45 protein-coding genes, 1 tRNA gene and 3 pseudogenes (2 of these 49 running past the window's edge) are annotated in these 57,307 nt (G+C 73.2%); 25 read left to right on the top strand and 24 right to left on the bottom strand.

What is annotated here, in order from left to right; all coding sequences use genetic code 11:
- From ACIQVI_RS12065 to ACIQVI_RS12045, 5 genes are all read right to left on the bottom strand, one after another.
- Positions 1-700 carry the 5' portion of a TerC/Alx family metal homeostasis membrane protein gene (locus ACIQVI_RS12065; protein WP_121833295.1) on the bottom strand. The gene continues 308 nt to the left of window position 1, outside the view, so only the first 700 of its 1,008 coding nucleotides appear in the window; it begins with the start codon at positions 698-700; its stop codon lies off the left edge, out of view.
- A gap of 232 nt (positions 701-932) precedes the next feature.
- Positions 933-3,071 carry a TerD family protein gene (locus ACIQVI_RS12060; protein WP_403594215.1) on the bottom strand — a complete coding sequence of 713 codons (2,139 nt, stop codon included), beginning with the start codon at positions 3,069-3,071 and terminating at the stop codon, positions 933-935.
- A gap of 165 nt (positions 3,072-3,236) precedes the next feature.
- On the bottom strand, positions 3,237-3,815 hold the full coding sequence (locus ACIQVI_RS12055) for a TerD family protein (RefSeq protein WP_403594212.1): 579 nt from the start codon (positions 3,813-3,815) through the stop codon (positions 3,237-3,239).
- Between the two features lie 139 nt (positions 3,816-3,954).
- Entirely contained in the window at positions 3,955-6,084 is a 2,130-nt protein-coding gene (gene uvrB, locus ACIQVI_RS12050) for an excinuclease ABC subunit UvrB (RefSeq protein WP_403594209.1), read from the bottom strand.
- Between the two features lie 71 nt (positions 6,085-6,155).
- A complete protein-coding gene (locus tag ACIQVI_RS12045) occupies positions 6,156-7,061 on the bottom strand; it encodes an MHYT domain-containing protein (RefSeq protein ID WP_403594206.1) in 906 nt (301 codons plus the stop codon).
- Between the two features lie 231 nt (positions 7,062-7,292).
- Here ACIQVI_RS12045 and ACIQVI_RS12040 point away from each other — a divergent pair, with 231 nt between their 5' ends.
- The gene (locus ACIQVI_RS12040; protein ID WP_403594203.1) at positions 7,293-7,829 is read left to right on the top strand and encodes a methylated-DNA--[protein]-cysteine S-methyltransferase; all 537 of its coding nucleotides are present in this window, start codon (positions 7,293-7,295) and stop codon (positions 7,827-7,829) included.
- Positions 7,830-7,998: 169 nt separating this feature from the next.
- Positions 7,999-9,297, top strand: coding sequence for an MFS transporter (locus ACIQVI_RS12035; protein WP_403594200.1), 1,299 nt, complete (start codon positions 7,999-8,001; stop codon positions 9,295-9,297).
- A 25-nt stretch (positions 9,298-9,322) separates the two neighbouring features.
- On the opposite strand, the gene ACIQVI_RS12030 is transcribed toward ACIQVI_RS12035, so the two are convergent.
- The 4 genes from ACIQVI_RS12030 to ACIQVI_RS12015 all read right to left on the bottom strand — a co-directional run bounded on the left by ACIQVI_RS12030 (position 9,323) and on the right by ACIQVI_RS12015 (position 13,717).
- Positions 9,323-10,315 (bottom strand): hypothetical protein, encoded by a 993-nt coding sequence (locus ACIQVI_RS12030; RefSeq protein ID WP_403594198.1) that lies wholly within the window; start codon positions 10,313-10,315, stop codon positions 9,323-9,325.
- Positions 10,312-11,625 (bottom strand): MFS transporter, encoded by a 1,314-nt coding sequence (locus ACIQVI_RS12025; RefSeq protein ID WP_403594195.1) that lies wholly within the window; start codon positions 11,623-11,625, stop codon positions 10,312-10,314. The genes ACIQVI_RS12030 and ACIQVI_RS12025 overlap by 4 nt, the downstream gene beginning before the upstream one ends.
- Positions 11,625-12,968 (bottom strand): discoidin domain-containing protein, encoded by a 1,344-nt coding sequence (locus tag ACIQVI_RS12020; protein ID WP_403594191.1) that lies wholly within the window; start codon positions 12,966-12,968, stop codon positions 11,625-11,627. The genes ACIQVI_RS12025 and ACIQVI_RS12020 overlap by 1 nt, the downstream gene beginning before the upstream one ends.
- A gap of 392 nt (positions 12,969-13,360) precedes the next feature.
- Entirely contained in the window at positions 13,361-13,717 is a 357-nt protein-coding gene (locus ACIQVI_RS12015; RefSeq protein ID WP_351973884.1) for a cupin domain-containing protein, read from the bottom strand.
- Between the two features lie 288 nt (positions 13,718-14,005).
- On the opposite strand from ACIQVI_RS12015, the pseudogene ACIQVI_RS12010 reads away from it, so the two are divergent.
- Both ACIQVI_RS12010 and ACIQVI_RS12005 read left to right on the top strand, forming a co-directional pair.
- Positions 14,006-14,908: pseudogene (locus ACIQVI_RS12010) on the top strand (pseudouridine-5'-phosphate glycosidase); the annotation flags it as partial.
- A 197-nt stretch (positions 14,909-15,105) separates the two neighbouring features.
- Positions 15,106-16,047, top strand: a complete 942-nt coding sequence (locus ACIQVI_RS12005; RefSeq protein ID WP_403594187.1) for a carbohydrate kinase family protein — start codon at positions 15,106-15,108, stop codon at positions 16,045-16,047.
- Between the two features lie 18 nt (positions 16,048-16,065).
- Here the strand turns inward: ACIQVI_RS12005 and ACIQVI_RS12000 are convergent, their stop codons facing one another.
- Both ACIQVI_RS12000 and ACIQVI_RS11995 read right to left on the bottom strand, forming a co-directional pair.
- Entirely contained in the window at positions 16,066-16,701 is a 636-nt protein-coding gene (locus ACIQVI_RS12000) for a uridine kinase (RefSeq protein ID WP_403594184.1), read from the bottom strand.
- 4 nt (positions 16,702-16,705) lie between these two features.
- Positions 16,706-17,056 carry a hypothetical protein gene (locus ACIQVI_RS11995; RefSeq protein ID WP_403594181.1) on the bottom strand — a complete coding sequence of 117 codons (351 nt, stop codon included), beginning with the start codon at positions 17,054-17,056 and terminating at the stop codon, positions 16,706-16,708.
- 43 nt (positions 17,057-17,099) lie between these two features.
- Here ACIQVI_RS11995 and ACIQVI_RS11990 point away from each other — a divergent pair, with 43 nt between their 5' ends.
- Positions 17,100-17,852: an SDR family NAD(P)-dependent oxidoreductase gene (locus ACIQVI_RS11990; RefSeq protein ID WP_403594178.1), complete on the top strand. Its 753-nt coding sequence runs from the start codon at positions 17,100-17,102 to the stop codon at positions 17,850-17,852.
- 48 nt (positions 17,853-17,900) lie between these two features.
- Positions 17,901-18,257 (top strand): MerR family transcriptional regulator, encoded by a 357-nt coding sequence (locus tag ACIQVI_RS11985; RefSeq protein WP_403594175.1) that lies wholly within the window; start codon positions 17,901-17,903, stop codon positions 18,255-18,257.
- A 169-nt stretch (positions 18,258-18,426) separates the two neighbouring features.
- Here ACIQVI_RS11985 and ACIQVI_RS11980 read toward each other — a convergent pair.
- Positions 18,427-19,032, bottom strand: a pseudogene (locus tag ACIQVI_RS11980) (winged helix-turn-helix transcriptional regulator); the annotation flags it as partial.
- A 100-nt stretch (positions 19,033-19,132) separates the two neighbouring features.
- On the opposite strand from ACIQVI_RS11980, the gene ACIQVI_RS11975 reads away from it, so the two are divergent.
- From ACIQVI_RS11975 to ACIQVI_RS11965, 3 genes are all read left to right on the top strand, one after another.
- Entirely contained in the window at positions 19,133-20,344 is a 1,212-nt protein-coding gene (locus tag ACIQVI_RS11975) for a pyridoxal phosphate-dependent aminotransferase (RefSeq protein ID WP_351974137.1), read from the top strand.
- 82 nt (positions 20,345-20,426) lie between these two features.
- On the top strand, positions 20,427-20,885 hold the full coding sequence (locus tag ACIQVI_RS11970) for a hypothetical protein (RefSeq protein WP_053648886.1): 459 nt from the start codon (positions 20,427-20,429) through the stop codon (positions 20,883-20,885).
- 11 nt (positions 20,886-20,896) lie between these two features.
- Positions 20,897-21,571 carry a DUF2293 domain-containing protein gene (locus ACIQVI_RS11965; protein ID WP_403594170.1) on the top strand — a complete coding sequence of 225 codons (675 nt, stop codon included), beginning with the start codon at positions 20,897-20,899 and terminating at the stop codon, positions 21,569-21,571.
- A 47-nt stretch (positions 21,572-21,618) separates the two neighbouring features.
- Here the strand turns inward: ACIQVI_RS11965 and ACIQVI_RS11960 are convergent, their stop codons facing one another.
- From ACIQVI_RS11960 to ACIQVI_RS11950, 3 genes are all read right to left on the bottom strand, one after another.
- Positions 21,619-22,413, bottom strand: a complete 795-nt coding sequence (locus ACIQVI_RS11960; protein WP_403594166.1) for a chaplin — start codon at positions 22,411-22,413, stop codon at positions 21,619-21,621.
- Between the two features lie 127 nt (positions 22,414-22,540).
- Entirely contained in the window at positions 22,541-23,809 is a 1,269-nt protein-coding gene (locus ACIQVI_RS11955) for an SWIM zinc finger family protein (protein ID WP_351972289.1), read from the bottom strand.
- On the bottom strand, positions 23,806-26,664 hold the full coding sequence (locus ACIQVI_RS11950; RefSeq protein WP_403594162.1) for a DEAD/DEAH box helicase: 2,859 nt from the start codon (positions 26,662-26,664) through the stop codon (positions 23,806-23,808). The genes ACIQVI_RS11955 and ACIQVI_RS11950 overlap by 4 nt, the downstream gene beginning before the upstream one ends.
- 365 nt (positions 26,665-27,029) lie before the next feature.
- On the opposite strand from ACIQVI_RS11950, the gene ACIQVI_RS11945 reads away from it, so the two are divergent.
- Together ACIQVI_RS11945 and ACIQVI_RS11940 are read left to right on the top strand one after the other, a co-directional pair.
- Positions 27,030-27,365, top strand: coding sequence for a hypothetical protein (locus tag ACIQVI_RS11945; protein ID WP_351972287.1), 336 nt, complete (start codon positions 27,030-27,032; stop codon positions 27,363-27,365).
- 102 nt (positions 27,366-27,467) lie between these two features.
- Entirely contained in the window at positions 27,468-27,737 is a 270-nt protein-coding gene (locus ACIQVI_RS11940) for a DUF6343 family protein (protein ID WP_121830295.1), read from the top strand.
- A 67-nt stretch (positions 27,738-27,804) separates the two neighbouring features.
- Here ACIQVI_RS11940 and ACIQVI_RS11935 read toward each other — a convergent pair whose 3' ends face one another.
- From ACIQVI_RS11935 to ACIQVI_RS11925, 3 genes are all read right to left on the bottom strand, one after another.
- Positions 27,805-28,173, bottom strand: a complete 369-nt coding sequence (locus ACIQVI_RS11935) for a tetratricopeptide repeat protein (protein ID WP_351972286.1) — start codon at positions 28,171-28,173, stop codon at positions 27,805-27,807.
- Positions 28,174-28,246: 73 nt separating this feature from the next.
- Positions 28,247-28,852, bottom strand: a complete 606-nt coding sequence (coaE, locus tag ACIQVI_RS11930; RefSeq protein WP_403594158.1) for a dephospho-CoA kinase — start codon at positions 28,850-28,852, stop codon at positions 28,247-28,249.
- A 31-nt stretch (positions 28,853-28,883) separates the two neighbouring features.
- Entirely contained in the window at positions 28,884-29,822 is a 939-nt protein-coding gene (locus tag ACIQVI_RS11925) for a PAC2 family protein (RefSeq protein WP_351972284.1), read from the bottom strand.
- Between the two features lie 222 nt (positions 29,823-30,044).
- Between ACIQVI_RS11925 and ACIQVI_RS11920 the strand changes: the two genes are divergently transcribed.
- On the top strand, positions 30,045-30,992 hold the full coding sequence (locus ACIQVI_RS11920) for a right-handed parallel beta-helix repeat-containing protein (RefSeq protein WP_403594155.1): 948 nt from the start codon (positions 30,045-30,047) through the stop codon (positions 30,990-30,992).
- 109 nt (positions 30,993-31,101) lie between these two features.
- Here ACIQVI_RS11920 and rpsA read toward each other — a convergent pair whose 3' ends face one another.
- A complete protein-coding gene (gene rpsA, locus ACIQVI_RS11915; RefSeq protein ID WP_121830289.1) occupies positions 31,102-32,610 on the bottom strand; it encodes a 30S ribosomal protein S1 in 1,509 nt (502 codons plus the stop codon).
- Between the two features lie 347 nt (positions 32,611-32,957).
- Between rpsA and ACIQVI_RS11910 the strand changes: the two genes are divergently transcribed.
- Entirely contained in the window at positions 32,958-33,797 is an 840-nt protein-coding gene (locus tag ACIQVI_RS11910) for a class I SAM-dependent methyltransferase (RefSeq protein WP_403594152.1), read from the top strand.
- Positions 33,798-33,939: 142 nt separating this feature from the next.
- Positions 33,940-36,495, top strand: a complete 2,556-nt coding sequence (gene hrpB / locus ACIQVI_RS11905) for an ATP-dependent helicase HrpB (RefSeq protein ID WP_403594149.1) — start codon at positions 33,940-33,942, stop codon at positions 36,493-36,495.
- 357 nt (positions 36,496-36,852) lie between these two features.
- Here the strand turns inward: hrpB and ACIQVI_RS11900 are convergent, their stop codons facing one another.
- Positions 36,853-38,721 (bottom strand): lytic murein transglycosylase, encoded by a 1,869-nt coding sequence (locus tag ACIQVI_RS11900; RefSeq protein ID WP_403594146.1) that lies wholly within the window; start codon positions 38,719-38,721, stop codon positions 36,853-36,855.
- Positions 38,722-38,973: 252 nt separating this feature from the next.
- Here ACIQVI_RS11900 and ACIQVI_RS11895 point away from each other — a divergent pair, with 252 nt between their 5' ends.
- A complete protein-coding gene (locus tag ACIQVI_RS11895; RefSeq protein WP_403594143.1) occupies positions 38,974-39,894 on the top strand; it encodes a DUF4184 family protein in 921 nt (306 codons plus the stop codon).
- Between the two features lie 199 nt (positions 39,895-40,093).
- Here the strand turns inward: ACIQVI_RS11895 and ACIQVI_RS11890 are convergent.
- Together ACIQVI_RS11890 and polA are read right to left on the bottom strand one after the other, a co-directional pair.
- A pseudogene (locus ACIQVI_RS11890) lies at positions 40,094-40,432 on the bottom strand (serine hydrolase); the annotation flags it as partial.
- A 515-nt stretch (positions 40,433-40,947) separates the two neighbouring features.
- The gene (gene polA / locus ACIQVI_RS11885) at positions 40,948-43,659 is read right to left on the bottom strand and encodes a DNA polymerase I (RefSeq protein ID WP_351973901.1); all 2,712 of its coding nucleotides are present in this window, start codon (positions 43,657-43,659) and stop codon (positions 40,948-40,950) included.
- 122 nt (positions 43,660-43,781) lie between these two features.
- On the opposite strand from polA, the gene ACIQVI_RS11880 reads away from it, so the two are divergent.
- The 7 genes from ACIQVI_RS11880 (at position 43,782) to ACIQVI_RS11850 (ending at position 53,079) form a co-directional block, all read left to right on the top strand.
- Positions 43,782-46,064 carry an FdhF/YdeP family oxidoreductase gene (locus ACIQVI_RS11880; RefSeq protein WP_403594140.1) on the top strand — a complete coding sequence of 761 codons (2,283 nt, stop codon included), beginning with the start codon at positions 43,782-43,784 and terminating at the stop codon, positions 46,062-46,064.
- Positions 46,065-46,161: 97 nt separating this feature from the next.
- Positions 46,162-46,677: a hotdog fold thioesterase gene (locus ACIQVI_RS11875; RefSeq protein ID WP_351973899.1), complete on the top strand. Its 516-nt coding sequence runs from the start codon at positions 46,162-46,164 to the stop codon at positions 46,675-46,677.
- Positions 46,678-47,266: 589 nt separating this feature from the next.
- Complete coding sequence (locus ACIQVI_RS11870; RefSeq protein WP_121830280.1) at positions 47,267-48,505, top strand: branched-chain amino acid ABC transporter substrate-binding protein; 1,239 nt, start codon at positions 47,267-47,269, stop codon at positions 48,503-48,505.
- A 100-nt stretch (positions 48,506-48,605) separates the two neighbouring features.
- Positions 48,606-49,535, top strand: a complete 930-nt coding sequence (locus ACIQVI_RS11865) for a branched-chain amino acid ABC transporter permease (RefSeq protein ID WP_121830279.1) — start codon at positions 48,606-48,608, stop codon at positions 49,533-49,535.
- 5 nt (positions 49,536-49,540) lie between these two features.
- Entirely contained in the window at positions 49,541-51,376 is a 1,836-nt protein-coding gene (locus ACIQVI_RS11860; RefSeq protein ID WP_351973827.1) for an ABC transporter permease subunit, read from the top strand.
- A 3-nt stretch (positions 51,377-51,379) separates the two neighbouring features.
- On the top strand, positions 51,380-52,366 hold the full coding sequence (locus ACIQVI_RS11855; RefSeq protein WP_403594136.1) for an ABC transporter ATP-binding protein: 987 nt from the start codon (positions 51,380-51,382) through the stop codon (positions 52,364-52,366).
- Positions 52,363-53,079 carry an ABC transporter ATP-binding protein gene (locus ACIQVI_RS11850; protein ID WP_121830277.1) on the top strand — a complete coding sequence of 239 codons (717 nt, stop codon included), beginning with the start codon at positions 52,363-52,365 and terminating at the stop codon, positions 53,077-53,079. The genes ACIQVI_RS11855 and ACIQVI_RS11850 overlap by 4 nt, the downstream gene beginning before the upstream one ends.
- A 93-nt stretch (positions 53,080-53,172) precedes the next feature.
- On the opposite strand, the gene ACIQVI_RS11845 is transcribed toward ACIQVI_RS11850, so the two are convergent.
- Complete coding sequence (locus ACIQVI_RS11845) at positions 53,173-53,823, bottom strand: response regulator (RefSeq protein ID WP_351973571.1); 651 nt, start codon at positions 53,821-53,823, stop codon at positions 53,173-53,175.
- Positions 53,824-53,923: 100 nt separating this feature from the next.
- On the opposite strand from ACIQVI_RS11845, the gene ACIQVI_RS11840 reads away from it, so the two are divergent.
- Together ACIQVI_RS11840 and ACIQVI_RS11835 are read left to right on the top strand one after the other, a co-directional pair.
- Positions 53,924-53,996, top strand: a tRNA-Leu gene (locus tag ACIQVI_RS11840).
- 109 nt (positions 53,997-54,105) lie between these two features.
- Positions 54,106-54,885 (top strand): helix-turn-helix domain-containing protein, encoded by a 780-nt coding sequence (locus ACIQVI_RS11835; RefSeq protein WP_403594132.1) that lies wholly within the window; start codon positions 54,106-54,108, stop codon positions 54,883-54,885.
- Positions 54,886-54,904: 19 nt separating this feature from the next.
- Here ACIQVI_RS11835 and pyk read toward each other — a convergent pair whose 3' ends face one another.
- Positions 54,905-56,332 (bottom strand): pyruvate kinase, encoded by a 1,428-nt coding sequence (pyk, locus tag ACIQVI_RS11830; RefSeq protein ID WP_403594129.1) that lies wholly within the window; start codon positions 56,330-56,332, stop codon positions 54,905-54,907.
- A gap of 272 nt (positions 56,333-56,604) precedes the next feature.
- Between pyk and ACIQVI_RS11825 the strand changes: the two genes are divergently transcribed.
- Positions 56,605-57,307, top strand: the 5' end (the start) of a protein-coding gene (locus ACIQVI_RS11825) for a 5'-nucleotidase C-terminal domain-containing protein (RefSeq protein ID WP_351973574.1). The gene runs 1,112 nt beyond the window's last position; 703 of the gene's 1,815 nt are visible here — the first part of the coding sequence; it begins with the start codon at positions 56,605-56,607; its stop codon lies off the right edge, out of view.

Here is a 57,307-nt window from a genome sequence, read left to right as displayed (position 1 = left end):
AGGCGTTGGCGGTGAAGACGATGTACGGGTCCTGGGTGAGGCCGAAGATCGCCGGGATGGAGTCGAGGGCGAAGAGGATGTCGGTGGTGCCGATGGCCAGCATGACCACCATCAGCGGGGTCAGCACCCGCTTGCCGTTGACCCGGATGAACAGCTTGGTGCCGTGGTACCGGTCGGCGACGCCGAACTTCTTCTCGACGCTCTTGAGGAGGCGGTTCTCCTCGAACTCGTCCTCCTCCTCGTCGGCGCGCGCCTCCTGGATGAGCTTCCAGGCGGTGTAGATCAGGAACGCGCCGAAGATGTAGAAGACCCAGGAGAAGCTGGCGATGATCGCGGCACCGGCGGCGATGAAGATCGCGCGGAGCACCAGGGCGATCAGGACGCCGATCAGCAGCACGCGCTGCTGGAGGTGCGAGGGGACCGAGAACTTCGCCATGATCAGGACGAAGACGAAGAGGTTGTCGACGCTGAGCGACTTCTCGGTGATGTATCCGGCGAAGAACTCGCCGGAGGACTGGGCGCTGCCGAAGAACAGCAGGCCGAGCCCGAAGAGTACGGCGAGGACGATCCAGACGATCGTCCAGATGCCGGCTTCCTTGACCGACACGTCATGGGGCTTGCGCCCGATGAAGAAGTCGGCACCGATCAGGGCACCCAGACCGAGAATGGTCAGGACCCACAGGGTCGTCGAAACGTCCATTGCGCCTCCGGCGTCGTACGGCTACTGATCAGCGTCGTCGCTGCCGGAGGTCTCTTCCACCCGGGCGGCGGACGAGCCGCCGCCGGGCCGACGCCCCGGGATCGGATCACTGGGATCCCTCCGTACTGACGGGCACGCCGCGCTTGGGGAGTACTCCCCTCCGCGTGAAGAACACTACCCGAAATGCCAAGAGAAGGTAAAGGGGAGGCTAAAGGATCATCAAGACGCCAGGTCAGGACCGCTTTCCCCGGCGGGCCTCCGCCACTTGGGCGAGGACCTGCCGCAGGACCCCGCTGCCGGGCGGGAGCACCGGCGGCTCGTACGACCAGGCGTGCCCCACCCACGGGTCGGCGAGGTGGTCGTCGGGGACGGGGGTGAGCCGCAGCAGCGAGCGCCACAGCGGGTCGAGCAGCGGCCCGTACGCGGCCGCGTCCGCCCGGTCGGCCACCATCAGCAGGTGGACGCCGACCGAGGGGCCCTCGTCGGCGAGGTACCGGAGCCGGGTGACCGCCCGGTCGTCGAAGCCGTGCGGGAAGTCGTGCACGATCAGCAGCTGCCGGGCCGTGTCCAGGCCGGGCGGCAGCGCGTCGGCCGCGCCGCCCCGCAGCGCCATCTGGAGCAGGTCGACCCGCTCGGTGAGCTGCTCCAGGACCGCGGAGACACCGGCCGCGCCCCGGGCCGGCGGGGTCGCGAGGACGTCGGACTCCACGAGCGGGGCGAGGGACGCGGCGCCCGCCCCGGCCGCGTCGAGGACGTGGACGGCGAAGCCGCCCGCCGGGTGCGCCGCGAGCAGCCGGGCCGCGTGCGCGACCGCGCTGTCCAGGGCGAGCCGACGCAGCTCGGTCTCGTCGAGGAGGCCGGCCGCCTCCGAGTGGCCGCGCCCGCTGTCCACCCACAGCCCCCGTTCCAGCGGCAGCCGGACGAGCATGGGGATCCGCAGCTCGGTGCGCTCGGGCAGGTGGAGGTCGCCCAGCCGGACGGCCATCGGCTCCTCGGCCGGGACCCGGTAGGCGTGCCAGACGGGGTTGTCCCAGCGGGCGTAGGCGGCCGGCAGGGCCGGTTCGACCACTTCGGACTCGGCCGCGAGCTGGGCGAGGTCGCGGTCGAGGACCGCGCGGGCCCGGTCCACCAGCTCGTCGTGCCGGGCCCGGGCGGCCGCGCGGGCCGCGTCGTTCGCGCCCCCGTTCCTGGCGCGGTAGTCGGAGAGCGTCTGGTCGAGCTCCCGGTCGAGCCGGGACTCCGCGAAGTCGCAGGCGCTGCGGTAGGCGGCGGCGGTACGGGCCAGGTCCTCGAACATCCCCCACACCTGGTTGTACAGGCGCTCGTCCATGGACCAGCCGGAGGCGTCCCCGGCGACCGGCGCGGGCGGTGCCTGGGGCGGGGCCTGCGGCGGCTCCGGCGCGGCGGCGGGCCTGCGGCGGGGGTGGGAGTAGTCGATGGGGCCGCCCGGCGCCCGCGCGCCCGTGTCCGTGCCCGACGGCGGGGTCACCGGCACGGTCGGCGTCGGGTCGGAGACGGTCTGCGGAAGCGGCGGGGGCGGGGGCGGGGGATCCGAGGCCGTCGGGGCGGCGGGGGCCGGGACGACCGGGGTGGCCAGGGGCGTGGGCCGGTCCGAGCCGGTGGGGACCGCCGGGGCCGGGGCAGACGGAAGCGTGGAGTCCGCGGCCGCCGGGGCCGGGGCAGACGGGAGCGCGGGGTCCGCGGCCGCCGGGGGTGTCAGGGCCGCCGGGGCGGCCGGAAGCGCGGGGTCCGCGGCCGCCGTCGGCAGGGGCACCCGCTCCGGCTCGGGGGCGCGCGGTCGCGGGGCGGTCGCCGCGGGCGCGGCCTCCGGGGCGGCGGCCGCCAGGATCGTCGCGGCCGCGTCGGCGGGCCGCTCCAGGCCCTGGTCGCCGAGGAGGTCGGCGAGCCCGCCCTCGTACCCCTGGCCCATCGCGCGGACCTTCCAGGCGCCCTGGCGGCGGTACAGCTCCAGGGCGACGACGGCGGACTCGCGGTCGAGTCCGGTGATCGTGTAGGTGGCGATCTCGGTGCCGTCGGGCCCGGTGACGGCGACGAAGGGGGCGGCGACCGCTCCGAAGCGGGCGGCTCCGCCGTGCCCGGTCAGCGCGAGGAGGACCGAGATCCGGTGGACGGTCCCGGGCATGGCGCCCAGGTCGACGGAGAGGCGCTGGTCGGCGGCCGGTGCCCCGGGGACGTCGACGCCGGGGAGCGAGGGCGCGCCGGGGTGGGCGATCCACTCCGCGCCGGGGACCCTGCCGCCCTCGTCGCCGAGGGTGGCTCCGGCGAGGACCGGATGACCGGCCGACACCCGGATCTCCAGTCGGGTGTCGGGCAGGGGGTGGTTCTGTCCCCGGACCAGCTCGGCCGTCATCGACTCTGTCCCCTCGGTGCTTCCCCGGTGCGGATTCGCGTGTCCCGGTGCGGTTCAAACGGGTCGTTCATGGGCCGTCCGGATCAAGGCGCCGAACGAATCATGCGGGACAGCTCCCGGCGGCGGCTGCCTCCGGGAGCTGTGGGTGCGTGGTGCGCGGGCCGCCTACAGGTGCGGCAGGATCGCCGGCATCAGGTCCTGGAAGGTGCGGCCGTTGGCCGGGTTGCCCAGGGCGGTCATCTGCCAGCCGGAGCCGGCCCGGTGCACCTTCGCCATGATCTGCGCGGTGTAGCGGCCGCCGCCGTCGAGGGTGTAGCGCGCCAGCTCCTGCCCGTTCGTCTCGTCGACGAGCCGGCAGAAGGCGTTCTGCACCTCCTGGAACGTCTGGCCGGTGAAGGAGTTCACCGTGAAGACGATCTGGTCGATGTGGACCGGGACCCGCTCCAGGTCCACGAGGATCGCCTCGTCGTCGCCGCCCTGCCCCGCGCCGCCCACCAGGTTGTCGCCGGTGTGCTTGACCGAGCCGTCGTCGCTGACCAGGTGCCGGAAGAAGACCACGTCGACCGGCTGCTTGTCGGCGAAGAGGACGGCCGAGGCGTCCAGGTCGATCTCGCGGGTGCGCGAGCCGAAGAGACCGCGGCGCGGCGCCGCCTGCCAGCCGAGCCCCATCCGCACCTGGGTGAGGCTGCCCCCGCCCTGCTTCTCCAGGCTGATGGCCTGACCCTTGGTCATGTTCACGGTCACGCGCGTGCCCCTCTCGTTGCGTTCCCCGCGTCCGCTGTCCGGTGCGTGCGGTTGTCCAGCACCCTACGCAGGGTCACTGACACCGCGGAGGGGCGGTCCGGTTTTGTGTCGGTCTTGCAACACACCGGACCGCCTCCGGTCAGGCGAGGCCCGCCTCCTTCATCTGGCGCAACTCCTTCTTCAGCTCTCCCACCTCGTCGCGGAGCCGGGCGGCCACCTCGAACTGGAGCTCGGCGGCGGCGGCGCGCATCCGGTCCGTCATCTCCTCGATGATCGCGGCCAGTTCACTGGCGGGCCGGTCGCCGAGCTCCACGGTGGAGCCCGCCCTGCCCCTGCCCTTGACGCCGTGCGCGGCGAGCGCGGGGACGGGGGCCTTGGCGCCCTTGCCCTCCTTGCCCTGGCGGTAGCCGGTGCCGAGCAGCTCCTCGGTGTCGACCTCCTCGCGCGCGATGGTCGCGACGATGTCGTTGATCTTCTTGCGGAGCGGCTGCGGGTCGATGCCGTGCTCGGTGTTGTACGCGATCTGCTTCTCGCGGCGCCGGTTGGTCTCGTCGATGGCCTGCTCCATCGCCGGGGTGATCCGGTCCGCGTACATGTGGACCTGGCCCGACACGTTTCGCGCGGCGCGGCCGATGGTCTGGATCAGGGAGGTCCCGGAGCGCAGGAAGCCCTGCTTGTCGGCGTCGAGGATGGCGACCAGGGACACCTCGGGGAGGTCGAGGCCCTCCCGGAGGAGGTTGATGCCGACGAGGACGTCGTACTCGCCGGCGCGCAGCTCGCGCAGCAGCTCGATGCGGCGCAGGGTGTCCACGTCGCTGTGCAGGTAGCGCACCTGGATGCCGAGCTCCAGGAAGTAGTCGGTGAGGTCCTCGGCCATCTTCTTGGTGAGGGTGGTGACGAGGACCCGCTCGTCCCGCTCGGTGCGCAGCCGGATCTCGTGGACCAGGTCGTCGATCTGGCCCTCGGTGGGCTTGACGACGACCTCGGGGTCGACGAGGCCGGTGGGGCGGATGATCTGCTCGACGAAGCCGTCGCCGCGCGAGAGCTCGTACGTCCCGGGGGTCGCGGAGAGGTAGACGGTCTGGCCGATCCGCTCCTGGAACTCCTCCCACTTCAGCGGGCGGTTGTCGAGGGCCGAGGGGAGCCGGAAGCCGTGGTCGACCAGGGTCCGCTTGCGGGAGGCGTCGCCCTCGTACATGGCGCCGATCTGCGGCACGGTGACGTGCGACTCGTCGATGACGAGCAGGAAGTCCTCGGGGAAGTAGTCGAGGAGGGTGTTGGGCGCGGAGCCGGGCTCGCGTCCGTCGAAGTGCATCGAGTAGTTCTCGATGCCGGAGCAGGAGCCGATCTGGCGCATCATCTCGATGTCGTACGTGGTCCTCATGCGCAGCCGCTGGGACTCCAGGTGCTTGCCCTGCTTGTCCAGCTCGGCGAGGCGGCCCTCCAGCTCGCGCTCGATGTCGTTGACGGCCCGCTCCATGCGCTCGGGTCCCGCGACGTAGTGGCTGGCGGGGAAGACGTACAGCTGCTCGTCCTCGCTGATGACCTCGCCGGTGAGCGGGTGGAGGGTGGAGAGGGCCTCGATCTCGTCGCCGAACATCTCGATGCGGACGGCGAGCTCCTCGTACACCGGGAAGATCTCGATGGTGTCGCCGCGGACCCGGAAGGTGCCGCGGGTGAACGCCAGGTCGTTGCGGGTGTACTGGATGTCGACGAAGCGGCGGAGCAGCTGGTCGCGGTCGATCTCCTCGCCGACCTTGAGCGGGACCATCCGGTCCACGTACTCCTGGGGCGTGCCGAGGCCGTAGATGCAGGAGACGGAGGCGACGACGATCACGTCCCTGCGGGTGAGCAGGGAGTTCGTCGCGGAGTGGCGGAGCCGCTCCACCTCCTCGTTGATGGAGGAGTCCTTCTCGATGTAGGTGTCCGACTGCGGGACGTATGCCTCGGGCTGGTAGTAGTCGTAGTACGAGACGAAGTACTCGACGGCGTTGTTCGGCAGGAGCTCGCGGAACTCGTTCGCCAGCTGGGCGGCCAGCGTCTTGTTCGGCGCCATCACCAGGGTGGGGCGCTGGAGCTTCTCGATCATCCACGCGGTGGTCGCCGACTTGCCGGTGCCGGTGGCGCCGAGGAGCACGACGTCCTTCTCGCCCGCGCGGATCCGCCGCTCGAGGTCGGCGATGGCGGTCGGCTGGTCGCCGCTGGGCTGGTAGGAGCTGACGACCTCGAAGGGCGCCACCGTACGTTCGATCTTGGAAACGGGCCGCATGGAACCACCGTACGACCCGGCACCGACACTCGGGCGGCGATCGGCTCACCGCCCGGCCGCCGGGCGTCCCCTCACCAGTCCTGGGAGCGGTGCACGCCGTGGACCGCGGCGGCCCTGCGGGTGGCGCGGCGGGCGGGGCGGGCGGACCGTCCGGCGGGCTCGCCGTAGTGGGTCGGCACGTGGCGCGGGGCGGGCACGCCGGGGCGGTGCACGGCCCGGACCCGGGTCCGCCGCCACTCGGGGTCGCCCATCACGAGCAGCGGGTCGAACATGACGACGACGGCGGCGAGGATGAGGAAGACCGCGGGGCCGATCAGCATCGGCAGGAGGAGCGAGGTCGCGGGGGCGGTGGCGGCTTCCGGGACCCCGGCGCCGTTCAGGTGGACGGTGACGGCCGCCATGGCGGTGTAGTGCATACCACTGACGGCGACGCCCATCACCAGGCTCGCACCGAGGCTGGCCAGAAATCCATGCACGGAAACGGCCGCCCAGAGGGCCGTGGTGGCGGCCACGACGGCGATGACGACGGAGAGCGCGACGGTCGCGGTGTCGTACTCGACGCGGCCGTGGAGGCGCATCCCGGCCATGCCCAGGTAGTGCATGGTGGCGATGCCGAGACCGGTGATGGTGCCGCCGGTGACCAGGGTCAGGGCGGTCGCCCCGCGGTACCCGACGATGAGGATGCCGATGCCGACCATGAGGACGGCGACGCCCAGGCTGGCGAAGGTGATGGGCCGGTCGTAGTCGACCGGCGCCTGCTGGACCGAGAAGCCCATCATGGCGATGAAGTGCATGGTCCAGATGCCGGTGCCGATCGAGGTGGCGCCGAGGACGAGCCAGCCCGCCTTGAAGCTGTCGCGGTGGCGGAGGGATCTGGTGGTGCACCTCAGGCCGAGGGCGCCGCCGAGGCAGGCCATGAGAAAGGAGGCCACCGGCGTGACGAGCCCGTAGCTGAATCCGTCGACCGTGCCCTGCATGATCGTGTGCCCTCCACCCCTGGTGCGACGTCGGCCGAAAACAGTCGGTTCCGTCGGCTCCTACTCCCCCGGGGCGAGATTATGGCGCGCGGACGTCGTGGCGACCATGCGACCGGGGAATTTCCCTTCGCGAGGCCGGAGCGAGACCGGTCTGTGATCTTGGTGCCGGTTCCGGGGGCCTTCCTCCCGGTCGCGGCCGGGCTGTCGGTGGGGGGTCGTAGCGTGGTCGGCATGGACATCGAAGCGGTGGAGTGGGCGGTCGTGGAGAGCGGCATCGGGCCGCTCTTCCTCGCCGCGACCGGGCGGGGGCTCGTACGGGTCGGGTTCCACGCGGACGCGGCGCGGCGGGAGGGGATCCCCGACCGGCTGGCGGCCCGGCTCGGCGCGGAGCCGGTGGAGTGCGCCTCGGGGTTGCTCGCGGAGCCGATACGCCGGCTCGGCCGGTACTTCGCGGGCGACCCGGACGGGCTCGACCTGCCCCTGGACTGGAGCCTGACGACCGGGTTCAACCGGCAGGTGCTGCGCGAGCTGGCGACCGGCGTGCCGTACGGGACGGTCGTCGGGTACGGGGAGCTGGCGAGGCGCGTGGGGCAGTCGGGGGCCGCGCAGGCGGTGGGGGCGGCGATGGGCGCCAATCCGCTGCCGGTGGTGGTGCCGTGCCACCGGGTGGTGGAGAGCGACGGCGGGCTCGGCGGCTTCGGGGGCGGCCTGGAGACCAAGCGGCAGCTGCTGGCTCTGGAGGGGGTGCTGCCGGCGCCGCTGTTCTGAGGGGCGCGTGAAGGGGCGGGGGCGTTCTCGTCGGTCGGCGGGGCGTTGCCGACGGAAGGCGGGGGCGTCCCTGTGCGAGAGCAGAGGCGTTCCCGTGCGAGAACAGAGGCGGCCCCGTGCGAGAGCGGGGGCGTTCCCATCAGGTGGGACGGCTGGCACACTCTCGTAAGTGACCCACACCCCCGGCGCCCCTGACGCCACCCTGCCCGGCCGCATACCCGCCCCCGTCACCGCCGCCGATTTGCCGGCGCTGCGCCGGCGCGTCCGGGCCGTGCTGATCGCCACCCAGATCCTCGGCGGCCTCGGCATCGCCATCGGGGTCGCGCTCGCCGCCGTCCTGGCCACGGAGGTCGGCGGCACCGAGGCGCTCGCCGGTCTGGCGTCGACGGCGACGGTGGCCGGTCCGGCGCTGCTCGCCATGCCGCTGGCCGCCCTGATGGCCTCGCGGGGGCGCCGGGCGGGTCTGGTCCTCGCGTATCTGCTCGGGGCGGTGGGCGCCGGTGTGGTGGTGCTCGGGGCGGTCGTCGGGAGCTTCGCCCTGCTGCTCGTCGGGCTCGTCGGCTTCGGCGCCGGTTCCTCGGCGAACCTGGCGGCCCGCTTCGCCGCGGCCGATCTGGCCGAGCCGGACCACCGGGCCCGGGCCATCTCCACGGTGGTGTGGGCGACCACGATCGGGGCGGTGCTCGGGCCGAACGTCGCGTCGCCCGCCGGGAAGAGCGTCGCGGGTCTGGGCATACCGGCCACGGCGGGCGCCTTCGTCTGGGCCGCCGGGGTCTTCGTGCTCGCCGCGGCCGTGGTCGCCCTGCTGCTGCGCCCCGACCCGCTGCTCACCGCCCGCGCGCTGACCGACGCGGACCCGGGCGGGCCTGCGGCGGTCGAGGGACGCTCCCTGCGGGCCGGGATGCGGGCGGTGCGGGAGTCTCCGCGGGCCCGCCTCGCCCTGGTCACCGTCGCGGGCTCGCACACCGCCATGGTGTCGATCATGTCGATGACCCCGGTGGCGCTCACCCACCACGGCGCGGACATCCGGTTGATCGGCCTCGTCATCAGCGGCCACATCGCGGGCATGTACGCCTTCTCGCCGCTGATGGGCTGGCTCTCGGACCGGCTGGGGCGCCTCTCCGTGATCGGGCTCGCGGTCGGGCTGATCGGCACGGCGGCGCTCGTCGCGGGCACGGCCGGGGCGAGCCACGGCCGGGTGGCCCTGGGCCTCTTCGTCCTCGGCCTGGGCTGGTCGGCGGGGCTCGTGTCCGGTTCGGCGCTGCTCACGGACTCGGTGCCGCAGGCCGCCCGGGCCGCCGTCCAGGGGCTCTCCGACTTCATTATGAACACCGCCGCCGGGGTCGGCGGCCTCGCGGCGGGCCTGATCGTCTCGCAGGCGGGCTACGGGCCGCTGAACGCGATCGCCGCCTGTCTGCTGCTTCCGATGGCGGCGCTCGCCCTGCGGAGCGTCCTACGGAAGGCCTGAGCCGGGCCTTCCGGAGGACGTTCCGTCAGCGCGGTGCCGCCGGGGACGAGGCTCCGGCCGCGAGTCGGCGCGGGCTACCCGTGCCGTCGGCCGGGACGGACCAGACCGCTCCCCCGTATCCGTACGCGAGGGTCCGCGCGTCCGTCCACAGCGCCTGGTCGTCGATGCCGCGCCGTTCGGCGACGGGGTGCTCGCGGCCGGTGCGCAGGTCGTACACGTGGAGCCGCCACGGGTCGCGCGGGCCGTCGGAGACCCGCTTCTTGAAGGCGAGCCGGGTGCCGTCCGGGGAGAGCGAGGGGCATTCGACGTTCTCCCGCAGGGCGCGGGCCGACCACTTCTCCATGTCCCCCTCGACGAGGTGGGTACGGCCGTTCGTGGAGACGGTGGCGTAGAAGCGGTTGTCGTCGGCGGCGAAGCTGACGCCCCAGTAGTTGACGTCGGGCGCGTGGTACCGCCGTCCTTCGAGGGTGAGCGGGATCAGCTCCATGTTCTTCACCAGGTAGCCGGTGCGCAGGTCGAGGATCGAGGTCCGGGTGGAGAAGGACGAGCGCGCGTAGGAGTCGCCGGTCGCGAACATCGTCCAGGAGAGCATGTTCCCCGAGGCGGAGACCCGGGCCCGGCTGGGGATGCCCGGCAGGGCGACGCGCCGGATCTCGCGCAGCTTCCGGTCGAGCACGATCGCGTACGAGCGGGCCGGGACGCCCGGCCGCCGCTGGAGGCAGAGGGCGGTGGGGCCGGCCGCGTGGAAGCGGTCGCAGGACGGGCCGCCGGCCGTCCGGCCGCCGGGCGCGGACGGGTCCACGCGCGCGACGCGCCCGCTCGCGGTGTCCCGGGCGTAGAGCGCGCCGGAGCCTCCGGCGAGGACGAAGCCGGGGTCGGCTGTGTCGGTGGCTTCGGTCCGGCCGGAGGCGGCCCGCAGGGTGTAGGCGGTGGCTCCGCCGCCGAGCAGGACGAGGGCGAGCACGATGATCCACACACGCGTGCGCGTGGACGGGCCGCCGGTGGTCGGGGCGTTCATGGTGCGGTCCTCTCGGGAGTGCGCGGGGAGCCGGTCGGCAGCAGGCGGGCGGCGCAGCACAGGGCGGCCGCGAGGGCGACCAGTGCCGCGACGAGTGCCGTCTCCTGTCCGCTCGCGGTCCAGAGGGCGCCGAACGCGACGGCGGCGCCGACCCGGGCGAGGGCCTGCACGGTCTGGAGGAGGGCGAGGCCGCCGGCCTGCCGCCCCTCGGCCAGGAACGGACCGGTCAGGGCCATCAGGACGCCGTCGGTGGCGGCGTAGAAGACCCCGAGCAGGACGAGCACGCCGACGAGGGCGGCCGTGTCGGGCACGGGGGCCAGGAGCAGGCCGTAGGCGAGGAGCAGGGCTCCGTGGCCGTACAGGAACGGCCCCCGGCGTCCGGCGCGGTCGGCGAGCCGGCCGGCCGGGACGGCGAGCAGCAGGTAGACGACGGCCGCGCCGAGCGGCAGGAAGGGGAACCAGGTGGCGTCGAGGGCGAGGCGCCGCTGGAGCAGCAGGTAGAGGAAGGCGTCGCCGATGGTGGCGGCGCCGAGGAGACCGGCGCAGAGCACGATCCGGCGGTACGCGGGCGTACGGAGCGCGGCGAGGAATCCGCCTCCACGCGTGCGTGGAGACGCCGAAGGGTTTCCCGGAGCCGGAACCGGCCCTCGGGAGGATCCGGATGGCTTCCCCCGTCCCGGCGCGCTCCCCCGGCCGGGGACGAGCAGCACCCACAGCAGCACGCCGAAGGCCCCGACGCAGAAGCTGACGGCGAAGACCGCCTCGTACGCCTCGGTCGTCGCCCACAGCAGGGCGACGGCGGCCAGGGGTCCGAGGAGGGCGCCGGTGGTGTCCATGGCGCGGTGGGTGCCGAAGGCGCGGCCCAGGTCCTCGGGCGGGCTGTGCAGGGTGATGAGTGCGTCCCGGGGCGCGGTGCGGACGCCCTTGCCGAGCCGGTCGGCGACGATCGAGGAGGCGAGCGGGCCGGTCGCGCCGCCCGCGAGGAGGAGGCCGAGCCGGGAGCAGGCGGAGAGGGCGTAGCCGAGTCCGGCGATCTGTTTGTGGCGGCCGCCCCGGTCGGCGGTGGCGCCGCCGAGGAGCCGCACGAGCGCGGTGGCGCCGGTGGAGAGGCCGTCGAGGAGCCCGAACTGGAGCGGGGAGAGGCCGAGTCCGAGGACCAGGTAGAGCGGCAGGACGGCCGTCACCATCTCCGAGGAGACGTCGGTGACCAGGCTGACCGCGCCGAGCGCGAGGACGGTGCCGGGGACGCGCCGCCGGGCCCCGGAGGGCCGGGACGGCGCGTCGCGGCGACCTGTGGTCGCGAGGTACATCAGTGGCAGGTGTAGGTCGGTCCGGAGTCCTTCACCTTGTCGTCGGTGCCGACGTACTGCCAGGTGAAGGTGGTGTCGGTGAGGTCCAGCTTGAGGACGCCGTACGGACCGCTGATCCGCTTCTGGCTGTTCGGCTGGACCGTCTCGATGTCGTAGGGCTCGGCGCCGCCCATGCCGCCGACGATCTCGACGATGCCGTTCGCGGTGGCCTTCCCGTTGGGGTCCTGCGGAGCGAAGCGCTCGTAGTGGTGGTCGTGCCCGTTGAGCACCAGGTCGGCCCTCGCGTCGTACAGGATCTTCCAGACGGGCTTGGAGACCGGGTCGTTGCCGTGGCCGCCGGAGGAGTACAGCGGGTGGTGGAAGTAGGCGGCGACGCAGCCCTTGGTGTTCCGCGCGAGGTCGTCCTTGAGCCACTGGATCTGCGCGGCGTCGTCGAAGGAGTTGGAGTCGAGGGCGACGAAGTGCCAGTTGCCGTGGTCGTAGCTGTAGTACGGCTTGCCCTGCGGGTAGGCGATCGAGCCGAAGTACGCCTTGTAGCCCGCGAGCGGACCGGCCGGGTCGTAGGTCTCGTGGTTGCCGGGCACGGGCCGGGTCCTGGCCTTGAAGGCGCCCCAGGTCTTGTCGTAGTAGGCGCGGAAGTCGGAGATCATCGCGTCGTCGTACTGGTTGTCGCCCATCGTCAGGTAGAACGATGGGGCGATCCGCTGGGCGAGCGCGGCGGTCTTGGGGTGGGCGCAGGAACTGCTGGAGGCGGTGCACTGCGCGGCGATGTCACCGGCCGCGACGACGGTGAAGGCGCCGGTGGGCGGGGTCGTGGAGCCGGTGGTGCCGTAGACCTCGACCGTGTAGAGCGAGTAGCCGTACGAGGTGCCGCGGGCGGTCCCGTACACCCGGAGGTGGCGGCCGGTGCCGGTCAGGCCGGTCCAGTCGTCCGTGCCGCCGTTGCCCGCGGTCTCGGTGGCGAGGCGGGTCCAGGTGGTGCCGTCGGCGGAGATCTCGACCCGGTAGGCCTTGGCGTAGGCGGCCTCCCAGACGAGTTTGACGCGGGAGACGGTGGCCGAGGGGCCGAGGTCGACCCGGATCCACTGGGGGTCGGAGCCCTCGGCGCTGGCCCAGCGGGTGGTGGAGACGCCGTCGAAGGCCTTCTCGGGGCCGAAGGTGCCGTCCTCGACGGAGGAGGAGGTGGCGGGCCGGCCCTGGGAGATCAACGCGTCGGCGGCGGCTCCGGCCCGGTCCGGGAGGGCGAGGAGGAGGCCGCCGACGAGCATCAGGACGGCGGTGAGGACGAGGGTGAGGCGGGGGGTGGGGGTGGGGCGCGGTGGGACGGAGGCGTACAGGCGCATACCTGGGCTCCCTGACCTGAGGGGGTGGCGAGAGCTGGACACGGGTGCGTGGACACCACGGTCTCGCCGCGCGGCGCGGACCGGTCTCCGCGCCGGGTGCGCGGGCACGGCGACCGGCCGGGTGGCGATGCGGGCGCCGCACGGCGGGGGTGGTGCTCGGCGGCCGGGTCAGAGCTCTCGCTGAGCGCGTCACGCCCTCGGAGAGGGACGCCGCGCCAAGCCGCCGACCGGGATGCTAGCGGATAGGAAGGTTTCCTACCAGACTCCTGGCGGCGGCTCGCGGACGGGTCTCGACGGGCCGCGAAAAGGCCCGGGAGGCCTCCGGGGCTTCGGAGGATTCCGAGGCTTCGAGGGCCTCGGAAGCTTCAGGGGCCCCAGCGGCTTCAGAGGCCTCAGAGACTGATGTGGTAGGCCTTGCGCAGGGTCTCGTGGACGGTCCAGGTGGTCCGGTCGCCCTCGCGCAGCACGCAGGCGTCGCCGGGGCCGATCTCCAGGGTGTCCCCGCCCTCGACGGCGACGGTCGCCCGCCCGGAGACCACCACGAACAGCTCGTTCGCCTCGGTGTCGGTGACGACGCCGGGCGTGATCTGCCAGATGCCGCGCACCTGCTTGCCGTCGGCGGACTCCCACAGCACCTTGCCCGTCACCTCGGGCGTGCCGGAGACGATCTGGGCGGGGTCGAGGGGCTCCGCTTCGAGCTCCGCGTCGGGGATGTGGACGGCGAAGGAGGGCAGTTCGTGTGTCGTCATGGGCGGTGACTGTAGCGGGAATCCGGGGGCCGTCCGAGACCGGGACCGTCCGTACGGCACGGCTCCCACCAGCGGTGATGCCCGCTCCCGGCGGGGGCGACGGAATCCGCACCGGCGCTCCGGGGCGGCGGCGCAAGGGCGCCGCGGCCGCTCGGGGCGGTCGCCGGGGGCGGTCCGTGACGGATTCCGCAGGGGGCGGTTCCGTGGAGGCCGGAGGGCGCGCGGAAGGAATTGGCAGGAGGTCGCCACCGAGGTTTGCGGGGCTCGTGGGCGCGCCAGGAATGGGACATGTCCACACAGGTGTCCGAAGAGGTACGGGAAGCGCTCCACGAGGGCCGTCCCGTCGTCGCGCTGGAATCGACGCTCATCGCCCACGGCCTGCCGCGCCCGCGCAACCTCGCGGTGGCCCGCGATCTGGAGCGGCTGGTACGGGCCGGGGGCGCCGTCCCCGCCACGATCGCCGTGGTGGACGGCACGGCCAGGGTGGGCCTGGACGAGGCGTCGCTGATACGGATCGCCGAGGACCCGACGGTACGGAAGCTGGGCCACCGCGATCTGGCCCCGGCCCTGGCGACGGGCGCGACCGGCGCGACGACGGTCTCGGCGACGGCCTGGCTGGCGGACGCGGCGGGCGTCCGGGTGTTCGCGACGGGCGGCCTCGGCGGTGTGCACCGCGCGTGGAGCGAGACGCAGGACGAGTCCGCCGACCTGCGGCTGCTCGCCCGGGTCGCCACCACCGTCGTCTGCGCCGGGGTCAAGTCGATCCTCGACGTGCCCGCGACGCTCCAGCGCCTGGAGACGCTGGGGGTGACGGTCGTCGGCTACGGCACGGAGCACTTCCCCGGCTTCTACCTCTCCTCCTCGGGCGAGCCGGTCGACTGGACCCTGCGGACGCCGGAGGAGGTGGCGGGGGTGATGCGCGCGCAGGACCGGCTCGCGGGGCCCCGGGCGGCGCTCGTCGTGGCCAACCCGGTGCCGGAGGCGGAGCAGTTGGACCCCGCGCTGCACGACCGGGTGCTCGCGGACGGCCTGGCGGCGGCGAAGGAGAAGGGGATCACGGGCCAGGCGGTGACGCCGTTCCTGCTCGAATACCTGACGGTCCACACGGAGGGGGCGTCCCTGGAGGCCAACCTGGCGGCGGTACGGGGGAACGTGCGGCTCGCTGCGGGGATCGCGGGGGCGTACGGCGCGGGCATACCTGGCGCGGGAGGTCCGGAAGCGTACGGCGCGGGTATACCCGGCGCGGGAGGGGCGAGCGGCGCGGAGATACGCGGCGGCACGCACGACACGGGGACGTTCGGTGCGGGGACTCACGACACGGGGACGTTCGGTACGGAGGCGCGCGGTACGGAGGCGCACGGCACGGAGGCGCGTGGCGCGGGCGGCCGGTGAGCCGCGCCCGGCGCGCGCTGCTCGTCGTCGGGGACGTGGTCACGGACGTCGTCGCCCGGCACCGGACCCCGCTCGCGCCGGCCACGGACACGGCGGCGGAGATCCGGACCCTGCCCGGCGGCGCCGGGGCCAACGCGGCCTGCTGGGCGGCGCGTTCCGGCGGCGGGGAGGTGCGGCTGCTCGGCCGGGTGGGGACGGACGCGGCCGACTGGCACGAGCGGGCGCTGCGGGCGGCGGGTGTGCGTCCGCTGCTCGTCCGGGATCCGGAGGCGGCGACGGCCACCGTCATCGCGCTCGTGGACGCCTCGGCGGAGCGCACCTTCCTGACCGACAGCGGTGCCGCGCTGCGCCTCTCCCCCGCCGACTGGTCCCCGGAGCTGCTCGACGGCGTGGCCCGGCTGCACCTCTCGGGGTACCTGTTCTTCGCCGACCGGAGCCGGGGGACGGCCCGGCGGGCGCTGCGGGACGCCGGGGAGGCGGGGGTTCCGGTGAGCGTGGATCCGGCCTCGGCGGGGTTCCTGGGGGAGCTGGGCGCCGACCGGTTCCTCGCGGCCGCGGAGGGCGCCGAGGTGCTGCTGCCCAACGCCGACGAGGCCCGGACGCTCACCGGGCGCGCCGCACCGGAGCGGGCGGCGGCGGAGTTGAGCCGGCGCTTCCCGCTGGTCGTGGTCACCCTCGGGGCGGCGGGCGCGCTGGTCGCGGAGGGCGGCGCGGTCACCGCGCGGGTGGCGGCGCCTCCGGTGCGGCCGGTGGACTCGACGGGCGCGGGCGACGCGTTCACCGGGGCGTTCCTGGCGGCCCGGCTCGCGGGCGCGGACCCGGCGGAGGCGGCGGAGGCGGGGTGCGGGGCGGGTGCGGAGGCGGGGTGCGGGGCGGGTGCGGAGGCGGTCGCCGTGGTGGGCGGCAGACCGGCGGCTCCGCCGGTGGGCGACTCCTGAGGCCGGCGCGTCCCGCGCCTACTCCCCCAGGCCCGTCCAGGCCGGATGGCGCGGGTCGTCGGCGCGCACGACGACGTCGGCCGCCTCCTCCGGGTCGACCTCCGTCGCGTACCGGGCGAAGGCGGGAAGCGTCCAGGCCTCCTCCGTGCGCCGGGCGAGGGCGGCGGGCGAGAGCCGCAGGTGCACGGCGAGGTCGAAGGGGAACCAGTGGCCGAGCAGAAAGGGGCCGTGCAGGACGAGGACGCCGCCGGGCGGCAGCGTGGCGTACGGGCTGCGGGTCGCCCGGTCCGTGACCGGGTCCCACAGGTCGGGCAGCACGCGTCCGGTGCCGCCGGGCTCCAGCGGGCCGAAGACCTCCCGCCACAGGGCCCCGGTGTCGGTCCATCCGCCGTAGTACGCGTCGGGGTCCCGCTTGCCGTACTCGTACCGGAGCGAGGCGGGCCGCAGGAAGCCGTCCGTGCCCGCCAGGTGGACGGGGCGCCCGCGCGCCCGCAGGGCCTCGGCCAGCGCGGCGGCCAGTTCGGCGCCGGGCGCGGCGGGCGGCCCGTCGATGCCGACCTTGAGCCACGCGCCGCCGTCACCGGGAGCGGCCGCGTCGACATGCCCGGCAAGCACCTCCGCCATCCGGTCCCAGGTGATCGCCTCGTACCGCATCCCCCTACTCCGCCCGCGCGTCCACCGGAACCGGACCGTCGTCACCGGGTCCGCGCGGCGGTGCGCCGGGCCGGTCGGCGAGGGCCCGCGCGGCGGCCTTCCCGGCGAGGGCCCGCGCGGCGGCCTTCCCGGCGAGGGCGTCCGCGTCCCGGGGCGGCGGCGGTACGAGCCGGTCGGCGAGGATCTCCGTGCGTACGGTGACGAGGCGGAAGCAGTCGTGCAGGGCGGGCCGGGGCACGAGGCCGGCCTTCAGGACCTCCTCGGTCGCCGTGAGCCGTCTCCGCCGGACGACGAGCGCGTCCACGCGCTCGCGCGCCTCCCGGGGCAGGGCCGTCCACAGTTCGTGCGGGGTCATGGCTTGACCTTGTCACTGGCGTCACCGTTTGACCATCGGATTCATGGACACCACCACACCCACCAGGGTCGTCGTCGTCACGGGCGCGGGCACCGGCATCGGCCGGGCCACCGCGCGGGCCTTCGCCGGGCAGGGGGCGACCGTCGTCGCCGTCGGCCGCAGGGCGGAACCGCTGCGGGAGACCGCCGGGGACCGGCCCGGGATCCACCCGTTCGCCGCCGACGTCACGGCGGAGGGCGCCCCCGAGGAGATCGTCCGGGCCGCCCTGGCCGCCCACGGCCGCCTCGACGTCCTCGTCAACAACGCCGGGATCTCCACCGGCGGCCCGCTCGACACCCTCGACCGCTCCGTGATCACCCCGCTCCTGGAGACGAACCTCGTCGCCCCGACACTGCTCACCCGGGCCGCCGCCCCCGCGCTCCGGGAGTCCCGGGGCGTGGTGGTGAACGTGTCGACGACCGTGGGCCGGCGCGGCTGGCCCGCCAACTCCTTCTACCCGGCGACCAAGAGCGCCCTGGAGACCCTGACCCGCTGCTGGGCGGTGGAGCTCGCGCCGGCCGGCGTCCGGGTGGTGGCGGTCGCCCCCGGACCGGTCGACACCCCGATCGGCCTGCACGCGGGCCTGTCCCCGGAGCGGTTGGAGGAGGTGCGGGCCTGGCAGCTCGCGCACGTCCCGCTGGGGCGGCTCGGCAGGCCCGAGGAGGTCGCGTGGGCGATCACGTCCCTCGCCGCGCCCGAGGCCTCCTTCACGACCGGCACGGTGCTGTCCGTCGACGGGGGTGCGCTGGTCTTCTGAACGGCGGTGCGCCGGGCCGTGGTACGACTGTGCGGGGAGGTGGCGTCCTTGCGCATCGGCGAACTGGCCCGGCGGACCGGGGTGTCGGCCCGGGCCCTGCGCCACTACGAGCAGGCGGGTCTGATCGCGTCGTCCCGGGCGGCCAACGGCTACCGGCTGTACGAGGAGGGCGCCGTCACGCGGGTGGCGAACATCCGGTACCTGCTGGACGCCGGGCTCACCCTGGACGACGTCTCCGCCTTCCGCTCCTGCCTGGACGGGGACGTGTCCTCGGCCCCGCCGTCCGCCCGCGGGCTCGAGATCGCCCGCGAGCGGCTGGCCGTGCTCGACGCGCGGATCGCGGCGCAGACTGCGGCTCGCGACCGCCTGGCGAAGGCCCTGGAGGCGGAGTCGGTCAGGACGTGAGGCCGACGGCCACGACGGGTCCCGACCCCGCGCCCGAGCCCACCCCTGGCCCCGACTCCGCGCCCGAACCCGACCCCACCACCGACCTCGACTCCGCGCCCGAACCCGCACCCGCACCAGGTCCAGGTCCAGGTCCAGAGCCCGACTCCGCCCCCGATTCCCGCTCCGCCCCGGCCCGTTCGAACTCCGCCCGCCCCGCCGCGACCGCCTCTCCGAGCGTCAGCTCCCCGGCCGCCAGCGCCCGGCACGTCGCCGCGTCGGTCCGCAGCCGGGCGTCGGGGGACTCCACCGGGCCGTCCCCGTACGCGACGTCGCCGCCGGCCCCGACGCGTACGTGGAACACCCCCTCGTCCAGGGTGACCTGGACGGTCCCCGGGCCCTGCTCCGCGAGCGTCCCGAGGAGCGGGATCGCGTACCAGTGCGCGCGCACGGCATCGGTCGGCCGCGGTTCTCCCAGGTCGGGCGTCCCCCACGCGGCGAGGGCGCGCAGGACGGGCAGCAGGTCCCGGCCGCGCGGAGTGAGCTCGTACACGAACGCCGAGGCGGGCGGGGGCAGTCGGCGGCGGGTGACGAGCCCGGTGGCCTCCATGTCCTTGAGGCGGCCGGCCAGCATGTCCGTGCTGACGCCGGGCAGGTCGGCGTGGAGGTCGGTGTAGCGGCGCGGCCCGGCGAGGAGTTCGCGGACGACGAGCAGGGTCCAGCGGTCTCCGACGAGGTCGAGGGCGCGCGCGGCGGCGCAGTGCTGGTCGTAGCTGCGGCGTGTCTGACGTGGCATACGCCGCAGTCTAGACATGTCGTTGGACTTTCCAAGCTCGAACTTGGTAAAACCAAGCAACAACGAGCGGTGCTGATTCCGGGAACTGGGGAGGTCGGACATGGAGTTCCGGCAGTCGAGCAAGCTGAACGAGGTCTGCTACGAGATCCGCGGCCCGGTGATCGAGCACGCCAACGCCCTGGAGGAGGCGGGCCACAGCGTCCTGCGCCTCAACACGGGCAACCCGGCCCTCTTCGGCTTCGAGGCGCCCGAGGAGATCGTCCAGGACATGATCAGGATGCTTCCCAAGGCCCACGGCTACACCGACTCGCGCGGCATCCTCTCCGCCCGCCGCGCGGTGGCCCAGCGCTACCAGGAGATGGGCCTCCCCGAGGTCGACGTGGACGACGTCTTCCTCGGCAACGGCGTGTCCGAGCTGGTCTCCATGGCCGTGCAGGCCCTCCTGGAGGACGGCGACGAGGTCCTGATCCCCGCCCCCGACTTCCCGCTCTGGACCGCCGCCACCACCCTCGCGGGCGGCAAGGCCGTGCACTACCTCTGCGACGAGTCGGCCGACTGGTACCCGGACCTCGACGACATGGCGTCGAAGATCACCGATCGGACCCGGGCCGTCGTGATCATCAACCCCAACAACCCCACCGGCGCGGTCTATCCGAAGGAGATCGTCGAGGGCATCCTCGACCTCGCCCGCCGCCACGGCCTGATGGTCCTCGCGGACGAGATCTACGACCGGATCGTCTACGACGAGGCCGTCCACTATCCGGCCGCCTCCCTCGCCGACGACCTGGTGATCCTCACCTTCGGCGGCCTCTCCAAGACCTACCGGGTGGCGGGCTTCCGCTCCGGCTGGCTGGTCGTCACCGGCCCGAAGCGGCACGCCGCGAACTACCTGGAGGGCCTCACCATGCTGGCCTCCATGCGCCTGTGCCCCAACGCCCCCGCCCAGTACGCCATCCAGGCCGCGCTCGGCGGCCGCCAGTCGATCCACGAGCTGACCGCCCCGGGCGGCAGGCTGCGCGAACAGCGCGACCGGGCCTGGGAGAAGCTCAACGAGATCCCCGGCGTCTCCTGCGTGAAGCCCAAGGGCGCCCTCTACGCCTTCCCGCGCCTCGACCCGGCCGTGCACAGGATCCACGACGACGAGAAGTTCGTCCTCGACCTGCTCCTGCGGGAGAAGATCCAGGTCGTCCAGGGCACCGGCTTCAACTGGCCGCGCCCGGACCACTTCCGCATCCTCACCCTGCCCTACGCCGACGACCTCGACGCCGCGATCAGCCGCATCGGCCGCTTCCTGAGCGGATACCGGCAGTAGCGGACACGGGCGGTGACGTCCGCCCTCCCGGCTGTCATGATCAAGGGGTCGAACGGCCGAGGGAACGGGAGGGCTGCCGGTCATGGACGCCGCACTGATAGCCGTGGCGGGCACCCTGCTGGGTGTCGTCTTCACGCACTGGTTCCAGGGGCGGGCCGCCGAGCGCACGGCCTCGCTCGCCCGGTCCGAACAGCTCCGGCAGGAGCGGATCGCGACCTACAGCGCCTTCGCCGGCGCGGTCGTCGACTACCGGCACAGCCAGAACGACCGCTGGTTCCGGGCGGCCGAGGAGCCCGGCTCGGAGGAGGCGGAGGAGTCCCGCTACGCCTCCTACCGGCAGCGCACCGCCGCCCGGCAGGCCCTCTTCCGCGTCCAGTTGGTGTGCGACGACCCCGAGACCCGGCGCCTGGCCGAGAAGGCCTTCGAGGAGACCCACTGTATGCACGAGGCGGTGGGGACCGCGGACCGCGCCCACCGCTCCGAGCGGGCGAAGGAGGCCCTCGCCCTGTTCGTCGCCGCCGCCGCGCCCGGCGTCCGCTGACGGGGACGGACGTGGACCTCGTCGCACCGGTCGTCGTCGAGCCGCTCAGGAGCCGCCGCTGCTCGGAGTGCCGCCGGGGGCCGCTGGAGCGGATGATCCTGGAGTTCAACGCACCGGTCTGCCTGGACTGCGCCGACCTCGGGCACCTGGTCTTCCTGCCCCGGGGCGACACGGCCCTCACCCGCCGCGCCCGCGAGGGCAGCACCCTCTGGGCGGTGGTGGTACGGCACAACCGGCGCCGCACCCGGTACGAGCGCCGGGGCCTCCTCGTCGAGGAGGCGGCGCTGGCCGAGGCGGAGCGGACCTGTCTGGCGGACGCGGAGGCGCGCGCCAGGCGGCGGGCCCGGGACGCGGAGCGGCGCGCGGCCCTCGACGCCGAGGTCACCGCGGCCCTCCGGGCGGAGATCCTGCGGCTCTTCCCGTCCTGCCCAGCGGACCGGGCCGGCGAGATCGCCGCCCACGCCTCGGCGAAGGGCAGCGGGCGGGTGGGGCGCACGGCCGCGGGCCGCTCGCTCGACCGCGGCGCGGTGACCGCCGCGGTACGGGCCGGCGTACGGCACGTGGACACCCCGTACGACACCCTGCTGATGCAGGGGGTGCCCCGTCACCAGGCCCGGACGAGGGTCGCGCCCGCCATCGAGGCGGTGCTCCGGGCCTGGCGGGGCGGCGGGGACGTGCGCGGCTGACGGCTCGGGCGTCCGTACGCGCCGGTCCCGCCGCGCGAGCCGTTCCCTCAGGCCCGGTCGCCGGTGCGTCGGGCGCGGCGGTACAGCAGGGCGCCGCCGAGGAGCAGCGCGGCGCTCGCCGGGGCGGCGAAGCCGAGGGCGTCCGACGAACCGGTGTGGGCCAGCGCGGCCTCGCCCGTCACGCCCTGCGGCGCGGGGGCCGGGGCGGGCACGGGGGCGGGCGGCACGGTCTGCGGGGCCGGGATGTTCCGCACGGGGGTCTGCGGGCGGGGCGTCGGCTTCTCGATCGGCTGGGTCGGCTTCGAGGGGCCGTTGACCGCGGTGTTGCCGAAGGCCGGGTTGCCGATGCCGACCACGTTGACCGAGTTCCCGCTGACGTTCACGGGGACGTCGACGGGGAGCTGGAGGCCGTTCCCGGAGAGCACGCCGGGCGATCCCTCGGCGTGGCCCTCGGCGGTGGAGCCGCCGCCGTTGGAGGAGCCGCCGCTCTGGGAGCCGCCTCCGGAGCCGCCCTGCTCTCCGCCGCGCGGGGTGCCGGGCTCGTCCTTGTGGGAGTGGGAGCGGCCGTCGTCGTCCGATCCGTAACCCGTCGGCCCGTCCGAGACGTTGGCGCAGCCGTTGCCGAAGGCCGGGTTGAGCAGGCCGACGACGTTGACCGTGTTGCCGCAGACGTTGACCGGCACGTGCACCGGCAGCTGAACCGTGTTGCCGGAACCGACTCCCGGCGAACCGACCGCGGCGCCCTGGGCGCCGGCGTCGGCGTGCGCGGCGCCCGCCGAGAGGGCGAGCGCCCCGCCCGTGACCAACAGTGTGGCCAGACCACTTCGGCGAATCTGCCTCATGGCTTCCTGCCTTCCGGAGGTGTGCACGGGCAGTTGCCCGTACCCGAATCAACGCGGCGGACGTGTGCGCCGGATCCGGCCCCCGGAGGGTTTCACCCCAACGAGTGTGGCCTGTTCGAGTGTGGACTCACCGTCCCAGGAGGCCGTCGAGGGTGCCGACCGGGTCGGGGTCGGGGTGGCCGCGCGGCCACCAGTCCTCGCGGTCGGCGTCCGACTCGTAGCCGTACCAGAGGCCGTCCCGGCCGAGGCGGAGCTGGAGGGACCTGGCGGAGAGCCGGTTGCGCCAGGGCCGGAAGGCGGGGAGTCCGGCGGCGAGCAGCGCGGGTCTGGCCCGGTCGAACGGGCCCGCCGGCGGGTCCCAGGCCTCCTCCAGGACCGCGAGGCCCTCGGCGCCGCCCTGCCGCCAGGCGGCGACGGCGCGGGCCAGGTCCGTGGGGGTGCGGTCGAGGGCGTGGGCCAGGCCCCGGTAGAGCGCGCGGGTGGAGGCGGTGAGCCCGGAGCCGGGGTGCGCGGCGGCGAGGCGGACCGCGTCCTGCCAGGGGGTGAGGGCGGCGACCGGGTCGAGCCCCGTGGTGAGGAAGGCGTGGGCGCGGGCGGCGGCCTCGGTGGCGAGGAGGTCGAGCGCGAGCGGGTCGGGGGCGGCGGGGTCGGGCGGGAAGACGGCCGGGCGGCCGGGCCGGTCGGGGAGCGGCAGCGGGGCGGGCAGCGGCGGGAGGCCGGCCCCGGCGGCGTCGAGGGCGGTGCGGGCGGGGACGGTGGGCATCGGGGGTGCGGCGGCGTCCGTCTCGGCGGCGGACCGGGCCGCGTTGCGCCGGGTCAGTTCGGCGAGGAGCTCCTGCTCGCCGCGGCCGCGCATCAGGAAGAGGACGAACGGGTCCTCGTCGAGGAGCCGCGCGGCCTGGTAGCAGAGGGCGGCGGCGTGCTTGCAGGGGTAGCCGTCGTCCGGGCAGGAGCAGTCGGGGACGAGGTCGCCGGGCGCGGGCAGCAGTCCGGTCACCGCCTCCAGGGCGTGCGGCACGTCCTTGTCGAGGAGGGCGGCGATGTGGTCGGGGCGCGCGGCGGCCCCGTCGAGGAACTCCTCCCAGCCGTCGTCGCCGAGGGTCCGCATCCTGATCTCGGTGCGGTACGGGCGGGGCCTGCTGCCGTGGACGTAGGCGACGACCCGGCCGGGGGTGACCGTGATCGCGTCGACGTGCCCGCGTCCCGCGTAGGCCTTGCCGCGGGCGAGGCGGGCCGGGTCGAGGGCGGTGTCCTCCAGGGCCTCGACCCAGGCGTTGCCCCACCAGGTGGCGGCGAACCGCCCGTCGGGGGCCGCGCGGGGCGCGACCTGTGGGAAGGAGCGGCGGCGGTCGTCGTGGCGGGGGACGGCCGCGCGCACGGCCCGGGCGCGGTTCACGAGGGCCTCCTCAGGGACACCAGGTCGGCGAGCTCCCGGTCGGTGAGTTCGGTGAGGGCGGCCTCGCCGGAGCCGAGGACGGCGTCGGCCAGGGCCCGCTTGGCGCGGAGCATCTCGGAGATCCGGTCCTCGACCGTGCCCTCGGCGATCAGCCGGTGGACCTGGACCGGCTGGGTCTGTCCGATGCGGTAGGCGCGGTCGGTGGCCTGTTCCTCGACGGCCGGGTTCCACCAGCGGTCGTAGTGGATCACGTGGCCGGCCCGGGTGAGGTTGAGGCCGGTGCCCGCGGCCTTGAGGGAGAGCAGGAAGACGGGGACCTCGCCGTCCTGGAAGCGGTCGACCATCCGCTCCCGCTCGGCCACCGGGGTTCCGCCGTGCAGGAGTTGGGCGGGGACGCCGCGCGCGGCCAGGTGGTCGGCGAGGAGCCGCGCCATCGACACGTACTGGGTGAAGACGAGCACGGACCCGTCCTCGGCGAGGATCGTGTCGAGGAGTTCGTCGAGCAGGGCGAGCTTTCCCGAGCGGCCGGCGAGGCGGGCGGTGCCGGGGCCGCGCGGGGCCTGTTCCTTGAGGAACTGGGCGGGGTGGTTGCAGATCTGCTTGAGGGAGGTGAGCAGCTTCATGACGAGGCCGCGCCGTGCCATGCCCTCGGACTCCTCGATCCGCGCCATGGTCTCGCGGACGGTCGCCTCGTAGAGGGAAGCCTGCTCCCGGGTGAGGGGGACGGGGTGGTCGGACTCCGTCTTGGGCGGCAGCTCGGGGACGATGCCGGGGTCGGACTTGCGGCGGCGCAGCAGGAAGGGCCGCACCAGCCGGGCGAGCCGCTCGACGGCCTCGTCGTGTTCGGTCTCCTCGTGGTTCTCCACGGCCCTGGCGTGCCGGGAGCGGAAGGCCTTGAGCGGTCCGAGGAGTCCGGGGGTGGTCCAGTCGAGGAGAGCCCACAGCTCGGAGAGGTTGTTCTCGACGGGGGTGCCGGTCAGGGCGACCCGGGCGGGCGCGGGGATCTCGCGCAGCGCCTTGGCCGTCGCGGAGAACGGGTTCTTGACGTGCTGCGCCTCGTCGGCGACGACCATCCCCCACTCGTGCGCGGCCAGCCGGGCGGCGCTGGTGCGCAGGGTGCCGTAGGTGGTGAGGACGAAGCCGCCCTCGACTCCGTCCAGGTCCCGGTCGGCGCCGTGGAAGCGCCGTACGGGCACGTCGGGGGCGAACTTCCGCACCTCCCGCTGCCAGTTGCCGAGCAGGGACGCCGGGCAGACGACGAGGGTGGGGGCGCGGCGGGCGCGGCGCAGGTGGAGGGCGATGAGGGTGACGGTCTTGCCGAGGCCCATGTCGTCGGCGAGGCAGCCGCCGAGGCCGAGCGAGGTCATGAGGTCCAGCCAGGCGAGGCCGCGCAGCTGGTAGTCGCGCAGGGTGGCGGTGAGGCCGGGCGGGGCCTGCACGTCCTCGGGTCCGGCCAGGAGCCGGTCGCGGAGGGCGGCGAGCGCCCCGACGGGGACGGCGGGGACGGTCTCGCCGTCCACCTCGGCGGTGCCGGTGAGGGCGACGCCGAGGGCGTCGACCGGTTCGAGCAGGCCGAGCTCCCGCTTGCGGGCCTTGCGGACCAGGTCGGGGTCGACGACGACCCACTGGTCGCGGAGGCGCACGACGGGCCGGTGGGCCTCGGCGAGCAGGTCCATCTCGCGCTCGGTGAGCGGGTCACCGTCGAGGGCCAGCTGCCAGTCGAACCGCAGCAGTTCCTCGCTGTCGAAGAAGGAGGTGCCGTCGGTCGCGGAGCCGGGCGCGGCGAGCGCCGGGCGGACGACGGCGGAGGCGCTGAGCGTGCGGGCCAGCTCGCGCGGCCAGTGGACGGCGACCCCGGCGTCGGCGAGCCGGGCGGCGGCGGGGCCGAGCAGCTCGTACAGCTCGTCCTCGGTGACGGCGAGGACGTCGGGCACGTCCCGCTCCAGGAGCCGGGCCAGCGGGGGCCAGACCCGGGCGGCGCGGCGCAGGGCGAGGACGGCGTCGATCCGGGCGCGGGGGCCGAAGTGCTCGCCCTCCCCCGTCCACAGGGCCGTGGCGTCGATGACGAGGGTGGGGTCGGCGAGGCTGTGGACCTGGAGGAGCGCGGCGGCCGCGTGCCGCTCGCCGCCGCTCTTCTCCGCGCTCCCTCCGCCGGGGGCGCCGATGTCGAAGAGTTCGTACGCGGACAGGTCGAGGCGGAGCGAGACGCGGACTCCGGCGTCCATCCCGGCCGCCGCCTCGGCGGCCCAGGCACGCGCGCGGGGCAGGTGCTGCGGGGCGCGGGCGGCGAACGGCGCCCCGGCCGCGTGGGCGGCGGCCGGGGTGCGGGGCAGGGTGTCGGCGACGGCGTCGAGGAAGGCGCGGACGAGGGCTTCGGGCTCGGGCAGCCGCAGCGGCCCCGGGCCGGGGACGGGCACGGCGTGGGCCTCGGCCGGCAGGGCGGCGGCGACGGCCCGCAGATGGGCGATGTCGTCGGCGTCCAGGGGACCGGCCCGCCAGGCGTCCAGGTCGTCGGCGGTGAGTCCCGGCAGGAGCCGTCCCCGGGCGGCCAGGTGCAGGGCGTGCAGGGCGGCGGCGCCCCAGCCGGCGGTGGCGGGGTGGGCGGCCGGGTGGTGGCGGGCGGCGACGAGGTGGGGCAGGGCGGCCTCGACCGGGAGCGTGACGGCGGGGACCCGGCGGCTCCGGGCGCCGGTGCCGTGCCGCCGGGCGACGGTCAGCTCGACGCGCTCCGCGCCGGCCGCCGTCCCCGGGTCCGGCAGCGCGCCGCCGTCGGGGGCCCAGAAGGCGACCCGGCCCTCGCGGGGAAGGGCGGCGGGCAGGAAGACGGCCGCACTGGTGGTCCAGGTGTGTGTCACGGCTCCGCTCTCCTCCCCCGGCCGTCCGCCGCGCGACGGAGCTCGGGCGAACTCCGACGTGGACCTCCGACCTTACGGGCGGGGTCTGACAACCGGGACCGGCGACGGGTCCGACCGTGAGAGCGACCGCGGTTCCGGCCGTGGTCGCCGGGCGGTTCCCCCGGGCGGCCCAGCAGCGGATGACACGGGAGTCGGCGGGCGGGAGGGTGGGCCTGGACCGGGGTCGGGCCCGGAGGCACCGCTCGCCACGGCCCACCACGGCCGATCACCGTCCGCCGCCGCTCGTCGCCGTCCATCACCGCTCGACACCGTCCGTCGCCGTCCATCGCCGTCCGTCGGCTTCGCCCGACAGAAGAGGAACCGCCATGTCCGTTCGCCGGCGTCTCACGACCGCCACCGGGGCCGTGCTGCTCACCCTCGCCGTCGCCGGCTGCTCGGGCCTCGGCCGCACCGCCGTGGGCACGATCGAGTACGAGACGGGACGCGACGTGGGGGTGATGGTGACGAGCCCCTCGGTGAAGGGCTGCCACCGCCTGGCACCGGCCGGCGCGACCAGCGTCGAGAACAACACTCTGGTGGACATCGTGCTGTACCCGACCCCCGACTGCCGGGGCGAGGAGTCCACCTATCTTCCGGCCAGCACCGGGGAGCACATCGTTCCGGACACCCCGCCCTGGCGCAGCTACAGCGTCATCCACTAGGCCACGGGCCGCCGGGGCCGGTCCGGCTCCCCCTTCGGTTTCGCCCGGAACGGGTCCATGCTGGAGGTGTCCGGGAAAACCCTCACGGGAGACGTGACCGCCATGCGAACCGGGAGCGAGCCGGTGACCGCGCGCAGTCCCCTGCGGATGCGGTTCTGGCTGAGCGTGTGGGGGCTGCTGTGGGCGGCCTTCGGCACGGTCGCGTTCGCCCTGGTGGGCCGCCCCGGCTGGGCGGCGGCCTGCGGGGTGCTGTTCCTGGTGGTCCTGTGCGACCTGGTCCTCGTGGTGCGCCGGATGCGGCAGGGGCCGCACTGGCAGCCGGGCCGGGACGTCCCCCCGTACGATCCCGACCGCGGCGGCGGGAAGCGCTGAGCGCCGCCCTGCCCCGTACGTCCGGGTCGTGCGCGTCTGGAGCCCGTCCGTCCGGGTCCCGTGCGTCTCAGTTCTGCGAGTCGAAGCCCGCCGCTTGCAGGTACTCCGGCTTGGGGTCGAGCGCGGCGGCGAGGCGGAAGTGCCGGGTGGCCCGGTCGGTCTGTCCGGAGCGCTCGAAGGTGCGGGCGAGGGCGAAGTGCGCGAACGCGTTGTCCGGCTCGCGCTCCAGGACCAGTTCGAATTCCAGCTGCGCGGGCCGCAGCTGGGCGGCGGCGAAGAAGGCCCGCGCGCGCAGCAGGCGCGCGGCCGTGTTCTCGGGGTGGGCGGCGATCACCGAGTCCAGCAGCTTCACGGCGCCCCGGGGGTCCCGCGCGGCCAGCAGGTGCTCTGCGGCGCGGAAGTCGATGACGTGCGTTTCCGGATTGCTGTCGGCCACGATGGCATCCTTCCCCTCGTTCGGTGGTTGAACACCGGACCCGGCGGCCGCATTCCGCCCGGTCTCCGGGGTCCTAGGACGAGGAGGCGGCCCGCCGGGCCAGTTCGTCCCAGGCCTTCCGCACCTGCGGCTCCAGCGCGTCGAGCGGTCCGTCGTTGTCGATCACGAGGTCCGCGACGGCCAGCCGCTGCGCGCGCGTGGCCTGGGCCGCCATCCGGGCCCGGGCCTCGGACTCGTCCATGCCCCGGAGCCGTACGAGCCGGTCGAGCCGGGTCTCCGGGGAGGCGTCCACGACCACGACCAGGTCGTAGAGCGGCGCGAGCCCGTTCTCGGTGAGCAGGGGCACGTCGTGGACGACGACGTCCCCGGCCTCCGCGCGGCTCTCCAGCTCCGCCGACCGGGCGCCGACCAGGGGATGGACGATGGCGTTGAGGGTGGCCAGGCGGTCGGCGTCGGAGAATACGAGGGAGCCGAGCTTCGGCCGGTCGAGCGCCCCCTCCGCGGTGAGGACGCCCTCGCCGAAGGCCTCCACGACGGCCGCGAGCCCCGGGGTGCCGGGCTCCACGACCTCGCGGGCGATCCGGTCTGCGTCGATGAGGACGGCTCCGTACGAGACGAACAGCCGTGACACTTCGCTCTTGCCGGCGCCGATCCCGCCGGTCAGGCCCACCTTCAGCATGAGCGGCAGCTTAGGGCCTGCCCCGGCGGGGCTACGCGTCGCCCTCCCGCTCGGCGAGGAAGCGCTCGAACTCGCGGCCCAGCTCGTCCGCCGACGGCAGGTCGGCGGGCTCCGCGACGAGGTTGCCGCGGGTCTCGGCCCCGGCCACCGCGTCGTACTGGTGCTCCAGGCCCTGCACGAGCGCCACCAGCTCCTCGTCGCCCTCGCCGATCTGGCGGTCGATCTCGGTCTGGGTGCGGCGGGCCTCCGTCCGCAGCGAGTGGGCGACGCCCGGCAGGACGAGGCCCGTGGCGGCCGTGACGGCCTCGAGCGCGGTCAGGGCCGCGTCCGGGTACGCCGAGCGGGCCACGTAGTGCGGGACGTGGGCGGCGACGCCGAGGGTGTCGTGGCCGGCCTCCGTGAGCCGGTACTCGACGAGGGCCTCGGCGCTGCCGGGCACCTGGGCCTCGTCGAAGGGGCTGCGGTGGCCGGGCATGAGGTCGGTGCGGCTGCCGTGCGGGGTGAGCCCGACCGGGCGGGTGTGCGGCACGCCCATGGGGATCCCGTGGAAGTTGACGGCGAGGCGCACGCCGAGGCGCTCGACGATCTGCCGGACGGCGGCGGCGAACCGCTCCCACTCCACGTCCGGCTCCGGGCCGGAGAGGACGAGGAAGGGGGCACCGGTGGCGTCCTGCACGAGGCGGACCTCGATGGACGGCGTCTCGTACGCGGTCCAGCGGTCGCGCCGGAAGGTCAGCAGCGGGCGGCGGGCGCGGTAGTCCACGAGCCGGTCGTGGTCGAAGCGGGCCACCAGCTGGTGCGGAAGGGTGTCGAGCACGCGCTCGACGATCTGCTCGCCGGTCTCGCCCGCGTCGATGTAGCCGTCGAAGTGGTACAGCATGACGAGGCCGGCCGACTCCTGCGCCAGAGCCATGTCGACGACGGCCACGCCCTTCGGGTCCCATTCGTACAAATCCTGCGGATCAAGCACGATTACCGCTCCTCCTCGTGTTCTCTCTGGGAACGCGCCGGGTGCCGCCGCCATTCCCGGGACGCGCGGTCTTTCGGCGGGAACGCCGCGAACTCCGGGCACTGGTCCAGACCTTGACACGCCCAGGGCGGCTCCCTACCGTCTCCGGACAGCGTCGCGTTCAGTCTCTCGACCCCCGTGCACATACAGGAACACCCCCCATTCCTGCCCCGGAAGGCATCCATGCGCACTCGAACGCTGCTCCTCCCCCTCCTCCCGGCGCTCCTCGCCGTCCCCCTCACGACCTCTCCGGCCGCCGCGGCGACCATCGAGGTCGCGACCGCCGCCCAGCTCAAGTCGGCGCTCACCGCCGCGCGCCCCGGCGACACGATCCACCTCGCGGACGGCACGTACACCGGGAACTTCAAGGCGACCGTGGCGGGCACCCCGGCCGCCCGGATCACCCTGACCGGTTCCCCGCGCGCGGTGCTGACCGCTCGCGGCGGCTACGGGCTGCATCTGAACGGCGCCTCGTACTGGACGGTGAAGGGGGTCACGGTGACCGGCGGCCAGAAGGGGATCATGACCGACGCCGCGGACCACGTGGTGATCGACGGGGTGACCGTGCACCACCTGACCATGGAGGGCGTGCACTTCCGCAACTCCAGCAGGAACGGGGTCCTGAAGAACTCGCGGATCCACGACACCGGGAACGACGGCCGGGGCATGGGCGAGGGCGTGTACATCGGCACCGCCAACGATCTCTCCGACCGGAGCGACGGCGCGCAGATCCTGAACAACGTCATCGGACCGGACGTCGGCGGCGAGAGCGTCGACGTCAAGGAGGGCACGACCGGGGCGAGGATCGTCGGCAACACCTTCGACGGGCGCGGGCTGACCGGGGCCAACTACGACGACTCCTGGGTCGACGTGAAGGGCAACGACGTCCTCGTGGAGGACAACACCGGGGTGAACACGACGAACAACGGCTTCGAGACCCACAGTCAGCAGAGCGGCTGGGGGTGCGGGACGGTCTTCCGCGGCAACCGCGCGAACCTGACGGGCGCGACCGGTCCGCAGCGGCTCGCGATCAACGTCACCCACCAGAGCGGCTCGTGCAAAACCACGGTGTACGCCTCGAACACGGTGACCGGCGGAAACGGCCTGACGAACATCGCCGTGACGCCCTGAGGGGCCGGGGCCCCGATCTCCGATCCCTGGAAAAACGTCCGAGGCCCGCTCCCCCGGAGGGGAACGGGCCTCGGTTTCGCTAGCGGCTAGCGCTCAGCGGAGAGCCTGTTCAGCTCTGGCCGCCGGCCAGCTTCTCGCGCAGGGCGGCGAGCGCCTCGTCCGACGCCAGGGCGCCGGAGTTGTCGTCCGACTCCGAGGAGTAGGAACCGCCCGAGATGCCCGCACCGGCGTTGCCACCGGCGGCCGGGGCGGCAGCGCCCTCGGCAGCGGCGGCCTCGTCGGCCTCGCGGGACTTGATGACCTGGGCCTGGTGCTGCTCGAAGCGAGCCTGCGCCTCGGCGTACTGGGTCTCCCAGGCCTCGCGCTGGGTCTCGAAGCCCTCGAGCCAGTCGTTGGTCTCGGGGTCGAAGCCCTCGGGGTAGATGTAGTTGCCCTGGTCGTCGTAGGACGCGGCCATGCCGTACAGGGTCGGGTCGAACTCGACCGAGGCCGGGTCGGCACCGAAGGACTCGTTGGCCTGCTTCAGCGAGAGGCTGATGCGGCGGCGCTCGAGGTCGATGTCGATGACCTTGACGAAGATCTCGTCGTTGACCTGGACGACCTGCTCCGGGATCTCCACGTGGCGCTCGGCCAGCTCGGAGATGTGGACCAGACCCTCGATGCCCTCGTCCACGCGGACGAACGCACCGAACGGAACCAGCTTGGTGACCTTACCCGGGACGACCTGACCGATCTGGTGGGTCCGGGCGAACTGCTGCCACGGGTCCTCCTGGGTCGCCTTCAGCGACAGGGAGACGCGCTCGCGGTCCATGTCCACGTCGAGAACCTCGACGGTGACCTCCTGGCCGACCTCGACGACCTCGGACGGGTGGTCGATGTGCTTCCAGGACAGCTCGGAGACGTGCACGAGACCGTCGACGCCACCCAGGTCCACGAAGGCACCGAAGTTGACGATCGAGGACACGACGCCGGAGCGGACCTGACCCTTCTGGAGGGTCGTGAGGAAGGTCTGGCGGACCTCGGACTGGGTCTGCTCCAGCCAGGCACGGCGGGACAGGACCACGTTGTTGCGGTTCTTGTCCAGCTCGATGATCTTCGCCTCGAGCTCCTTGCCCACGTAGGGCTGGAGGTCGCGGACGCGACGCATCTCGACGAGGGAGGCCGGCAGGAAGCCACGGAGGCCGATGTCGAGGATGAGACCACCCTTGACGACCTCGATGACGGTACCGGTGACGATGCCGTCCTCTTCCTTGATCTTCTCGATGGTGCCCCAGGCGCGCTCGTACTGGGCGCGCTTCTTCGAGAGGATCAGGCGGCCTTCCTTGTCCTCCTTCTGGAGAACCAGGGCCTCGATCTCGTCGCCGACCTTGACGACCTCGTTCGGGTCGACGTCGTGCTTGATCGAGAGCTCGCGGCTCGGGATGACACCTTCGGTCTTGTAACCGATGTCGAGCAGGACCTCGTCCCGGTCGACCTTCACGATGACGCCGTCGACGATGTCGCCGTCGTTGAAGTACTTGATCGTCTCGTCGATCGCGGCGAGGAAGGCTTCCTCGTTACCGATGTCGTTGACCGCAACCTGCGGGGTGGTGGCGGTGGTCTCGGTGCTGCTCGTCATGTGGGAAAGGGCTCCGGTTACGGACAGAAAGTCGTAGGTACTGCTACGCCGTGAGCCCGTATCGCACCAAGAAGCCGGACAGCCAATGAGGCCCCCTGCCCGCGGACGGGAGGAGCCTCGAAAACCGAGGGGACATATACCAGGTACGAGCGCGGCCTGCTCCGTCTGAGGCACGCAGACCCGCAGCGCAACCTTTAGCATACGGAAGCAGCCGGACAGGGTCAATGCGCGAAGCGCGCACCCGGGGCAGATCCGCTCAACTCCGGCACCACTCATGTCCTTCCACGCCGTGTCGGCGTGGCCCGCCGCACGGCGGTACTGACGCGCAAACTACATCGGCGGGCGAGATGAACCAAGAGTACGGACACGAAGACGCGGTCGAGGACGAGGCCGACGGGGCGGAGGCGACCCGGCGTGACGCGGGGGACGCGGAGAGCAGCCGGGCGAGCCGCGGATGGTGGGACCGGAACGCCGACGAGTACCAGAGCGAGCACGGCTCCTTCCTGGGCGACGACCGGTTCGTGTGGGGCCCCGAGGGCCTTAACGAGGCCGAGGCCGGGCTGCTCGGCCCCGCCGCCTCCCTGAAGGGCCTCGACGTCCTGGAGATCGGCGCGGGCGCCGCGCAGTGCTCCCGGTGGCTGGCGGCGCGGGGGGCCCGGCCGGTGGCGCTCGACCTCTCGCACCGGCAGCTCCAGCACGCGCTGCGGATCGGCGGCGAGGTGCCGCTGGTGGAGGCGGACGCGGGGGCGCTGCCGTTCCGGGACGGCTCCTTCGACCTGGCCTGCTCGGCGTACGGGGCGGTGCCGTTCGTCGCCGATCCGGTGCGGGTGTTCCGGGAGGTGCGCCGGGTGCTGCGGCCGGGCGGGCGCTGGGTGTTCTCGGTGACGCACCCGATCCGCTGGGCCTTCCCGGACGAGCCGGGGCCCGAGGGGCTCTCGGTCGCGGCCTCGTACTTCGACCGCACGCCGTACGTCGAGCAGGACGAGGAGGGGCGGGCGGTGTACGTGGAGCACCACCGGACGCTCGGGGACCGGGTGCGGGATGTGGTGGCCGGCGGGTTCCGGCTCGTGGACCTGGTCGAGCCGGAGTGGCCGTCCTGGAACGGCCAGGAGTGGGGCGGCTGGTCCCCGCTGCGGGGGAACCTGATCCCGGGGACGGCGATCTTCGTGTGCGAGCGGGCGGAGTAGCCGGGGCGGGGTGGCCGGGGGAAGTAGCCGGGGGCGGACGCGTCACCCTCACCGGCCGTGTTCATATACGGCAGTCGCACTTATGGGTGGGCCCTGTGGACAACGGGGCCCGCCTTTTTCTTCCGCGTACGAGACTGAGTGCGTGATCCGAAACGAAGCGCTCGACCGTCTCCCCGTCCGCCATGCCGTCCCCGAGCTGCTCTCCGCGCTCGCGGAGCGCGGCACGGCGGTGCTGTCCGCTCCTCCCGGCACCGGCAAGACGACGCTGGTGCCGCTGGCGCTCGCGGGATTCATGGGGGACGGGCCGGCGCGGCGGGTGCTGGTGGCCGAGCCGCGCCGGATGGCGGTGCGGGCGGCGGCCCGGCGGATGGCGTGGCTGCTCGGCGAGGAGGTCGGCGGCGCGGTCGGCTTCTCGGTGCGCGGCGAGCGGCGGGCCGGACCGGCGACCCGGGTCGAGGTGGTGACCACGGGCATCCTGCTCCAGCGGCTCCAGCGCGACCCGGAGCTGGCGGGGGTCGACGTGGTGCTGCTCGACGAGTGCCACGAGCGGCACCTGGACGCGGACACGGCGATGGCGTTCCTGGTGGACGTGCGGGCGACCCTGCGGCCGGAGCTGAACCTGATCGCCGCCTCGGCGACGAGCGACGCCGAGGCCTGGGCCCGGCTGCTCACGGCCCTCGACGGCGGCGGTCCCGCGCCGATCGTGCGGAGCGAGGGCGAGGGGCACGGGTACGAGGTCCGGTTCGCCGCGCCACCCTCCGGGATCAGGCCCGCGCACGGCACCTGGGTGGATCCGGAGCTGCTGCGCCACGTAGCGGCGACGGTGCGGACCGCCCTGGAGCGGCACGCGGGCGACGTCCTCTGTTTCCTGCCGGGTACGGGGGAGATCGCGCGGACGGCGGGGCTGCTGTCCGGGCTGGACGCCGAGGTGCTCCAGCTGCACGGGCGGGCTCCGGCGGCGGTGCAGGACGCGGTGCTGCGGGGCGTCGAGCCGGGCGGGCGGCGCCGGGTGGTGCTGTCGACGTCGGTGGCGGAGTCGAGCCTGACGGTTCCGGGGGTGCGGGTGGTGGTCGACTCGGGGCTCGCGCGGGAGCCCCGGACGGACCACGCCCGGGGGCTCGGGTCGCTGGCGACGGTGCCGGTGTCGACGGCCGCGGCGACGCAGCGGGCCGGGCGCTCGGGACGCGAGGCGCCGGGCGTGGTCTACCGCTGCTGGTCGGAGGCGGAGGACGGTGGCCGGGCGCGGTTCCCCTCGCCCGAGATCAGGATCGCGGACCTGGCGGACTTCGCTCTGCGGGCCGCCTGCTGGGGCGATCCGACGGCCGGGGGGCTCGCGCTGCTCGACGCGCCGCCGGCCGGGGCGATGGAAGCGGCCCGTGCGGTCCTCGGGTCCATCGGGGCCGTGGACGCGGCGGGCCAAGCCACGGAGCGGGGGGTGCGGATGTCCCGGCTGGGGCTCCATCCCCGGCTGGGCCGCGCCCTTCTGGACGGTGCGCCGGAGGTCGGGGTCCGGCGGGCCGCCGAGGTGGTCGCGCTGCTCGGCGAGGAGCCGCCGCGCGACTACGGGGACGACCTGGCGGCGGCCTGGCGGGCGGCCCGCCGGGGCGCGGACGGGTACGGCGCGCGGTGGAAGGCGGAGGCGCGGCGTCTGGAGCGGGCGGCGGGCGAGGCGGAGGCCGGGACAAGCGGCTTGCCCCTGGCGGCGGTTGGGGAGGGCGACGACGCCGTGGCCGGGCTGGTGACGGCGCTCGCCTTCCCGGAGCGGGTGGCCAGGGCCCGGGAGCAGGGCGGCTATCTGATGGTGTCGGGGAGCGGGGCGCGGCTCGCCGAGGGCTCCGGGTTGCGGTCCGCTCCGTGGCTGGCCGTGGCGGTGGCGGACCGTACGGCGCGGGACGCCACGGCACGGGTGCGGCTCGCGGTGGTGGTGGACGAGGCCGTGGCGCGGCGGGCGGCGGGGCATCTGCGGTCCACCGGCGAGGAGGTCCGCTGGGAGGACGGGGACGTGGTCGCGCGCTCGGTGGACCGGTTGGGCGCGGTCGAGCTGACGGTGCGGCCCCTGGGCGCCGGGGCCGATCGGGCGCTGGTCCGGGAGGCGCTGCTCGACGGTCTGCGGCGCGAGGGACTCGGGCTGTTGCGGTGGAGCCGGGAGGCCGGGGAGCTGCGCGAGCGGCTGGCGTTCCTCCACCGGGAGGTGGGCGGGGCGTGGCCGGACGTGTCGGAGGAGGCGCTGGTCGACCGGGCCGGGGAGTGGCTGGAGCCGGAGCTGTCCCGGGCCGGGCGGCGTGCCGATCTGGGGCGGATCGGCGCCGGTGAGGCCCTGCGGCGGCTGCTGCCGTGGGCGTCGGGCGAGGCGGGGCGGCTGGACGAGCTGGCGCCGGAGCGGATCGAGGTGCCGAGCGGTTCGCGGATACGGGTGGAGTACGGGGGCGACCGGCCGGTGCTCGCGGTGAAGCTCCAGGAGATGTTCGGTCTGGCCGAGACGCCCCGGGTGGCGGGGGTGCCGGTGCTCGTCCACCTCCTCTCCCCCGCCGGGCGGCCGGCGGCGGTGACGGCCGACCTGGCGTCGTTCTGGCGGGACGGCTACCGCGCGGTGCGGGCGGAGTTGCGGGGGCGGTATCCGAAGCATCCGTGGCCGGAGGACCCGTCCGAGGCGGTGGCGACCCGGCATACCAGCGCGCGGCTCAGAGGGGGGCGGTGACGCCGGGGGCTGAGCGGACGCCGGGGCTGAACGGACTCCGGGGCCGGGTGAACTTCCGGGGCCGGGTGAACTTCGGGGGCCGGGTGAACTTCGGGGGCCGAGTGGGCTGTGAGGGCCGGGCGGGCTCCGAAGGACGGCGCGGGGTGGGCGGGGCCGGTGGTCCGGAAGGCGCTCCGGGAACGCGAAGCGCCGCCCCCTCGTCCGGTGCGGACGGAGGGAGCGGCGCGGGGAGACGCGAGACGCGGTGCGGTCGGACCGTGTCGGGCCTCGGGCAGGGCGGTCAGGCCCTGGCGAGGCGGTCTGGCCTCGCCAGGGCCGGGCAGGCACCGGCGAAGCGATCCGGCCTCGGCGGGGCGGTCAGTCCTTGGGCGTGGCCGAGGAGGAGGCCGTCGGCGTGGAGGACGACGAGGGAGAGGTGGACGGTGAAGGAGAGGTGGACGGCGAGGGGGTGGCCTCGGGCGTACCGGTCTCGGTGGGGTCCGGAGTGGGGGTGGTGGCGGGCTCGGTGACCTTGAGCTCGACGAAGAGGGTGCCGCCGCCGGGCGCGGTCAGCTTGAGGTAGTACATGCCCTCCTTGTCGCCCGCGAGGAGGTCGCCCGCCTTGAGGGTGAGGGTGCCGTCCGTGGCGGTCGTGAAGGTGGCGGTGCGGGAGGACGTGCTCTTGAAGGTCGGGCCCTCGGTGCTCGCCTCCTCGGCCGTCTTGGAGGTCACGATCTGCGCGGTGACGCGCACGCCGGGGGCGAGGGCGCTCTTGTCGGTGGCCTTGACCTGGACCCGCTGGTCGAAGGCGGTGCCGGTGGCGGCCGACAGCGGGTCGCCGTCGACGCGGGCGAGGGTGTCCGCCTGCCGCTCGGTGACGGTCACGGCGAAGTCGGCCGCGTCCAGGGTCCGGCCCACGACGGTGGCCCGGATCGTGAACGCCCCGGTCTTCTCGCCGGCCCGCAGGGCCGGGGAGGAGGCGATGCCGGCCGCCGTGGTGGTGGCGGTGACGGAGGTCTTGCCCCCGGCGAAGCGGGTGTCGGTGGCCCCGACGATCTCGAAGCGGACGCTCACCTTGGAGACCGGCTTGCCCGAGGCGTCGAGCGCCGCGACCCGGGGGGTCTTGGCGAAGTCGCTGTCGGTGGGCGCGGTCAGCTTTCCGTTGGCGGCGACCGCGAGCGCCGCCACCTTCCCGGCCGGCGTGGTGGGCGGCGTCGGGTCGGTGGTGGGGGGCTTGGTCGGAACGGTCGGCGGCTTGGTCGTTCCGGGCTTGGAAGGCTCCGGCGGCTTCGGGTTCTGGGTGCCCGGCTTCGGCGCGGGGGACGTCGGGGAGGGGGACGTCGGCACGGGGATGAACGGCGCGGTGGGGCTGGGGAAGCCGCCCGGGCGGCGGTCGTCGCTGCGGTCGACCGGCAGCACGCCCGTGCCGTCCGGGACCTGGTGGGTGCCGCGCTTGTAGTACTCGAACCAGGACAGGACCGTGTTCAGGTACTCGGTCGAGCGGTTGTAGCTGAGGATCGCGCGGTCGAGGTCGGCCCTGAGCGCGAGGTTGCGGTCGTTGGCGCAGAGGTAGAGGCCGGCGGCCTGCGCCGCGTCGTAGATGTTGTTCGGGTCCTTCTTCCCGTCGCCGTTGGCGTCCTGGCCCCAGGTGGCCCAGGTGGACGGGATGAACTGCATCGGGCCGACGGCGCGGTCGTGGACCTTGTCGCCGTCGTAGGCGCCGCCGTCGGTGTCGGAGATGTTGGCGAAGCCGACGCCGTTGAGGGCGGGGCCGAGGATCGGCGAGGTGGTCGTGCCGTTGGCGTCGACCCGGCCGCCGCGCGCCTGCCCGGACTCGACCTTGCCGATGCCGGCGAGCAGTTGCCACGGCAGGTTGCAGCCGGGGTCGGTCGAGCGGATCGACTGCTCGGCCCGCTTGTAGGCGGAGAGGACGGACGCGGGTATGCCGGCCTCGGCCGGCCCCATGATCACCGGCAGGTTGACGCTCGTCCCGGGCTTGCCCGGCTTGTTCGGCGTCTTCAGCGGCGGCAGTTCCGTGTAGTACGGCGAGTCACCGGTCGCGGAGCCCCCGCCGCCGGACGACGGGGCGGTGTCCCCGGCGCCGACGGCGCGGTCGCCACCGGAGTTGTCCGTGGTCGGCTGGATCGCCTCCGGTGCCTGCGAGGCGGCGAGCGCGGCGACCGCCGCGGCCACCACCGCACCGCTGGTGGCCCCCCTGCGCAGCCGGCGGCCGATGTCCGGTGCCATATGCGTCGTCCCTCCCCGATCGACTGAGGCCCCGCGCTCCCCGCGCGTGGCCTCCGGTGACCCTATGCCAACTCCGTACCGGCGAGTACCGGCCGGTGACCGTGTTTCACGCTTTCGTCACCTCTTGGCCGCCTCCCGATCAAACGGGGACGGGAACCGACCGGGCCGCCCGGCGCCTCTTGCACTGCGACCGATCATGGACCGCCGGCCCGCGTCCACCGGCCGTCGCCGTCCGAACCCCGGGAGTCCCCCTTGCCGTTCACGCTGAGCCATGCCGCCGCCGTGCTGCCCGGGCTGCGCCGGAACGGGACCGCGCGCGGGCCGCTGGTCGCGTCCGCCCTCGTCGCGGGTTCCTTCGCACCCGACATGACCTACTTCGCCGCCACGGCGTTCCCCGACGCGATGGCCTTCGGGGACGTGACCCACTCCCCCGTCGGGATCGTCACGGCCGACGTCCTGATCGCGGCCGCGCTCGTCGCCCTCTGGCTGACCGTGCGCGAGCCGCTCGTGGCGCTGCTGCCCGCCCGGTGGCGGGGCAGGGTGTACGGGCTCGTCGTGGGCCGCCGCTGGCGGGAGCGGCGTCCGGCCGCGCTCGCGGGCTGGTTCTTCCTCTCGGCGGCGCTGGGCGCCACGACCCACGTGGTGTGGGACTCGTTCACCCACATCGACCGCTGGGGCACCCGCGCGATCCCCTTCCTCGGCGAGGTCGTGGCCGGCTTCCCGGTCTACCTCTACGCGCAGTACGGGGGTTCGGCGCTGGCCCTGGGGCTCCTCGGCTGCTTCACCGTCCGGGCCCTGCGCTCCACCGCGCCCGGGGCGGAGCTGCCCGCCGGCGTGCCGGTCCCGGACCGGCGCGGGCGGCTCCTCGCGGCCGGGCTCATCGGCGGCTGCGTCCTCGCCGGGGTCGCCCACCGAGTGCTGCGCTGGGCCTCGTACTGGGGCTGGGACCGGATCGAGACGCCCCTGGACGTCATTCCGACAGCGTGCTTCGGGGCCGGCGCCGGGCTCGCCGTCGGGCTCGTGCTGTACGGGACGGGGGTGCGGCTGCGGGCAGCGTCGCCCGCTCCGGGTACGGGAACCCCTGCCCCTGCCTCGGCTCTCCCGAACGCGGAGGAAGAGAACCGGGCGCCCCGGAAGGACCGGGCGTCCCGGCCGGAGCGCTCCCGTCCGTGACCTCGCCGATCTTCTCCGAGGGGGTGAAGCCGCGGGCCGCCGCGCCGCCGGAGAGCGTGCGGTGCACGGCCAGGGCGACCCCCTCCAAGGTGCGGATGCCGTACCGCATGGTGGGGTTGCCGTGGCTCAGGAGGGCGAGCCGGTAGTCGGTCGCGGAGGCCCCGGCCGCGCCCCTGGTCCTCCCCTTGCCCGCCGCCGGGCGCACCACGCCGACGCTGTGGACCCGCCAGGCGTGGGTGGCGCGGGGCAGCCAGCCGTTCTTGAGGTGGACCTTGACCGTGCGGGGCGCGCCCGAGGTGACGCCCCAGGCCTGGTCGCGGACGATCTGGCCCATCAGGGACAGCGCCTCGGCGCGGCGGGACACCGCGGCGAGGAGGGCCAGTTGGTCGCGGGCGGTGGTCCGGGTCAGGCCCCAGTAGCCGCCGTGGCCGGGAACGGTGTCCCGGGCCCCGACGTCGCGGAGCACCCGGGTGAGGCGGGCGCGCGAGAGCCCTTGCCACAGCTCGCCGGCCGCCTTGTTGTCGGAGCGCGTGATCATCGCCCTCATCCGCTGGGACTCCAGGCGGGTGGGCGCGCGGCCGAGCTCCGCCGCCCGCCCGAGGACGGCCTCCAGGATGAGGACCTTGGCGACGCTGGCGGAGTCGTACACCAGGGTGTCGTCGAGCCGGCAGCGCAGTCCGCGCCCGGGGTCGTGCAGGGCGACGGAGACCGTGCCGTCGCGGTTCCGGAGGGCCGTCGCGATGTCCCGGGACAGCCGGGCGGCGAGGGCCGGTTCGCGGGACGAGGTGCAGAGTGCGGGCGCCCGGTGCGCCTCGGCGGGCCAGGCGGTGCCCGATGCCCCGAGTACGACTCCGAGCAGGGCCCAGGCACGGAGGCGGGCGCGGAGGCTCGTGATCATGCTGCTCAGTCTCGTGAGCCCGGCCGCCGGGACGCCCTCCGGAGTGGTCCATCCGGCGCAAACCACCCGCCCCCGCGACCACCGGGGCCCCCACCGGCGACCGAACGCCCCCGGGCCCGTACGGCGTCCGTACGGGCCCGGGGGCGGGTGGTGCGTCAGTGCGCGGCCGAGTCCCAGTCCCGGCCGACGCCGACGGAGACGTCGAGCGGGGCACGCAGATGGGCCGCGCCGGACATCTGCTCACGGACCAGGGCCTCGACCTGCTCGCGCTCGCCGGGGGCGAGTTCGAGCACGATTTCGTCGTGGACCTGGAGGAGCATCCGGGAGGTGAGGCCCGCCTCCGTGAGCGCCCGGTCGACGTTCAGCATGGCGACCTTCACGATGTCGGCGGCCGTGCCCTGGATCGGGGCGTTGAGCGCCATCCGCTCGGCGGCCTCGCGACGCTGGCGGTTGTCGCTGTTGAGGTCGGGCAGGTAGCGGCGGCGGCCCAGCATCGTCTCGGTGTAGCCGGTGGCGCGGGCCTCGTCGACGACGCGCCGCAGATAGTCCCGGACCCCGCCGAAGCGCTCGAAGTAGGTCTCCATGAGGATCCGGGCCTCGGCCGGGTCGATGGTCAGCTGCTGCGCGAGGCCGAAGGCGGACAGGCCGTACGCCAGGCCGTACGACATGGCCTTGATCTTGCGGCGCATCTCGGAGTCGACGGCGGACCGCTCGACGCCGAAGACCTGGGAGGCGACGGTGGTGTGCAGGTCCTCGCCGGAGCTGAAGGCCTCCAGGAGGCCCTCGTCCTCGGAGAGGTGGGCCATGACCCGCAGCTCGATCTGGCTGTAATCGGCGGTCATCAGGGCCTCGAAGCCCTCGCCGACGACGAAGCCGTGCCGGATGGCCCGGCCCTCGTCGGTGCGCACCGGCACGTTCTGCAGGTTCGGGTCGGTGGAGGAGAGGCGGCCGGTGGCGGCGACGGTCTGGCTGAAGGTGGTGTGGATCCGGCCGTCGGCGGCGACGGTCTTGATCAGGCCCTCGACGGTGGAGCGGAGCCGGGCCTGCTCGCGGTGGCGGAGCATGATCACCGGCAGCTCGTGCTCGGTCTGGCCGGCCAGCCAGGCGAGCGCGTCGGCGTCGGTCGTGTAGCCGGTCTTGGTCTTCTTGGTCTTCGGGAGGTTCAGCTCGCCGAAGAAGACCTCCTGGAGCTGCTTGGGCGAGCCGAGGTTGAACTCGTGGCCGACGGAGGCGTGCGCCTCCTTCACGGCCTGCTGGACGGCGCCGGCGAACTGCTGCTCCATGGCCTCCAGGTGCTCGCGGTCGGCGGCGATGCCGTGCCGCTCCAGGCGGGCGAGGAGGGCGGAGGTGGGCAGCTCGACCTCGTGGAGGAGCTCGCGGGCACCGACCTCGCCGAGCCGCTCCTCGAAGGCCCCGCCGAGGTCGAGGACGGCGCGGGCCTGGGCCATGAGCGCCTCGGCCTCCGCGGTGTCGTCGGCGCCGAAGGCGAGCTGCCCGTCGGACGCGGCCGCCGGGGCCAGCTCGCGGCCGAGGTACTCGACGGAGAGCGCGTCCAGGGCGAAGGAGCGCCGGCCGGGCTTGACGAGGTAGGCGGCGAGGGCGGTGTCCATGGTGACGCCCGCGACGCTCCAGCCGTGCTCGGGGAAGACCCGCATGGCGCCCTTGGCGTTGTGCATGACCTTGGGGCGGTCGGGGTCGGAGATCCACGCGGCCCAGGCCCGCTCGTCGGCCTCGTCGATCTCGCTGGGGTCGAACCAGGCGGCGGCGCCCCCGGCGGCGGCGAGGGCGACCTCGCCGACGCTGCCGGTGCCGAGCGCCCAGCTGTCGACGGTGGCGACGCCGAGGGGCTCGGTGCCGTGCTCGGCGAGCCAGGGGGCGAGCTCGCCGGCGGAGAGGACGGAGGCGTCGAGCTCGACGCCGGCGGCGGGCGCCGGGGCGTCCTCCTCGGCGGAGCCCGGGTCGACGGCGAGGAGCCGCTCGCGCAGGGAGGGGTTGCGGATCTCCAGGGTGTCGAGGACGAGGGCGACGGCCGCCCGGTCGTAGGGCTCGCGGGCGAGGTCGGCCACCGTCTTCGACAGCTCGACGTCCCGGACCATCTCGGTCAGGCGCCGGTTGAGCTTGACCGACTCCAGGTGGTCGCGGAAGTTCTGCCCCGCCACGCCCTTGACCTCGTCGGCCCGCTCGACGAGCTGGTCGAAGGAGCCGAACTGGCTGATCCACTTCGCGGCGGTCTTCTCGCCGACCTTGGGGATGCCGGGCAGGTTGTCCGACGGGTCGCCGCGCAGGGCCGCGAAGTCGGGGTACTGCGCGGGGCTCAGGCCGTACTTCTCCTGGATCTTCTCCGGGGTGAAGCGGGTCAGCTCGGAGACGCCCTTGGTGGGGTAGAGCACGGTGACGCGGTCGGTGACGAGCTGGAAGGAGTCCCGGTCGCCGGTGACGATCAGGACGTCGAAGCCCTCGGCCTCGGCCTGCGTGGCAAGGGTGGCGATGACGTCGTCCGCCTCGAAGCCGTCGACGGCGAAGCGCTGCGCGCGCATCGCGTCGAGCAGCTCGCCGATCAGCTCGACCTGGCCCTTGAACTCGTCGGGGGTCTTCGAGCGGTTCGCCTTGTACTCGGGGAACTCCTCGGACCGCCAGGTCTTGCGGGACACGTCGAACGCGACCGCGAAGTGGGTGGGCGCCTCGTCGCGCAGCGTGTTCGCCAGCATCGAGGCGAACCCGTAGATCGCGTTCGTCGGCTGTCCGGTCGCGGTGGTGAAGTTCTCCGCGGGCAGCGCGAAGAAGGCACGGTACGCGAGCGAGTGCCCGTCCATCAGGAGCAGGCGGGGGCGGGTGTCTGCGGTGTTCTTCGATGCTGTCTCGGCCACGGGACGATCCTGCCACGGCCCACCGACAATCCCCTCCTCACCGGCCGGGGTGCCGGGCTGTCGGTGCCGCGTGACAGGATCGGAGACGTACGCCGCAGGACGACCGCTCAAGGGAGAGCGCGATGGTCAGCAAGCCGCCGGCCGGTGACCCGGTCCAGGACGCACCGCAGGTCACGCCGCCGCAGCACGCCGCCGCCGGGCTGCCCGCCGTGGGGCACACCCTGCGGATCGCCCGGGAGCAGATGGGGTCCCTGCGCACCGCGCGGACCCTCCTCAAGGTCAATCAGAAGGACGGCTTCGACTGTCCCGGCTGCGCCTGGCCCGAGGAGGACAAGCGGCACGTCGCGGAGTTCTGCGAGAACGGCGCGAAGGCCGTCGCCGAGGAGGCGACCCTGCGCCGGGTCACCCCGGAGTTCTTCGCCGCGCACCCGGTGGCCGACCTGGCGGAGCGCAGCGGGTACTGGCTGGGCCAGCAGGGCCGCATCACGCAGCCGATGCTCCTCCCCGAGGGCGGCGACCGGTACGAGCCGGTGACCTGGGAGCGGGCCTTCGGGATCCTCGCGGAGGAGCTGCGGGCCCTGGACTCCCCCGACGAGGCGCTCTTCTACACCTCGGGCCGGACCAGCAACGAGGCGGCGTTCCTGCTCCAGCTCTTCGCCCGCGAGTTCGGCACGAACAACCTGCCCGACTGCTCCAACATGTGCCACGAGTCCTCGGGTTCGGCGCTGACGGAGACCATCGGCGTCGGCAAGGGCAGCGTCTCCCTGGAGGACCTGCACCGGGCGGACCTGATCGTCGTGGCCGGACAGAACCCCGGGACGAACCACCCCCGGATGCTGTCGGCCCTGGAGAAGGCGAAGGCCGCGGGCGCCCGGATCATCTCGGTGAACCCGCTGCCGGAGGCCGGCCTGGAGCGGTTCAAGAACCCGCAGACCCCCCTCGGCATGGTCCGGGGCGCCGCGCTCACCGACCTCTTCCTCCAGATCCGGATCGGCGGCGACCAGGCCCTCTTCCGCCTCCTCAACAAGCTGGTCCTGGCGACCCCGGGCGCCGTCGACGAGGAGTTCGTACGCGAACACACCCACGGCTACGAGGAGTTCGCGGCGGCCGCCGGGGAGGCCGACTGGGACGAGACGCTCGCGGCGACCGGCCTGGAGCGCTCCGAGATCGAGCGGGCCCTGGAGATGGTCCTCGCCTCGGAGCGGACGATCGTCTGCTGGGCGATGGGCCTCACCCAGCACAAGCACTCCGTGCCGACCATCCGCGAGGTGGTCAACCTGCTGCTGCTCCGCGGGAACATCGGGCGGCCGGGCGCGGGCGTGTGCCCGGTGCGCGGCCATTCGAACGTGCAGGGCGACCGGACGATGGGCATCTTCGAGCGCCCCGCGCCCGCGTTCCTCGACGCCCTGGACAAGGAGTTCGGGATCGTCTCGCCGCGCCACCACGGCTTCGACGTGGTCCGCTCGATCCAGGCGCTGCGCGACGGCGAGGCGAAGGTGTTCTTCGCGATGGGCGGCAACTTCGTGGGGGCGACCCCCGACACGGAGGTGACGGAGGCGGCGATGCGCCGCGCCCGGCTGACCGTCCACGTGTCGACGAAGCTGAACCGCTCGCACGCGGTCACGGGCACGCGCGCCCTGATCCTGCCCACCCTCGGCCGCACCGACAAGGACGTGCAGAGGAGCGGGCGGCAGTTCGTGACCGTCGAGGACTCGATGAGCCTGGTGCACGCCTCCCGGGGCAACCTGCCCCCGGCGAGCCCGCACCTGCTGTCCGAGCCGGCGATCGTGGCGCGGATGGCCCGCGCGGTCCTCGGGGACGGATCCGCCACGCCCTGGGAGGAGTTCGAGGCCGACTACGCCCGGATCCGGGACCGCATCGCGCGCGTGGTGCCCGGTTTCGAGGACTTCAACGCCCGGCTCGCGGCGGACCCGGGCGGCTTCGCGCTGCCGCACGCCCCTCGCGACGAGCGCCGCTTCCCCACCAGGACCGGCAGGGCGAACTTCACGGCCGCGCCCGTCGAGTACCCGAGGGTGCCGGAGGGCCGGCTGCTCCTCCAGACGCTGCGCTCGCACGACCAGTACAACACCACGATCTACGGCCTGGACGACCGCTACCGGGGCATCAAGGGGGGCCGCCGGGTCGTCCTGGTGCACCCGGAGGACGCGGTGGCGCGCGGCCTGGCCGACGGGGCGTACGCGGACCTGGTGAGCGAGTGGACGGACGGCGTGGAGCGGCGGGCGCCCGGCTTCCGGGTGGTGCACTACCCGACGGCCCGGGGATGCGCGGCGGCCTACTACCCGGAGACGAACGTGCTGGTGCCGCTGGAGTCGACGGCCGACGTCAGCAACACCCCCGCGAGCAAGTCCGTGATCGTCCGTCTGGAACAATCCCCTTCCACCTGAGCGGACGCTTAGTACGCTCGGGCGGAAGCAACGCGATCGGCGCGACCGACGGGACCACGCCGATCGGCGGCCGCACGAAGACGAACGGAGCCGGGCCATGGGTGAGCAGCAGCACGTGAAGTTCCCGCAGGAGGTCATCGACGAGTACGCGGCGCTCGGCGTCGACCTCCCGGCCCTCTTCTCGGCGGGGCACCTCGGCAACCGGATGGGGGTGCAGATCCTGGAGGCCTCGGCCGAGCGGGTCGTCGGCACCATGCCGGTGGAGGGCAACACGCAGCCGTACGGGCTGCTGCACGGCGGGGCGTCGGCGGTCCTCGCCGAGACGCTCGGCTCCGTGGGCTCGATGCTGCACGGCGGGGTCTCCCGGATCGCGGTCGGCGTCGACCTCAACTGCACCCATCACCGCGGGGTCCGCAGCGGTCTGGTGACCGGCGTGGCGACCCCGGTGCACCGCGGGCGGTCCACCGCCACGTACGAGATCGTGATCACCGACGAGCAGGACCGGCGGGTCTGCTCGGCGCGGCTGACCTGCCTGCTGCGCGAGATCGGCCCCAAGGACGCGGAGAACGTCCCGGGGGCGGGGACGGGGACGGGGACGGGCGCGAGCGCCTGAGAGCCGCGCGCGGAGGGAGCGGCGGGGGGGGGGGGGGGCGGGCGCGGGGGGGCGCGGGGGGGGGGGGGGGGGGGGGGGGGGCCCCCCCGGGGGGGGGCCCCCCCCCCCGCCGCTCCCTCCGCGTCATCCCACCCTCGCTCTTTGTCACTCTGCGTGATCTTCGCACGATGTGGAATCCCGGGAAGCGGAGGAGCCGGTTCGTCCGCTGAGGTTTCTGCCACTGTCCGATATCCGGAGAGTCGCCAGAGGCCTCCGTCAGGACCAAGAATCACTCAAGCCCCTTAGCGGAACTGCGCGTTCTCACTATGTGAACACCGCGTAAAGAACCCTTATGCCCCGGTTTGCCCAGCCGCCGCGCACACTCTTTCCCCGTCGGCATAACAAGACAGTCACATCCTGACCTCGCCGCTCCCCGACCCTCCCCACCTGCGCTTAGAGTCACCGCCAGTCACCGCGCCGCCGGGCGCGTCCTACTGCACGGCCCTGTACCAACCCCAGTACGGCCCGGCGTTCCAAAACGGCACCCCTCACTCCGCAGCTTCACGGCACGCTCTCGTCCGAGGGGGCCGCGCCAGGGAAAGGACCCTTCGTGCGAAACCGTTCGTTGCTCATACTCACCACCGCGGTCACCGCGGGAGCCCTCACGCTCACTGCCTGTGGTTCGCGCGACGACAAGGGCGGCGCCGGGAACGGCGGCAGCGGCAACGTCACCGTGACCATCGGCCTCGACGCCCCGCTCACCGGTGAGCTGTCCGCCCTCGGCCTCGGCATCAAGAACTCCGCCGACCTCGCGGTCAAGACGGCCAACAAGAAGGAGTACGTCAAGGGCGTCACCTTCAAGCTGGAGTCCCTCGACGACCAGGCCCAGCCGTCCTCCGGCCAGCAGAACGCCACCAAGCTGGTCGCCGACAAGACCGTCCTCGGCGTGGTCGGCCCGCTGAACTCCGGCGTGGCCGAGTCCATGCAGAAGGTCTTCGACGACGCCAAGCTGGCCCAGGTCTCCCCGGCCAACACCAACCCGGCGCTCAGCCAGGGCATCAACTGGGCCTCCGGCGACAAGAAGCGCGGCTACAAGTCGTACTTCCGCACCGCCACCACGGACGCCATCCAGGGCCCGTTCGCCGCCCAGTACGTCGTCAAGGAGGCCAAGAAGACCAAGGCCTTCATCATCGACGACAAGAAGACCTACGGCGCCGGCCTCGCGGGCACCTTCAAGGGCGAGTTCGAGAAGCTCGGCGGCAAGGTCGTCGGCACCCAGCACGTCGACCCCGAGGCCAAGGACTTCTCCGCGGTCGCCACCCAGGTCAAGAGCTCCGGCGCCGACGTCGTCTACTACGGCGGCGAGTACCCGGCCGCCGGCCCGCTGGCCAAGCAGATCAAGGAGGCCGGCGCCAAGGTCACCGTCGTCGGCGGTGACGCGCTCTTCAGCCCCGAGTACGTCAAGCTCGCGGGTGCCGCCGCGGCCGAGGGCGACTTCGCCACCTCCGTCGGCGCCCCGATCGAGGAGCTCGCCTCCGCCAAGGAGTTCCTGACCAACTACAAGGCCGAGAACTACAAGGAGGCCTTCGAGGCCTACGGCGGCTACTCCTACGACTCGACCTGGGCCATCATCGAGGCCGTCAAGAAGGTCGTGGACGGCAACGGCGGCAAGCTGCCGGACGGTGCCCGCGCCAAGGTCGTCGAGGCCCTCCAGGGCGTCTCCTTCGAGGGCGTGACCGGCAAGGTCGCCTTCGACGAGTTCGGCGACACCACCAACAAGCAGCTGACGGTCTACAAGGTCGAGGGCGGCGCGTTCAAGCCGGTCAAGTCCGACACCTTCGGCGGCTGACCCCACCACCCCACTTCCAGCACCACCTTCACCGCGCGGGGGGCCGCACCAGGCTCCCCGCGCGGTGTCACATCCGTCGAAAGTCTCGGAGGACAATGCGGTGAACGAACTGCCGCAGCAGCTGGTCAACGGCCTGCTACTGGGATCCATGTACGGGCTGGTCGCCGTCGGCTACACGATGGTCTACGGCATCGTCCAGCTCATCAACTTCGCCCATGGCGAGATCTTCATGACCGGCGGCTTCGGGGCGCTCACGGTCTGGCTCATCCTGCCCGGCGGCACCAGCCTCTGGGTCGCCCTGCCCCTCATGATCATCGGCGCCGTCATCGTCGCCACGGCGATAGCCGTCGGAGCGGAACGTTTCGCCTACCGACCGCTCCGCGGAGGCCCCCGACTCGCCCCCCTCATCACGGCGATCGGCCTCTCCCTCGCCCTCCAGCAGGCCGTCTGGGCCTGGTACCCCGAGGCGAAGTCCGCCCGGACCTTCCCGCAGATCCCCGGCGGCCCCATCGAGATCGGCCCGGTCACCATCCAGACCGGCGACGTCTTCCTCGTCATCGCCGCCCCCGTCTGCATGGCCTTCCTCGCCTTCTTCGTCATGCGCACCCGCACCGGACGCGGAATGCAGGCCACGGCCCAGGACCCGGACACCGCCAAGCTCATGGGCATCAACACCGACCGCATCATCGTGGTCGCCTTCGCCCTCGGCGCCGCCTTCGCCGCCGTCGGAGCCGTCGCCTACGGCCTCAAGTACGGCGTCGTCGACTACAAGATGGGCTTCCTCCTCGGCCTCAAGGCGTTCACCGCCGCGGTCCTCGGCGGCATCGGCAACATCTACGGCGCCATGATCGGCGGCGTCGTCCTCGGCGTGGCCGAGACCATGGCCACCGCCTACATCAGCCACATTCCCGGCATGGAACAGCTCGGCGGCCAGTCCTGGGCCAACGTCTGGGCCTTCGTACTCCTCATCGTCGTACTCCTCGCCCGGCCCCAAGGCCTCCTCGGCGAGCGCGTCGCGGACAGGGCGTGAGCACCATGACCACCATCTCCGAGAACCCCACGGCACCCGCGGCCGAACCCGCGACCGCCCCGGCCACCGGCCTCATCGGCTTCGTCCCGGTCCGCATCGCCCGCGCCCTCACCCTCGGCGGCGGCATCCTCACCGTCGCGAGCTGCTTCCTCGCCTGGACCTGGACCGCCACCTTCCCCGGCGACCTCACGTTCTACGGCTCCCCGGCCGGCCTCCAGATGCAGGTCCTGGTCGCCGGACTGCTCACCACCCTCTTCGCCCTCTCCGCCTACGACGTCAAGGGCACCCGCTGGCTCACCCCGGCCGGCGCCGACGGCGCGGTCAAGCTCGCCGCCCTCGCCGCCTTCGCCACCGCCTGGTACACCGTCGCCGCCATCAGCATCCAGCTCGGCGGCCCGGTCAACCTCGAGCCCGGCGGCGCCGTCGTCGCCGTCGCCACCCTGCTCGCCCTGGTCGGCGCCCTCGCGCTGCCCTTCGAGCGGCCCGCGACCCACCCCGCCGACCCCGAGGACAGCGGCTGGGACCAGTTCAAGCACCGCGCGGGCAACGGCTGGACCTCCTTCAAGGCCGCCTTCGCCGCACCCCACGCACCCCGCAAGCTCCCCCCGCTGCCCACCTCCGTCGAGATCCTGATCATCGCCGGCGTCCTCGCCGTCGCCCTCGGCGTCTTCACCTACGGCATCGGCACCGAGTACGACGAGCTGTTCATCGGCTTCCTGATCACGGCCGGCCTCGGCTTCGCCGCGGTCAACAAGTCCGGCCTCATCCAGCAGGCCACCCGGCTCACCGGCAAGCACCAGAACCTGACCATCGCGGGCGCGTTCACCGCGGCGGCGCTGTTCCCCTTCACCCAGACCGACGACCAGTACGCGACGCTCGGCGTCTACATCCTGATCTTCGCCACCGTCGCCCTGGGCCTGAACATCGTCGTCGGCCTCGCCGGCCTCCTCGACCTCGGATACGTCGCCTTCCTCGGCGTCGGCGCCTACGCGGCCGCCCTCGTCTCCGGCGCCCCGACGTCCCCCTTCGGCGTGCACCTCCCCTTCTGGGCCGCCATCCTCGTCGGCGCCGCCGCCTCCCTCGTCTTCGGCGTCCTCATCGGCGCCCCCACCCTGCGACTGCGCGGCGACTACCTCGCCATCGTGACGCTCGGCTTCGGCGAGATCTTCCGCATCGCGGTGATGAACACCGACGGCACCTCCGGCCCCGACATCACCAACGGCTCCAACGGCATCGCCTCCATCCCGAACCTCAACTTCTTCGGGTTCGACTTCGGCGCCGAGCACACCATCGCCGGCTTCACCATCGGCCGCTTCGCGAACTACTTCTTCCTGATGCTGCTGATCATGGCCGTCGTCGTGCTGGTCTTCCGCCGCAGCGGCGACTCCCGCATCGGCCGCGCCTGGGTCGCCATCCGCGAGGACGAGACCGCCGCGCTCGCCATGGGCATCAACGGCTTCCGCGTCAAGCTCATCGCCTTCGCCCTCGGCGCCGCGCTCGCCGGCCTCGCCGGCACCGTGCAGGCCCACGTCACCTACACCGTGACCCCGGAGCAGTACCTCTTCGCCGGTCCCATCCCGCCCAACTCCGCCTTCCTGCTCGCGGCCGTCGTCCTCGGCGGCATGGGCACGATGAGCGGCCCGCTGGTCGGCGCCGCGCTGCTCTTCCTCATCCCGAACAAGCTCCAGTTCATGGGCGAGTACCAGCTCTTCGCCTTCGGCCTCGCGCTCGTACTGATCATGCGCTTCCGCCCGGAGGGCATCATCCCCAACCGGCGCAACCAGCTGGAGTTCCACGAGAAGGACGAGACGCCCGCCACGCTCGCCAAGGCAGGTGCCTGAACCATGACGACCACCACCACCAAGGCCGACGCCACCCCGGAGGCGACCGCCCCCGAGACCGTGCTCGACGCACGCGGCGTCACCATGCGCTTCGGCGGCCTCACCGCCGTCCGCGACGTCGACCTGACCGTCAGGAGCGGCGAGATCGTCGGTCTCATCGGCCCCAACGGCGCCGGCAAGACCACCTTCTTCAACTGCCTCACCGGTCTCTACGTCCCCACCGAGGGCGAGGTCCGCTACAAGGGCCAGGTCCTCCCCCCGAAGTCCTTCAAGGTCACCGCGGCCGGCATCGCCCGCACCTTCCAGAACATCCGTCTCTTCAACAACATGACGGTCCTGGAGAACGTCCTCGTCGGACGCCACACCCGCACCAAGGAAGGCCTCTGGTCCGCCCTCCTCCGCGGCCCCGGCTTCAAGAAGGCCGAAGCGGCCTCCGAGAAGCGCGCCATGGAACTCCTGGAGTTCATCGGCCTCCAGGACAAGGCCCAGCACCTCGCCAAGAACCTCCCCTACGGCGAGCAGCGCAAGCTGGAGATCGCCCGCGCCCTCGCGAGCGACCCCGGCCTCATCCTCCTCGACGAGCCCACCGCCGGCATGAACCCGCAGGAGACCCGGGCCGCCGAGGAACTCATCTTCGCCATCCGGGACATGGGCGTCGCCGTCCTCGTCATCGAGCACGACATGCGCTTCATCTTCAACCTCTGCGACCGGGTCGCCGTACTCGTCCAGGGCCAGAAGCTGATCGAGGGCGACAGCCAGACCGTCCAGAGCGACGAGCGGGTCATCGCCGCGTACCTGGGCGAGCCCATCGAGGCAGACGCGCCGGCCGACACCCCGGCCGACGACACCCCGGCCGACGACGCCCCGGAGGCCGAGGCGCCGGCGGCAGCCGATGCCCCGGAAGAGGACACCGCTCCGGAGGAGACCGCCGAGAAGCCCTCGGAGGACACCCCGCACGACCCTGCTTCGGGCAAGGAGAACGACGCATGACCGCACTGCTCGAAGTCGAGGACCTGCGCGTCGCCTACGGAAAGATCGAGGCCGTCAAGGGCATCTCCTTCTCCGTCGAGGCCGGTGAGGTCGTCACCCTCATCGGCACCAACGGCGCCGGCAAGACCACCACCCTGCGGACCCTCTCCGGCCTCCTCAAGCCGGTCGGCGGCCAGATCAAGTTCGAGGGCAAGTCCCTCCGCAAGATCCCCGCCCACAAGATCGTCTCGCTGGGCCTCGCCCACTCCCCCGAGGGACGCCACATCTTCCCCCGGATGTCGATCGAGGAGAACCTCCTCCTCGGCGCCTTCCTCCGCAAGGACGGCCCCGGCATCGCCAAGGACGTCCAGCGCGCCTACGACCTCTTCCCCATCCTGGGCGAACGTCGCAAGCAGGCCGCCGGCACGCTCTCCGGCGGCGAGCAGCAGATGCTCGCCATGGGCCGCGCCCTGATGTCCCAGCCCAAGCTGCTCATGCTCGACGAGCCCTCCATGGGCCTCTCCCCGATCATGATGCAGAAGATCATGGCCACGATCGCCGAGCTGAAGGCCCAGGGCACCACCATCCTGCTCGTCGAGCAGAACGCCCAGGCCGCGCTCGCCCTCGCGGACCACGGCCACGTCATGGAGATCGGCAAGGTCGTGCTCTCGGGCACCGGCCAGCACCTGCTCCACGACGAGTCCGTCCGCAAGGCGTACCTCGGCGAGGACTGACCCTCCCCGCCCGCACCGAGACGGAAGGCCCGCCCCACAGTGCCGTGGGGCGGGCCTTCTCCTTCGCCTTGTGCGTACGCGTACGGGCCGGAGCTACTGCTCCTTGTTCTTGGCCGCCTTCTTCTCCTCGGCGTCCTCGATGACCGCCTCCGCGACCTGCTGCATCGACATGCGGCGGTCCATCGACGTCTTCTGGATCCAGCGGAACGCGGCGGGCTCCGTCAGGCCGTACTGGGTCTGCAGGACCGACTTCGCCCGGTCCACCAGCTTCCGGGTCTCCAGGCGCTGGGAGAGGTCGGCGACCTCCTTCTCCAGGGCCCGCAGCTCGGCGAACCGGGAGACGGCCATCTCGATGGCCGGCACCACGTCGCTCTTGCTGAAGGGCTTCACCAGGTACGCCATGGCACCGGCGTCCCGGGCCCGCTCGACCAGCTCGCGCTGCGAGAAGGCGGTGAGCATGAGGACGGGGGCGATGGACTCGCCGGCGATCTTCTCGGCGGCGGAGATGCCGTCGAGGACGGGCATCTTCACGTCGAGGATGACGAGGTCGGGGCGGTGCTCACGGGCGAGCTCGACGGCCTTGGCACCGTCCCCGGCCTCGCCGACGACCGTGTAGCCCTCTTCCTCGAGCATCTCTTTGAGGTCGAGGCGGATCAGGGCCTCGTCCTCGGCGATGACGACACGGGTCGTCAGCGGCGGGACGTGCGGCGCCTCGGCGGGCTGGGGCGACTCGGGGGCGGTCACGGGGGCTCCTCGTTGCAGGGCAGGTACTGCTACATGAGCCTACCTAGGTCCTGTATGTTTGAGGCACAGCAGGTTGCCAATGACCTTCGTTTCGAAGGATGCCCCGGTAGCCCAGCGGAAGAGGCAGTGGTCTCAAACACCATACAGCGTGGGTTCGAATCCCACCCGGGGCACTTCCCCTTCGATTCCAAGGACTCCAAGGGTGCTGTTGATCTTCACTCGTCACAGTGAACATCCCTTCGACTCCGGCCACGCGGATTGCGGCTCGACAAAGCTGCCGCCATGGAACAGCACAATCCTTCGATCCGCGAAGAAGCACTCGCACTCCTCCGCCGGGGCCTGAGCAACCGGGCGGTCGCCGAACGCCTCAACGTGCCGCGAGGCACGGTCGGTTGGTGGCTGTCCGAGGACCGCCGGAAGCGCGGCGTACCGTTCGAGCGCCCCACGGACTGCCCCATGTGCACCCACCGCGCGTTCGACGCACCGGCGTACGCCTACCTTCTGGGGCTCTACCTCGGTGACGGCCACATCACGTCGAGGGCCAAGCAACACCACCTGTCGATCTTCTGCACCACCTCGTGGCCGGCGTTGATCGACGCCGCCGAAGCGGCGATGCGCAAGGTGATGCCCCTGCCGACCGTCCGGCGAAGGTCCAGGCAGGGGTGCACCGAGGTGAAGTCGTACACCAAGCACTGGGCGTGCATGTTTCCCCAGCACGGCCCCGGCAAGAAGCACGAACGCACGATCGCCCTGGAGCCCTGGCAGCAGGAGATCGTCGACGCGCACCCCTGGGAGTTCATCCGCGGACTGGTCCACTCGGACGGCTGCCGGACCATGAACTGGACCACCCGCCTCGTCAACGGGCAGCGCAAGCGGTACGAGTACCCCCGCTACTTCTTCACCAACGTCTCGGGCGACATCCGGCGACTGTACACCGACACGCTCGACGGGCTGGGCGTCGAGTGGACGCACTGCGCCCGGGGCGGGAAGCCCTACAACGTCTCCGTCGCCCGCAAGGACTCCGTCGCGCTCATGGACCTTCACGTGGGGCCCAAGTCCTGAGCCCCGTGCGGCGTGCCGGTTACGTCAGGGGGTCGCCGATGTGGTGGACGCGGACCAGGTTGGTGGAGCCGGCGACGCCCGGCGGGGAGCCGGCGGTGATGACGACGATGTCGCCCTTGGCGCAGCGGCCGATGCGGAGGAGTTCCTCGTCGACCTGGGCGACCATGGCGTCGGTGGAGTCGACGTGGGGGCCGAGGAAGGTTTCGACGCCCCAGGTGAGGTTGAGCTGGGAGCGGGTGGCGGGGTCGGGGGTGAAGGCGAGGAGGGGGATCGGGGAGCGGTAGCGGGAGAGGCGTTTGACGGTGTCGCCGGACTGGGTGAAGGCGACGAGGAACTTGGCGCCGAGGAAGTCGCCCATTTCGGCGGCGGCGCGGGCGACGGCGCCGCCCTGGGTGCGGGGCTTGTTGCGTTCGGTGAGCGGGGGGAGGCCCTTGGCGAGGACGTCCTCTTCGGCGGCTTCGACGATGCGGCTCATGGTGCGGACGGTTTCGACGGGGAAGCGGCCGACGCTGGTCTCGCCGGAGAGCATGACGGCGTCGGTGCCGTCGATGACGGCGTTGGCGACGTCGGAGGCCTCGGCGCGGGTGGGCCGGGAGTTGTCGATCATGGAGTCGAGCATCTGGGTGGCGACGATGACCGGTTTGGCGTTGCGCTTGGCGAGTTTGATGGCGCGCTTCTGGACGATCGGGACCTGTTCCAGGGGCATTTCGACGCCGAGGTCGCCGCGGGCGACCATGATGCCGTCGAAGGCGGCGACGATCTCTTCGATGTTGTCGACGGCCTGGGGCTTCTCGACCTTGGCGATGACGGGGAGGCGGCGGCCTTCCTCGTCCATGACGCGGTGGACGTCCTCGATGTCGCGGGCGCTGCGGACGAAGGAGAGGGCGATGACGTCGGCGCCGGTGCGCAGGGCCCAGCGGAGGTCTTCGATGTCCTTGTCGGAGAGGGCGGGGACGGAGACGGCGACGCCGGGGAGGTTGAGGCCCTTGTGGTCGGAGACCATGCCGCCCTCGATGACGCGGGTGCGGACGCGGGGGCCGTCGACGGCGGTGACTTCGAGGGTGACGCGGCCGTCGTCGACGAGGATGCGTTCGCCGGTGGTGACGTCGTCGGCGAGGCCGGGGTAGGTGGTGCCGCAGGTGTGGCGGTCGCCTTCGACGTGTTCGACGGTGATGGTGAATTCGTCGCCGCGTTCAAGGAGTACGGGGCCTTCGCTGAAGCGGCCGAGGCGGATCTTCGGGCCTTGAAGGTCGGCGAGGACGCCGACGCTGCGGCCGGTCTCGTCGGAGGCTTTGCGGACGCGCTGGTAGCGCTCCTCGTGCTCGGCGTAGGTGCCGTGGCTGAGGTTGAGGCGGGCGACGTCCATTCCGGCCTCGATCAATGCCTTGATCTGGTCGTATGTTTCGGTGGCGGGCCCAAGGGTACAAACGATTTTCGCTCGGCGCATGGGACGAGCCTAGGGCTTACCGGTCGGTAGTGAATCCGCCTGTCATGACTACCCAACGTCCTTTCCGTGAAAGGTTGTTGACAAGACTTGAATCTGTGCGGCGGGGTGCTCCGATGAGCGTTTTTCGGCTCTTTTCCGGCGGCCCGACGCCGTCCGCACATCGAACACTTTTCCACTCCGTAACCCGCGGGGCCTGTTGCGGACGGGTCTCCTGGGCCAGAATCTACGCGCGTTGTGCACCTGAGCGACGCCACTGGACCAAGGAGAAGCACATGCCGTTGAACCGCCGGACGTTCCTGGAGGGCTCCGTCGCCGTCGGAGCCGGGGCCGCCCTCACCGCCGGGGCCGTCGCCCCCGCCGAGGCCCACGGACCCGGGCACGGACACGGACACCGCCCGAAGCCGGCCGAGCGGTACTCCTTCACCGTCATGGGGACGACCGACCTGCACGGCAACGTCTTCAACTGGGACTACTTCACGGACAAGGAGTTCGACGACAAGGCGCACAACGACGTCGGCCTCGCCAAGATCTCCACCCTCGTGGACCGGGTGCGCAAGGAGAAGGGGCGGCGCAACACCCTCCTCATCGACGCCGGCGACACCATCCAGGGCACCCAGCTGTCGTACTACTACGCCAAGGTCGACCCGATCACCGCGCGGCGCGGTCCGGTGCACCCGATGGCGCAGGCGATGAACGCCATCGGCTACGACGCCGCCGCCCTCGGCAACCACGAGTTCAACTACGGCATCCCGGTGCTGCGGAAGTTCGAGGAGCAGTGCGACTTCCCGCTGCTCGGTGCCAACGCGCTCGACGCGAAGACGCTGCGGCCGGCGTTCGCCCCGTACAGCATCCACCGGCTGCGGACGCCGCGTGGCCGGGAGGTGAAGGTGGCCGTGCTCGGTCTGACCAACCCGGGCATCGCGATCTGGGACAAGGCGAACGTCAGCGGGAAGATGGTCTTCCCCGGCCTGGAGG

The sequence above is a fragment of the Streptomyces sp. NPDC098101 genome, assembly GCF_044760185.1.
Classification (GTDB): Bacteria; Actinomycetota; Actinomycetes; order Streptomycetales; family Streptomycetaceae; genus Streptomyces.
This window is presented reverse-complemented; position numbering and strand designations above follow the sequence as displayed.

Coding starts and splice junctions, on each gene's coding strand:
- ACIQVI_RS12060 (WP_403594215.1), bottom strand. CDS start 3,071: ATGACGGCCGAGCTGGTCCGGGGACAGAACCACCCCCTGCCCGACACC.
- uvrB (WP_403594209.1), bottom strand. CDS start 6,084: ATGCGGCCCGTTTCCAAGATCGAACGTACGGTGGCGCCCTTCGAGGTC.
- ACIQVI_RS12045 (WP_403594206.1), bottom strand. CDS start 7,061: ATGCAGGGCACGGTCGACGGATTCAGCTACGGGCTCGTCACGCCGGTG.
- ACIQVI_RS12040 (WP_403594203.1), top strand. CDS start 7,293: ATGGACATCGAAGCGGTGGAGTGGGCGGTCGTGGAGAGCGGCATCGGG.
- ACIQVI_RS12030 (WP_403594198.1), bottom strand. CDS start 10,315: ATGAACGCCCCGACCACCGGCGGCCCGTCCACGCGCACGCGTGTGTGG.
- ACIQVI_RS12025 (WP_403594195.1), bottom strand. CDS start 11,625: ATGTACCTCGCGACCACAGGTCGCCGCGACGCGCCGTCCCGGCCCTCC.
- ACIQVI_RS12020 (WP_403594191.1), bottom strand. CDS start 12,968: ATGCGCCTGTACGCCTCCGTCCCACCGCGCCCCACCCCCACCCCCCGC.
- ACIQVI_RS12015 (WP_351973884.1), bottom strand. CDS start 13,717: ATGACGACACACGAACTGCCCTCCTTCGCCGTCCACATCCCCGACGCG.
- ACIQVI_RS12000 (WP_403594184.1), bottom strand. CDS start 16,701: ATGCGGTACGAGGCGATCACCTGGGACCGGATGGCGGAGGTGCTTGCC.
- ACIQVI_RS11995 (WP_403594181.1), bottom strand. CDS start 17,056: ATGACCCCGCACGAACTGTGGACGGCCCTGCCCCGGGAGGCGCGCGAG.
- ACIQVI_RS11990 (WP_403594178.1), top strand. CDS start 17,100: ATGGACACCACCACACCCACCAGGGTCGTCGTCGTCACGGGCGCGGGC.
- ACIQVI_RS11975 (WP_351974137.1), top strand. CDS start 19,133: ATGGAGTTCCGGCAGTCGAGCAAGCTGAACGAGGTCTGCTACGAGATC.
- ACIQVI_RS11970 (WP_053648886.1), top strand. CDS start 20,427: ATGGACGCCGCACTGATAGCCGTGGCGGGCACCCTGCTGGGTGTCGTC.
- ACIQVI_RS11960 (WP_403594166.1), bottom strand. CDS start 22,413: ATGAGGCAGATTCGCCGAAGTGGTCTGGCCACACTGTTGGTCACGGGC.
- ACIQVI_RS11945 (WP_351972287.1), top strand. CDS start 27,030: ATGTCCGTTCGCCGGCGTCTCACGACCGCCACCGGGGCCGTGCTGCTC.
- ACIQVI_RS11940 (WP_121830295.1), top strand. CDS start 27,468: ATGCGAACCGGGAGCGAGCCGGTGACCGCGCGCAGTCCCCTGCGGATG.
- coaE (WP_403594158.1), bottom strand. CDS start 28,852: ATGCTGAAGGTGGGCCTGACCGGCGGGATCGGCGCCGGCAAGAGCGAA.
- ACIQVI_RS11920 (WP_403594155.1), top strand. CDS start 30,045: ATGCGCACTCGAACGCTGCTCCTCCCCCTCCTCCCGGCGCTCCTCGCC.
- rpsA (WP_121830289.1), bottom strand. CDS start 32,610: ATGACGAGCAGCACCGAGACCACCGCCACCACCCCGCAGGTTGCGGTC.
- ACIQVI_RS11910 (WP_403594152.1), top strand. CDS start 32,958: ATGAACCAAGAGTACGGACACGAAGACGCGGTCGAGGACGAGGCCGAC.
- ACIQVI_RS11900 (WP_403594146.1), bottom strand. CDS start 38,721: ATGGCACCGGACATCGGCCGCCGGCTGCGCAGGGGGGCCACCAGCGGT.
- ACIQVI_RS11880 (WP_403594140.1), top strand. CDS start 43,782: ATGGTCAGCAAGCCGCCGGCCGGTGACCCGGTCCAGGACGCACCGCAG.
- ACIQVI_RS11875 (WP_351973899.1), top strand. CDS start 46,162: ATGGGTGAGCAGCAGCACGTGAAGTTCCCGCAGGAGGTCATCGACGAG.
- ACIQVI_RS11860 (WP_351973827.1), top strand. CDS start 49,541: ATGACCACCATCTCCGAGAACCCCACGGCACCCGCGGCCGAACCCGCG.
- ACIQVI_RS11855 (WP_403594136.1), top strand. CDS start 51,380: ATGACGACCACCACCACCAAGGCCGACGCCACCCCGGAGGCGACCGCC.
- ACIQVI_RS11850 (WP_121830277.1), top strand. CDS start 52,363: ATGACCGCACTGCTCGAAGTCGAGGACCTGCGCGTCGCCTACGGAAAG.
- ACIQVI_RS11835 (WP_403594132.1), top strand. CDS start 54,106: ATGGAACAGCACAATCCTTCGATCCGCGAAGAAGCACTCGCACTCCTC.
- pyk (WP_403594129.1), bottom strand. CDS start 56,332: ATGCGCCGAGCGAAAATCGTTTGTACCCTTGGGCCCGCCACCGAAACA.